The sequence below is a fragment of the Shouchella shacheensis genome, assembly GCF_001484965.1.
GTDB classification, from domain to species: Bacteria; Bacillota; Bacilli; order Bacillales; family Bacillaceae_D; genus Shouchella; species Shouchella shacheensis.
In genome coordinates this window covers 1-50,193 of sequence record NZ_LLYY01000032.1, presented here as the reverse complement: position 1 = coordinate 50,193, position 50,193 = coordinate 1, and the positions used below count along the sequence as shown (strand labels likewise).

Below are 50,193 nucleotides of genomic sequence, written 5' to 3'. Positions count from 1 at the left end.
ACTTCTTCTTTCCCTTCCCTTCGAGCTTTCCCCAACGCCGAACGTTCATAATTAACATATTTTGACGAAGACTTTTTTCAAAATAACTATTTCCACACAGACGCATATTTCTTTTTGTACTTTTTATCTTTTTCTTTTTCAATTAAATCCAATGCAAGTTGCTTAACTTGCTCATCCTTTATTTCATCATAAAGCTTCCTGAGGCTTTCAATAATATCATAGCGAATCAACGTGTAGTTTTTTTCATCGGTTCCAGTTAAGAATCTGTCGGCAAGGTTATTTAAAACCAACTCTTTTTGCTCAGGACCAGCCAGGGCAACTTTCCAAATGGACTTCAGACTATGTCTTGCAGTGACAAATTTTTTGTCTTTTGTCACTGCCCAAACCATTGGGAAATCCTTCAGAATTCTATTTTCCGGATCACTTTTCGCCAAATTGCAGAGGAGTTGTGCAGCTCTTGATCTTTGGTGGTTATCACCTTCAGTTAAGTCCTTCAGCAACTGGTCCCAAACTTGATACGCCCAATCTACCTCCTCTTCCGTACTATCAAACAATTTCATAAGGGCTTCGTATTGTATATTCTTATCTTCATTCCTCAGGTTTTCAAAATGTGTTTTTATTGTACTATCCATTGAGCTGCCTCCTTTTTAATGACTCAACTTCTGGAGTTCGGTACCGCCGCCGGAAAGAAGACGTGCAGAAAGGGACTGAACCCTGTTCACCCTGTTGGATGACATCAATCCGGTGAAGCTTGGCGTTAAAACGTTGCTTTTCGATAGCTGGGTTGCGTATCCTTCGATTATCAAACGATGAGTACAAATTAATTTTATCTTATTCCGCAAAGCATCCGTTTCTTGAATAATTGTCATTAAGGCACGCCCCAAAAAATAACTAGTCAATTATGGTAATAAAACACAAAAGTATCCTTTGATATGTTTTAATTGTCTGTGCGAGAAACAAAAAAACAAAACAAAGGATACAGATACCATGATACCGAACATCTTCAAGAATTACAAAGAAATCATCGTCGAAACCATTCACAAGTTAACAGGTTCAGATAAGCGCATCGCTCTAGCCAAGACAGTAGAAGCCGTTGGAAAAGGCGGGAAACCTCTCGTTGCGAATACCCTGATCCTCAATGCGGACAACGGTCCGGAGAATCATAGTCGCAGAACTCAATTCATGAAACGAATGATCGAATTTGCGGTGAACTATGACGTAAAGGTTCTATTAGCCTATTATCCTTCCTATCATAGTAAATACAATCCAATAGAACGGGTTTGGGGACGACTAGAGCAACATTGGAATGGAGCTATTCTGGATACAATGGAAGCGGTCGTAGGATTCGCGGAGAGTATGACCTGGAAGGGCGAGAACCCTTGTGTATCTCTTTGCAAAGAACGTCTATTGAAACAGGGAAAAAGGTCGAAAAAAAGATCATGGCCGAATATGAAGAGGTCATTGAGCGAGCAAAGGGAATTGAAAAGTGGTTTGTCAAAATCAGCCCTCATCAATGTAAGGGCGTCGTGCAGCGGGAATAAAAGGATTCCACATAGGGAAGAACCGAATGTTAAAATGCCTAAGTGAACCCTAGGACACGTTTGTCCTTTTTCCGAAAAAAACACGAACGAAACTGGACAGTACCTATTTTTCGTTCGATTTAGCTATCATTAGGTATTCCACTCTATTTTTGTGCTAAGTCCAGAGAAAGTCACAGCAAAAAAGCTCCCGCCTTAGTGGAAATTGACTTGTTATTTATTTTAATGTCCCTTATCTAAATATTATCCATCCAACGGGCGATATCTGCTGACTGTGTATTTATATAACGATTTGGTTGGTCAGTAATGTTTACTAAAAAATAACTATCTTTCTCGTCAAAGCATGAAGCCAAATATTTGGTTAGAATACTAATATCATCATCTGTTTTTATTAGAAAAACAGCATTGTGGATATGTTTTATGTCATGTAGCTTTAAAAGCCTCTCATCAATACATATTTCTCTCCGTTCAGTTATACTAGCATTGTAAGAAAATAAGTATATTCTCGCAGCCACTAATACCAACTCCTTAGAAATAATAACCTTACTATTGTTACCCTAAAACTTACATTTCTCTTATTCACTCCGTTGTTTCTCATCTTTGTAAATAGCTACTAGAACTAATAGAAAAGCCAATGTTAAAGCAATATCAGCAATATTAAAGATTGGAAAGTTATACGTAAAAATATATACATCCAAGAAATCAACCACTTCACCAAACAGGATTCGGTCAATAAAGTTACCAATAGCCCCTCCCAAAACTAACGTTAATCCCCATGCCATTATAGGATTCTTATGCATTGTTCTATGTAAATAAAAAATACTTACTCCTACCACTATGAGCGTAATGAGAACAAACAGCCACAAGTGTCCTTGTAAAATCCCAAAAGCAGCACCTGCATTACGATGTGATGTTATGTGAAAAACATTCTCAATTACTGGGATACTCTCACGATTCTCCATTCTTTTGGAAACAACCCACTTAGTGAATTGGTCAAGCAATATAATAATAAAAGCAAAAAAATAGGAGCGAAACATAACCACCGAATATTATCCTTTCTTAGAACCACATGATATTTCTACTCATTTTTTATTCTAACATTTTAAATTTAACTAAACTACTCGTTAATTAAAGAAAAAGTGGTAATCCTATTATTGGAGGATTCTCCACGATCACCTACCTAAGACAGTAAAGAACTTTTTTGTTCAGAAAGCTGGGGACTAAATCTTTCCCCCTTCCTTCCCCTCGCCAACCTAGCGAGAGTCGGAACCGGAGCTCGACCCAAAAGAGCCAGCTCCCCTCGCTGGCTCTTCTTCTTATCTAGCTATTTTCATCGCCCAGCCCTTCAAAAAACAAATCCGCTTCTTCAAGCCCTGTTTCTTCATTCAAATCTAGCTCTTCTAAAGGAGGCAAGTCTTCGATCGACTCGAGCCCGAAGTGATCCAGAAAGAAAGGCGTCGTTCCATATAATTTGGCACGCCCCGTCCCACTTGCACGCCCCTGGTCTTCCACGAGCAATTTGGAAGTCAGTGACTGAATCGCTTTCTCCGACTTCACCCCACGAATCTCATCCACCTCTAGCCGAGTGATCGGCTGTTTGTAGGCAATAATAGCTAGCGTTTCAAGCGCCGCCCGCGAGAGCCCTCCATGCACGGGGGAAGCGGCCAGTTTTTTGTAAAGCGGGGCGTGGACGGCTTTCGTTGTCAGGCGGTAGCGCTCCCCTAGTTTCGCTAGCTGAATGCCGCGATCATGCTCCTCCATCCGCTGTTTTAATTGCACAAGTCCTGTCTCTATTTCCTGCTCTGAAACGTCTAAGAGTGGGACCAACTCTACGACCGAAAGACCCTCGTCCCCAGCGACAAAGAGGAGGCCTTCCATTGCCGCAAGCAAAGATGTTTCGCTCATTCTACTCCTCCATCTGCTCGGTGAATCATGATTTCTGAAAAACTCTCCTCTTGCAGACAATGCACTGCTCGCGTTTTCATCAGCTCAAGAATGGCCAGGAAGGTCACCACAATATGCCCACGGTCATGGTTGTTAGCAACCAACGTTTGAAACGACAGCTGCCCTTTTCCTGCTGCAAGCTGATCCAGCAAATCATTCATTTTTGTTTCAATCGAAAATTCCTCGGCCTGTACCTTTTTTGTTTTCGGGGCGTTCCAAGCCTGTCGCTGCATTAATTTTTGGTAAGCGCCTAGCATGTCAAACAGAGAGACATCGCGAATCGCGAGCTCTCGATGCTCCTCTGCGCTTAAATGTCCATCAAGGTCAGCGGGCGGTCGTGTATGCAACAGACTGCGGTCCGTTTCCTTCTCCCTGAGTTTCTCGGCCGCTTGCTTCATTGTCCGGTATTCAACAAGCTGTTCAACGAGCTCATCCCTTGGGTCATCGTCCTCCAGCCAGTTTTCCTCTTCCTCAAAGAGCTCCTCCTGCTTCGGCAGCAGCATTTGGCTTTTGATTTGCAAAAGCGTTGCCGCCATGACTAAATATTCACTGGCGAGGTCAAGCTCAAGCTCCTGCATCGTGTGTATGTACTGTAAATACTGATCGCTAATGAGGGCAACGGGAATATCATAGATGTCTACCTCCGCTTGCTGAATCAAGTGCAGCAGCAAATCAAGAGGACCCTCGAAGGAATCGATTTTTACACTGTATGTATTCATTCTATCAACCTCATCCTGAGTGCTAGCTGGATTATACCATACTCGCGTTCACGGTAGGGTTTTTGTATAATGAAACCATACGAAAGCAGGTGATGGCCATCTACCCTGAAGCTTATATCAAGTACTTGCTTTATTTCCACGCGGACCGAGACTATTTTGAATGCCATGAAGTGCTTGAGGATCACTGGAAACGCGTGCCAAAGCCGGAGCGGGAATCGCACTGGGTGACCTTAATTCAAATCGCTGTTGCGCTCTATCATGAACGACGAGGAAATCTTAAAGGGGCGGAAATTTTATATAGACGACTCGAGAAGCGCATCGACAAGGACCAAGAGGCGCTGCATGCTCTTGGGCTTGATCAAAGGCAGCTTCACAAAGACATCATGGAACGGAAGCGATTTCTGGGCAAACAGCCATTTGTCGATTACAACCTGCCGCTAAACGACCAAGCGCTGATTGATGAGTGCCGAGAACGTTCGGCCAAAGAGGTGAAGGAGTGGCAAAAAGCGAGCCAACTAGAAGATCATGCGCTCGTTCATAAGCACCGTGAACGCTGGAAAGAAGGGTAGCGTGTGGTTCTGCTGTTGGAAATAACAGAACGAATAAGCGCCGTATCACAACAATGTGATACGGCGCTTTTTGGGATTGGCTCTTAGTCAAACGAGCGAGAGAAATTCGCCATCTCAATTGCTGACGTCGCTGCATCCCAGCCTTTATTTCCGGCCTTTGTCCCTGCACGCTCAACGGCTTGCTCTATGGTATTCGTCGTCAGCACACCGAATATCACAGGCGTTCCTGTTGTAAGCGAAAGCGAGGAAACACCTTTCGCGACTTCGCTGCAAACATAATCAAAATGCGGCGTTGATCCGCGAATCACTGTTCCGAGCGTGATGACGGCGTCATACTTGCCACTATCGGCCATTTTCTTCGCAGCAAATGGAATTTCAAAGGCGCCCGGGACCCAAGCAACATCGACATCCTCCGCGCGCGCTCCGTGTCGCACCATCGCATCTTCCGCCCCTGCAAGCAGCTTGCTTGTGATAAAATCATTAAAACGGCCGACAACAATGCCTACCTTCAACCCTGTTGCGACCAGATTCCCTTCAAATGTTTGCCCCATCTGTAATTTCCTCCTAAAACTTAAGCATATGGCCCAGTTTTTCTGTTTTTGTTTTTAAATAGGCTTCGTTGTCTTCAACAAGCGGCATTTGCAACGGCACTCGCTCTTCTACTTTTAAATCATAGCCTTCAAGCCCGGTAATTTTACGAGGATTATTCGTCAACAAACGCATCGACTGCACCCCTAAGTCACGCAAGATTTGTGCGCCGATTCCGTAATCCCGCAAATCGGCCGGAAATCCAAGCATTTCATTCGCTTCGACCGTGTCATAGCCTTCTTCTTGCAGCTTATAGGCGCGGAGCTTGTTCATGAGCCCAATCCCCCGGCCCTCTTGACGCATGTAAAGGAGAACGCCTCTCTCTTCGGCGGAAATTTGCGAGAGCGCAGCGTGGAGCTGCGGTCCGCAGTCGCAGCGGTGGGAGCCAAACACATCTCCTGTTAAGCACTCCGAATGAACACGAACAAGCACAGGCTCTCCATTCGCAATATCTCCTTTAACAAGGGCAATGCTTTCTTTATCATCCGCGGCATTGGAGTAGCCAATCGCCTGAAAGGTGCCAAATTCGGTCGGTAGCGTCGTCTCTACTTCGCGCTCGATTAGCTTATCCTTGCGCCGACGGTAACGAATTAAGTCTTTAATGGTAATCATTAGCAAGCCATGCTGATCAGCAAGCTGACGAAGCTCTGGCACCCGTGCCATGGAACCGTTCTCGTTCATCACTTCACAGATCACGCCAGCAGGGGCTGCGCCAGCGAGCTTCGCGAGATCAACCGCAGCCTCCGTATGGCCGGCACGTCTGAGCACGCCTCCTTCTTTGGCGACAAGCGGAAAAATATGACCCGGACGTTTAAAATCGGTGGCAATAGCGTCCTCGCTTACAAGCGCCTGCACCGTCACCGCCCGTTCGTGGGCAGAAATGCCCGTCGTTGATGTATGATGATCGACGCTCACCGTAAAGGCCGTCCCGTGTGGATCGGTGTTGCGGTTGACCATTTGTTCCAGCTCAAGCTGATCGGCACGCCCTTTCGTCATCGGGGTACAAATGAGCCCGCGTCCATGGGTGGCCATAAAATTAATCGTCTCCGCTGTTGTGAATTCAGCCAGAGCGAGCAGATCTCCTTCATTTTCTCGGTCCTCATCGTCACACACAATGACAGTTCCGCCTGATTTCAATACGTCCAGCGCACGCTCAATCGAATCAAACATCGTCACCCCTCCTTTTTAGTAAAAACCATTGTTTTCAAGAAGCTCTTGAAACTCCTCTTCTTTTGCTTTTGATTCTTTCGGCTTCAGCATTTTTTCTACGTATTTGCCGATCATGTCGCATTCCACATTCACCGCGTCGCCTTCTTGCTTTTCTCCGATCGTCGTCTCCTCCAGCGTATGAGGAATGATCGAGATCGTAAAGCTATCCTCAGTGACGTCAAATACGGTTAAACTTGTTCCCTCTACGGCTACGGACCCTTTTTGCACCACATAGCGCAGCACGTCCGGACTTGCCTGAATTTCAAAATAGACGGCATTGTGAGAAGGCGTTCGCTTCACGACGCGCCCAACTCCGTCCACATGCCCTGAGACCATATGCCCTCCAAAACGCCCTCCCGCTGCCATCGCTCGCTCTAAATTGACACTGGAACCGCTCTTCAGATTCGAAAACGTAGAAGCCTTCACGGTTTCTGGCATCACATCGCAGGCAAAACGATCTGTCTCAAACAACGTCACCGTTAAGCAGACGCCGTTGACCGAAATGCTGTCGCCAGTGGCCACATCGGTAAGAACATGCGAAGCACCAATCGTTACACGCATCGCTTGTCCGGTTTGCTCGATATTTTGCACCGTTCCTTTTTCTTCTATGATTCCCGTGAACATTAGTGTTCCTCCCTTTTCCTGCGCGCAATCAGGCGAACATCCGCCCCGACCATACGCACATCCTCGACTTCGAATTGACGCGCTTCGTTCAAGGAAGCAATCCCGCTTCCACCCACCGTCGTCGGTGCGGCGCTTCCTCCTACTAATTTAGGGGCTGTGTAGGCAATGTAGCGATCGACCGCGTCCGCCTCCACAAACGCGCCGCTTACGGTGGCCCCTCCTTCCACATACAACGTCATGATGTCGGCGCGGCCAAGTTCGGCGAGTACTGCCTCAATCGTTAGCTGTTCAAGGGGGACGACGCGAACATTTTTGCTTCCAAGCACACGCGCTTTCTCTGAATCAGCGCTTGCTTCGGTAAACACCCATGTCTCCGCCTCTTGGTCCGTCACTAGCTTGGCATCCTCAGGCAGACGCAAGCGACGGTCCAACACAACTCGAACTGGATTCCGCCCTCCTTGAGGAAGTCTAGTCGTTAACGATGGATGATCCGCAAGCACTGTTCCGATACCAACGAGAATCGCATCATGAAGATGTCTCGACTCATGCACATCTTCCCGAGCCGCATTCCCGGTAATCCACTGGCTTTCGCCGCTGATGGTTGCTGTTTTTCCGTCAAGCGTCGAAGCGGTTTTCAGCGTTACGTAAGGTCTCTTGGTTTCCACAAAATGAAAGAAGGCTTCGTTTAATTTGGCGGCTTCTTTCTTGCACACACCGAGCTCGACCAAAATCCCTGCTCTCTCTATTTTAGCGATCCCCGCCCCAGCGACTTTCGGGTTGGGATCGGTGGTGGCGACTACCACACGGGCGAGTTCCGCGTCAACAATGGCATCCGCACAGGGCGGGGTTTTGCCGTAATGACTGCATGGCTCGAGCGTGACATACATCGTCGCCCCCTTCGCATCAGCACCAGCCATACGGAGCGCATGCACTTCCGCGTGTGCAGTCCCAGCTTTTAAATGAGCCCCCGTCCCAACAATGCGTCCATCTTTCACAATGACCGCTCCTACCATCGGGTTCGGCGACGTTTGCCCCCGCATCGCAGCAGCATGCTGTAGCGCCTGTTCCATATACCAACGGTCATTCATAAAGAACGCTCCTTTTCACGCAAAAAACCCTCGAAGCATTCACACTTCGAGGGGTTGTAATCAAATAGGAAATAAACGCAGCACCTAAACGTGATACGATATGAAAGCATAGCACGGCAAATAAACCAGACCAACATGGTCTTTTCGCGCAGCTCTCACTCTAACTTCTCCCATCCAGACTATCACTGTCGGCTCTGGAGTTGCACCAGATCCACCGCTTTGCAAAAAGCAAACCGGGTCACGGACTAAGAGGCCTTGCCTCATCACCGCCGGTGGGGATTTTCGCCCCGCCCCGAAGTTAAAAACGCTTATGAAGTTGTGGTACTGAATTGTATCAAGTGTATAAGGGATTGCTAAGTTGTTAGAAGCATATCACTGCGAATTTAAAAAAGCAAGAGATTTGTTCTCCTGCTCTCCAACGAACCAGATAAGAAAAGTCTTTTTGGGAGAACTTGATTCGAGGGCTTAGGAGTATGATCCAGCCTCCCTACGAAAAGATTGGATCTAGGGGTACTTCCATGTACACATCGCCTCTGGAACGGACAACAAACACTCCTTAAGCTAATTATAGCCAACCAAATGCTTGGCGTACTCCCAAGGAGCCTACTTAAGGAGGTTATTTGGAGGCTACGCGCAGCAGCGGAGGCTTGAGCATCTATTAAAAACCTAAGCGTTCAAACGAAGCACAATAATCCCCAGGAACGCTAATGCAAGGCCCATCACTTCGTTTTTGGCTAATTCCTCTTTTAAGAAAAAGCGCGCATACAAAATGATAATCACAACATTCATCGCGCTGATTGCTGAAACAATTCCTGTAGTGCCTTCTCGAAAGGCCGGAAGTACAAACATCATTCCAGCTACATTGGTGATCCCTACGATCATTCCCCATCCAAAAGTTCTTTGCAGCGACCAGTTGGGGTCCGTATGACAAACGTGGCCATCTTCGGCAGCAGCCTGTTCTCCATGAGCTGTTCTAACCGCCCGCTTTTTGTTTAGATTGCTAAGCATCCATGCAAATCCAAAACACAAACTTCCTGTAGCAAACATGACAATAAGGGCCGGCAAAGTTGCTGCTCCGGCAAGAGTGGACTGTTTCACAGAGACATCGGTCAAACCAAAAAAGAGCATGGTCATGATTCCCCACTGAATCCCTTTTAATCCGCCCGTTTTTAAATCATGTGAATACTTTATACATAGTAGCCCCAAAATCATGATCAAAAACGCAAATAATTGCCAGGTTGTTAATACCTCTCCCCAAGCAATATAGGCGACAACAACAACGACAAAAGGGGGAAGTCCTGAAAATAAAGCGATAACGGAAGGTCTTCCAACCGCATACCCTCTATACATCGACGCATTGGCGAGAAAAGAGAATATACCCATTAAGATCCCGTACCATGCCCCATCGGACCACTGTTGTTGAGCAAATAAGTTCCCAGTTATCGCTATTGTCGTTCCCGAAACGTACACTCCAAAAAGCAAAAGATTTCGATCAATGGGCTTTTGAGATGTCCATTGATACAAAATTCCTCTTAACCCAAAACAGCAAGCAGCTGCTAAAGCAAAAACAAACCACATTGTTCCCTCTCACATCCCTGGATTACATTCATGATCCTCATCAACTGAAAAACCCACAGTCAATTGGACGCAGACTGCGGGTTTTTCTGTCAGAAGGCTGTAACAATGGCAACCAAATAAAGGTTAACCGGTTACCTTTCAAGTGTAACCGTTCTCTCCTATTTAATCAACTGTGAACGTCTATAAATTTGGCCCAACTTACACCTGAATCAATACGCTCCTTAACTAACTCTCCTTCCCCTAGTTTTTAAGCACTTTCAATGACTAGATACCCTAGAATTCGAATTGGCAGTGAAGGTAACGATTCGTAGGAACCCCGTGACAAATGATTCGACATCAAACGTGGCCGGGGACAACACTTTTTCGTTATGCTGAATCAGACCTCTCATTCAACCATATTTTCTCTAATTCTTCCAAAGACTTATTTTTAGTTTCAGGAACAAACTTCCAAATGAAGAAAAAGGCAAGGACGCTAATCGTTCCATAAATAAGAAATGTCCCGGCTCCGAATGCTTCATTTAAAGGCGGGAACGTGGAAGACGCTGTTAAATTCGCTCCCCAGTGCAGCGTAAGAGCAATAGAAATGGCTTGGCCTCTGATTTTATTAGGAAACATTTCTGAGAGCATGACCCACGCCACAGGCCCCCAGGTCATTTGGAATATCGCAACAAATCCTAAAATGAAAATTAATGTGCTGATGCCATAAATGCCTGCAAAGAAAAGCATAGCTACTGCGAGTAGACAAATCGCACAACCTGCAGAACCTAAAAGCAATAAAAATTTTCTGCCAGACCTATCTACTAGACGTATAGCCATCAATGAAACCGTAACGCCTATGACACCCACAAGTACCGTTTGAAGCATAGAGGCTGATTGGCCTGCACCAAGACTTTCAAAAATACGTGGAGCATAGTAGAGTATAATATTGATTCCAATAAATTGCTGGAGCACAGCAATCATTATCCCTACAATTAACACCTTTTTGCCGTAATAGAAGATATTAAACTTTTCATCTTGAATACGCAACGTGTATTTGATATCTTCTAGCGTTTTGGTTGCAATTTGTTTGGAGCCGTGCAATTTTTCCAGCACCTTAAATGCTTTGGTTTCATCATTTTTAATGGCTAAATACCTTGGCGTTTCAGGAATGAAGAACAGCAACAGGAAAAATAAGACTGCTGGGATAAGTTCGGAAGCAAACATATATCTCCATCCAATTTCATTGATCCATGCACTAGGTCGATCTAAGGCTATTAACCAATTGACAATGTATACGACTGTTTGCCCAAATACGACGGCCATGTTATACAGCACCACTAGTCTTCCTCTAATATGTTGAGGGCTCATTTCACTAATATATATCGGTGCTATGGCTGAAGCCAAACCAACGCCAATCCCTCCTAAAATTCGATAAAGATTAAAGGTAATTAATAAAGATAACGTCGGTTCACCAGCAGTAAAGAAAAACATCTCCGGATAAGCAGAACCTACTGCTGAAACAGCAAATAATATAGCTGCAATGATGAGTGTATTACGACGCCCTATATTATTGGATAGAAAACCGGAAAATAGAGCCCCTATAATACATCCGACTAACGCGCTGGACACCGTCAGTCCATGAACAAGAGAACCTAGGCCCAAGCTATCAACAAGATACAATTGGACAGATTGTTCAGCACCTGCTATAACCGCAGTATCATAACCAAAAAGAAGACCACCCAATGAGGCTACTAAAGCTACAGAAATAATATAAGAATGCTTATGGTTTTGCATTTCATACCCTCCTATTTCCTTTTAAGGTAACCGGTTGATTTTTAACAAAAGATAAGGTAATCTCAGGCGCGAAACCCCGAATTTGCTAAATCCTCAGTGAGCTTTTTAGAATGGCAAAGTCCTTTTTTGCAAGCTCAAGAGGATCCTCTCCTGTTTGCGATAGTGGTTTTTGATCATAATAGTTCTCCACGTTAATCCACCCTGTATAGCCTACTTTTCGAAAAGCATCCATGGTTTCGTTAAACCCTGAATCTCCTTCTCCAAGGAGAGCACCACTCATATGACCATCTTTCCCATCTTTTACGTGAAATTCGCATATATGCGGCGCTAAAGCTTCAACCATTTCAGCCGCATTATAGTCTTTTCTTAAGGGATAGTTTTGAGTGTCAAAATACAGCTTTAAATTTTCGCGGCCCACAACTTCATGCAACCGTTTCATTTCCTGAATCGATAATAGATTTTCTGTGGCGATCGTTGTGTTTGAGGGTAACGCTAGATCGCAAGCGTAGCGCAAGCAATCCGCCACATTTTGAAAATCTTCCTCGGTTTTAATGGTCCCATCCTCAAAACTTGGCAGCATGATGATAGGAATATTCATAGCTACTGCGATAGATACGGCTTTCTCAATTGCCCCAAAAACGATTTGCTTTTCTACGGTTCCGTTTTTTCGTGTCATTCCATAATGATCAAATTCTCTTACCGCGATGGAGGGGAATTCAATTCCCGCTTGTTTAGCATAGTTCCTGTACATTTCTTGGACATAGGGCAAAGCTAAAGGGAACCCTTTTTCAGCCTGACCAATATCCAATTGTATCCCTTCAAACCCTAGCTCAGCTGCTAATTCACAAGCAGCAGGTCCTTCTACAGGTAAAGACCAGTGGCAAATTCCGATTCTCACCTTACCAAACATAGCAATCACTCCCACTTTTTAGATACAATCCAATCCAAGACATCTCATCGATCATGCGTCTTATCCTTTATAAAGTCTGGTAAACTGGCAGCCCACCTTGCATAGGAACGCTGTTTTCTCCTTGTATCAATGGCAAGCCATACGATTGAAAGGGCTCCCTCATATCGCAACGGTCGTAGTCATACCACTCAACAGGAACCGCCTTTTCTCCTCCGGCTACATCCCTTAAAGGAACACTGCTGTACGTAACCTCATAAGGCCGATCGTTCTTTCGTAAGAGCGTTGTCATTATTCCGTTCTTTCCTTCGACTGCTTGTCGAACGGCATGCTTTCCAACGCCCAAGGCTTCTTTTGTGTCTGTGTCAGAAGAGATCCCCATGCTGCTTCTTTGCCAGATACTTGGGACGACGTACCTTGCCTTTAGGTTGGTTTCCTTCTCAATCAGCTCGCTTAAATACGAAGAAACCCCGCCTAATTGAGGACGACCCACTGAGTCGCCTTTCGCCCTATTTTCCGATAGCAAATGTCCGGATGAATCTTTAATGCCTTCTGAAATCACCGCAATGCAGTATCCATTGTCGTCATATGCCTCTTTGACTTTCTTTAAAAAATGCTCTCTGGAAAAAGCTGCTTCCGGGATGAATACAAGGGTCGGTAAACCCTGATTCACATTTTTAACCAGCGAGCAGGAAGCTGCCAACCATCCGGTATCACGCCCCATGGTTTCAAGAAGCGTAATGCGATTGCTATTCGCCATGCTGCGTACATCCATATGCATGTCTACAACTGAGGTCGCCAGAAATTTCGCCGCACTGCCAAATCCGGGGCAATGGTCTGTATGCATGACATCATTATCGATCGATTTAGGCACGCCAATGACCGTCAAATCATAGCCCCGCCTTAACGATTCTTCGTAAATGCAATTCGCCACAAACATAGATCCGTTCCCGCCTATGTAGAAAAAGTATCGAATTTCATTTTCCATCATGTTTGAGACCATTGTTGAAATATCTTGGTCTCTTACTTTATATCGCCATGTTCCTAACGCTGCCCCCGGCGCATAACGAAGGGCATTCCGTTTCTCTTTTGATAGAGTATGGAGGGGAACGTACTCGTTTTGGAGCAATCCCTGAATCCCGTACACTGCTCCAAAAACGCTCTTGATCGATTTGGTATAGATCGCTTCCTCAATGATGCCGTAGAGCGAATTATTAATCACAGCCGTAGGACCTCCGGATTGAGCAATGAGACAATGTCCGTCGCGCATAGTAAACACCTCGATTTCGCTTTGAGTCGATGAGAGAAGAGGGAGACTCCCTCCTTATTCATCCATTACAAACCGATGGAAATGTATTTGATCTCAAGATATTCTTCGATGCCCTGGTGCCCACCTTCGCGTCCAAGACCGCTCTCTTTGACTCCTCCAAACGGCGCTTGGGCAGCGGATGGTACGCCATCGTTCCAACCGATAATGCCATACTCTAATCCTTCAGCGACTTGAACGCCGTTGGAAAGGTTTTCTGTATACACATACGCGGCAAGACCTAGTTCTATATCATTGGCCAAATGTACAGCTTCTTCGACAGAATGAAAACGTTGGACGGGAGCCACTGGGCCAAAGGTTTCGTCCTTCATAATGACCATATTGTTTTGCACATCTTTCAGAACGGTTGGTTTGTAGTAATGACCTTGTTGAATGTCTCCCTCCCCTCCGGTTGCGATCCTCGCCCCCTTCGAGAGAGCATCCGCGACATGCTCTTCCACTTTCTTGTAGCCCTCTTCGTTAATGAGAGGCCCAATGTCCGTGTCCTCAGTTAATCCATTGCCGACTTTTAATTTGGAAGCGGCTTCAGCGAACTTTTCGACAAATGGCTCATAGATCTCATTCTGTACATAAAATCGGTTCGCACAGATACATGTTTGACCCGCGTTTCGAAATTTGGAGGCGATCGCTCCTTGTACGGCCTTATCGACGTCTGCATCATTTAACACGATAAACGGTGCATGTCCCCCAAGTTCAAGGGAAAGCTTTGTCACATTTTGTGCAGCCTGCTCCATTAACTGTTTTCCAACTTCAGTGGAACCTGTAAACGTCACTTTCTTGACCAAAGGATTCCGCATGACCTCTGCACTAATCTCAGATGCCTTTCCGGTCACGAGGTTGACGACTCCTTTAGGAATCCCTGCTCCTTCACACAACTCGACAATCTTAATAGCCGTTAAAGGCGTCGCACTCGCTGGTTTAATCACAATCGTACATCCCGATGCTAACGCAGGTCCTAGCTTTCTTGTGATCATAGCGGCTGGGAAATTCCATGGCGTAATGGCAGCTACCACGCCGATTGGCTGTTTGAGGACCATCATTCTTTGGTTCGAACGAGCGGCAGGAATGGTCTGGCCATAAATCCGCTTTCCTTCTTCTGCATACCACTCAATGAATGAAGCTGCGTAACGAATTTCACCTATTGCCTCATTCAACGGTTTTCCCATTTCTAACGTCATCGTTTTCGCTAGCTCTTCCTCATTCCTTTGCATAAGCTCAAACAGTTTATGCAAATAGTGCGCGCGTTCAGCAGCTGTTAACGCGGCCCAAGAACGAAAAGCTTCGGAGGCTGCTTCAATGGCTTTGCTTGTTTCTTTTGTTCCTGCTTTGGGAACCGTCGCAATCTCTTCAAGAGTCGCCGGATTTTTTACCACAATCCCTTCAAGTTCGCTACCTGTCCATGTCCCATTGATATAGATACGTTGCGTATTTTCTTGTTTTAACATTCCCATCACTCCTTATGAATGCGCCATCACTTGTTGAACGGTTTTTTCAATAAACGCTTTTGATTTTCTAGCATAGTTGTAAGGGTGGTGAATGGCAGGATCTTGCTCTCCCTCAATTAACATCCACCCCTCATACCCACGTTCGGCAAGCTCTTTAAAGATGGGTTCAAATTCTAGATTGCCATCACCAGGAACCGTAAACATCCCCCTTCGAATCGAGTCTCTGATCCCCACATTTCCTTTTACTTGCCTGAGAATATCCAGACGAACATCTTTCAGATGGATATACTTCACACGGTTGTAATACGTTTGCAACAAGTCAAGCGGATTGATGCCTCCATACACATTATGGCCGGTATCAAACAATAAAGAGACTACGGAAGCATCGGTCATCTCCATTAAACGATCGACTTCTTCACGATTTTCAATGACTGTACCCGCGTGAGGATGGTACACAAGGTCTAACCCTCGAACTTTCGCAATATGCCCTGCTTCATTAAGGCCCTCGCTTACATATTTCCACCCCTCATCGTCGAGGCGTATGACGTTCACTTCATCCTCTCCGCGCGTAGGGTCTTGGTTTAAAATCGAACCGCCAATTTCGGCCGTACTCACTACATTACAGCCAAATTCAGCTAAAAAATCACAATGTGCTCGATACGCTTCTAGTTGCTGCTTGAGGTTCTCTGGTTTGGAAAAATGAACGGATTTCCATTGCGTCGTAAGCGACATATGATAGTGATTAAGTAATTCCTTTAATGGACGTACCTCCTTAGGGAACTTTCTACTAACCTCTGTTCCTCTAAATCCTAAAGTAGAAATGTCGTGTAAGACTTCTTCTGCTGTATAATGATCCCCATGTTCAAAAACGTCTTCTCCCACCCAATTGATGGGATGTATGCCCAACTTAAACGGGAAAGATTGTTCACTCATTGTCTCACCTCAACTAATCGTTTATCTTGATACACCCTTAGCCGTTGTTTCGGGTATTTATACCATTTCGTTCATACCTGCGCCTGAGTGGACGTCAACAGTTCAGACAGTTTAACTGGACGTTTTTCTGTTAACGATAACTTCGCTGCATGGGCTAGGAGCTCTGCTTGTAAGCCATCATAGCCAGTAACCGGCGGCTCGGTGTTATTTATGATGCTATGAACAAATTGAAGACTCTCATCGACATAGGTTTCTTTATAGCGTTCTAAAAAGAAATACTTTGGTTTCTCCTGCGAGACACCATCAACCGTAGAGATCTTCAAGGTACTATTTGCATCGTTTTCTGTGGTCATTCCCCCTCGCTCGCCAAAGACTTCTAGGCGCTGGTCATAACCGTAAACCGCCTTCCTACTGTTATCCACCGTAGCGATGACGCCGTTCTTAAATGTAATAAGAGACATTGCCGTATCCACGTCTCCGCACTCACCAATTTCAGGATCAATGCGGCACGCACCCTGTACGTAAATCTCTTCGGCCTCACTGTCGACGATATAGCGAAGCATGTCATAATCGTGAATGGCCATATCAACGAAAAGGCCGCCCGAACTCTTCACGTATGAAATCGGGGGTGGAGCTGGATCACGCGATGTAATTTTGACACTGTGAAGTTCACCGATCGCATCTGAGAGAAGCGCATCTTTCACGGCTTTGAAGTTGTGATCAAAGCGTCGATTAAACCCTACTTGAAACGTAACACCACTGTCTTTTACTTGCTTCAAAACATGTTGCGTATCCTCTATGGAGAAGCTCACTGGTTTTTCACAAAACACATGCTTTTTCGCTTTCGCAGCCGCAGTAATAATCTCGGGATGTGTATCTGTTGGAGAACAGACAAAAACAGCATCCACCTCCGGATTATGAAGCACTTCCATATAATCTGTCGTCACTTGTTTAAACCCAAGCTCATTCGCCCAAGGCCGAATCGTATCTGCATATAAGTCTGAGATCGCCACCAATTTAATCTGTCGAATTACATTCAAGTTTTCCGCGTGTAATTTCCCAATACGTCCAGCTCCAATAATGCCTACGTTAACGGTATCCATAAGCCGCTCACCTCCATTTTTTAAAACGCTTACATAGGGTGGAAAGCTCCCAAAAGGAGCTTCTCACCTTACCCTAGATTAAAACTTTGTCTTGATTGCCGCTGAGGAGCTTAATCGTTTGCCCTGTATGAAAGGATTTCGTCGCCGCCGTCGCTACTTCTAACGCAATCTTTCCGTCCACGGCGTTGCAATTTGGTGTTTGATTGTTTCTCAAACTATCAATGAAGTGTTCCATTTCTAAGAAGTACGCATCGCGAAACTTCGTTGGAAAGTCTGGAACGATATCATGGGTGCTACCGTTTTTGTTCAGAATGTGGACTTGATTTTGTTGCATCGTTCCAATCTGGATCGTTCCTTCACTTCCGACGACTTCTCCTCGAATGTCATATCCGTAAGGAGCAATCCAACTGGCTTCAATGTCTCCTGAAGCTCCTGAATCAAATGTGAGATACGAATTTGCATGATCTGCATCATTCAACTCTGCCATAAACTCATGGAGAAGTATGCTGCCGACTGATTTCACTTCTGTAATCTCTGCACTCATTAAGTAACGCGCAATGTCAAACTCATGAATGGCTAGATCAAGAAAAATACCGCCACTGTTTTTAATGAATTCCACAGGTGGAATGTTTCCATCTCGGCTCATCCCTTTAAAATACAACGGCTTTCCAATATCACCAGTGGCAATGCGTTTTTTGGCTTCCGCATAAGCCGGATCAAAACGGCGCATAAACCCGACCTGGCAGAACACACCGTTTTCGTCAATCGTTTGAATGACTTCATCCGCATCTTCAACGTATTCTGTTAACGGCTTTTCCACAAAAATATGTTTTTGTGCCTTTGCTACTTTCTTAATCAGCTCTGCGTGTGTGCTCGTTGGCGTAACGATGACGATCGCATCTACTTGATCATCTTGCAAGACCTCGTCGATGTTTTGCGTCCATTTGGGCACGGAAAGTTCTCCCGCCACCTGCTCCGCACGACCAGGGATTGGGTCGACCACATACTCTAATTTTGCACCTTTAATTCTTGTTGAAAGATTTTCCGCATGCCAGTACCCAAGTCTTCCTAAGCCTAAAACGGCGACACGAATCGATTCTCTCATCTCCATTCCCCTCCTGTTCATTCCCTCATTATTTCTTTAGCCACTCGTGATCCTTATCATCTGTAAACTGCCACTTACGAACGGGGCCTGCCATGACATTCATATAGTACAGATTGTAGCCGGGTGGTGCTGAAACGGGATGATACCCTTTTGGCACGATGACCACTTCGCTGTCTTTGACGGTCAAATTTTCATTTAGCGAAAGGTCATCTGTGTACAATCGTTGAATCGCAAACCCATTTTCCGGCTTATCGTTTTTGTGGTAATACGTCTCTTCTAAATACGTTTCCTGCGGAAGGTTATTCTCATCATGTTTATGAGGAGGGTAGCTGGACCAGTTGCCTTCAGGTGTAAACACTTCAATGACAAACAAGCTATCCGCCGGTTTCTCTTCTGGCAAGATATTATGAATCTCCCGTTGCATGCTGCCAGAACCACGCTTCGCCACGTCTACATCATCTGGCCCGATCAAGCGAGCCTCGTATGTTCCCTTGCCTGGAGCCTTACATACAGCGATTTCCGCTTCGGTTGTTGCCTCCACGTGAAATGAATCATGCGGAGGCAAATAAACAGAGTACGCTGGCTTTTTTTCGAAAACACTCATTCGATCGCCAATGTCGTTCCATTCTTTGTGATCTGTCTTTACATTGGCTTTTCCTGAGACAAGAACGACGACTACCTCTTGGTCTTCTGTTTTCTGATGAATGGTTTGGCCTGGTTGCAGCTGGAAAACTTCAAAGCCAATGTATTCCCAGCCCGCTGATTCAGGGGTGAGCTGGAGAACACGGCCGTTTTCATCAGGTTGAGTTTGGGAGACGATATATTGAGACATTATTAGCCTTCTTTCTTTTTGTATTGGTTTCTCTTATCCTCTCTTGCGTGCGATAAATTCCTTCACGGTTTCAACCATAGAATCCGGGTCTAACTTATGCTTTTTCAACAGTGCGTCATTGGCAGCTGATTCCGAATTTCGGTCTTCTACACCCATCCGTTTAACCGGGACAGGGTGATGCTCGCTAACAACCTCTGTAACGGCACTTCCGAGACCGCCATATATCGAATGCTCTTCAGAAGTAATGAGCAAACCGGTTTCCCTTGCAGCTTTAAGAATCGCTTCTTCATCGATCGGTTTAATCGAAGGCAAGTGCAGGACCCCTACATTGAGTCCCTCTTTTTCTAGCTTTTCAGCTGTCTCAAGAGAGCGACCCGTTTGTGTCCCTGTTGAGATAATGGTGGCGTCTTTTCCTTCTCTCACCCTCACACTTTGACCTAATTTGAACTCGTATGTGCTGTCGTCAAATAGTACGGGCATGGGGTCTCGTGCTAAACGAATGTAGACAGGGCCTTTATACTGATGTGCAAATTTCATGGCATGCTTCACTTCAACAGCGTCAGCAGGAGCGAGAACAACCATGTGGACAAGCGTACGCATAATCGCTAGGTCCTCAAGTCCTTGGTGGGTTTTCCCTGTTAGACCTGTAAGCAGCCCACTGTAAGAGCCAATCATCTTGACATTCAAATTTGGTTGCGCGACTGTTACAGCAATTTGGTCGATGGAACGTTTACAGATAAACGCCGCAAACGAACATGTCCACGGTTGGAAGCCGGCGGTAGCCATGCCCGCCGCAACGCCCATCATATTTTGTTCCGCAATCCCCATTTGCAGAAATTTGTCCGGATTTTTATCAGCAATCACATTTAATTTGGTGGAGTTTCCTAAATCCCCATCCAAGGCATAGACTTTGGGGTCTACTTGGCTTAGGCTGAGCAATGTTTCCGCAAACGCATCTCTCATTCCGATTTTTTCATCCAATTTCACGCTCATTTTAACGCCTCCTCCAGTTCTTTGATCCCGTTATCAAGCTCCTCATCCGTCGGTACACGTGAATGCCAGAGATAGTCGTTCTCCATGAACGTAATGCCTTTTCCTTTGACCGTGTGAGCGACAATAATGGATGGCTTTCCTTTTACTTCTTTTGCCTCGGAACAGGCCGTCACTAATGCGTCATGATCGTGCCCGTCTACTTCAATGACATTCCAACCAAAGGAATCAAATCTGGTTTGAGGGGAAGTAACCGGTATTTCTCTCGAATTATCCGGCGAAGCCCAGCCATATTGCTGGAGCTTATTGTAATCTAAGATGACGATCAGATTATCTAAATCGTATTTAGAGGCAATATCGGCTGCTTCCCACACTTGACCTTCTTGAGACTCTCCATCACCGATCATGCAATACGTATAGAAGTCTTTCCCCGCTAGCTTTGCGGCTAACGCCATACCGACAGCTGTCGATATTCCCTGGCCAAGGGAGCCCGTAGACATATCAAGCCCAGGAAGAATCGCCATATCAGGATGTCCTTGTAGCCTTGAATCAATGGAATCAAATGTTTTCATTTCTTCAACCGGGAAATAGCCACGTAATGCGAGTACCGCATACAAACCAATCGCTGAGTGACCTTTCGAAAGAACAAAACGGTCGCGGTCTTCCCAATTTGGCTCCTCTTCGCGAATGTTCATGACCTCAAAATATAAACTAACGAGCGCATCGGTTGCGGACATCGGTCCCCCAACATGACCAGCCCCTGCATGATGAACCGTTTCCAGAATGAGACGCCGAGCTTCCATCGACGTGGTCTCTAAACGTTTCTTTGTTTCTACGTTGATCGCCATTTGCTTCACTCCCTTTAAAATTTTCGTGCTCCCGCTAATTTGGTATTCCTAGTTTCATAGGCATTTTGTACTTTTTCACTGTTTGACACTTCTGCAACACCGAGATGCCACCATGAATCTTCGACACCAACGGACGATGTACCAGGAAGAACTTTAATATCAATCAATGTGGAAACCGTCTCTTTTTTTGCTTCAATCAACGCTTTTTTCAATTCTTCCACGGTGTGCACGGTATACGTCTTCGCGCCTAAGCTGGCTGCATTTGCAGCAAAGTCGATTTCTAGATAATTCCCTGATAATCGATGGCTTTGATCGTCGCGGTATCTAAACTCATTTCCAAAACCTTCACTCCCTTGTCCTCGTTGTAAGTCGTGAATGCACTGGAAGCCATGGTTATCGAACAAAACAATATTAATCTTTTTTCTCTCCTGGATACTTGTCACGAGCTCCGAGTGCAACATTAAATAACTTCCATCGCCTACAAGCGAGTACACTTCATCATCCGGCTGTGCGAGCTTAATCCCAAGAGCACCCGCGACTTCATACCCCATACAAGAAAATCCATATTCTAGGTGATATGTCTTCGGATTTTCGTTTCTCCACAGGCGATGAAGATCTCCTGGCAAACTCCCTGCGGCGCAGATAATCGTATCGTTTTTTTCGACAAACGCATTTAATTCGCCTAATACTTGCGTTTGTGAGAGTCCTTCGGGTCGTTTATCGGCATAATAAGCATCCACCTGCTGTGTCCATTCTTCTTTTAGGCGATACAAGTCTTCGTCTTTATGGTCGCTTTGATAGTTGGCGGCTTGCAACGCACTGGTTAATTCCCTTAATGCTTCTTTCGCATCGGCCACAACGAGGCGCCCATTAAGCTTCATCGCATCCCTATTGCTGACATTAATATTGAGAAATTCAACGTCTGGATGTTGAAAGGCCGTCTTTGATGAAGTTGAAAAATCGGTTAATCTAGTCCCTACCCCAATCACCAGATCGGCTTCTTTGGCCAAATGATTGGAAGCGGACGAACCTGTCGAACCAATACTGCCCATATTGAGTCGGTAATCCCAAGGCAATGAACTTTTTCCTGCCTGCGTTTCTCCCACCGGAATAGTAAAAGCTTCCGCAAACGCTTTTAATTCTTCTATAGCCTCTGAGTAAAGAACCCCTCCCCCAGCGATAATAACTGGATGTTTCTTACGTTTGATCAGATTCATCGCTTTTTCAATCGACACATCCGACGGTTTGCGCCGTTCAATAAGATGAACTCGTTTTTCAAAAAACTCTTCTGGATAGTCGTAGGCTTCACTTTGGACATCCTGTGGAAGAGAAACGGTTACCGCCCCCGTCTCAACTGGGTCTGTTAAAACCCTCATGGCATTAATCATCGCTGTCATTAATTGTTCAGGACGTGACACACGATCCCAGTACTTGCTCACCGGTTTAAAGGCATCGCTTGCACTCATGGTGTAATCTCTTGGGTCTTCCACTTGTTGCAAGACAGGATCAGGCTGACGTGTAGCAAAAATATCTCCCGGAAGCAGTAGAACCGGAATTCGATTGACCGTGGCCGTTCCAGCTGCCGGAACCATGTTTAAGGCTCCTGGCCCTATAGAAGAAGTACATGCGTAAATTTCTTGTCGGTTTTTTTGCTTGGCAAACGCTGTCGCCGCATGCACCATTCCTTGTTCATTTTTCCCCTGGATGTATGGCAAAGTGCTTGCTTCTTGCTCCAATGCTTCCCCCATGCCTGTGACATTTCCGTGTCCAAAAATGCCCATAACCCCTTTAATAAATTTCTTTTCTTCCCCATCCACCTCCACATACTGATTATCAAGAAAACGCAATAACGCTTGGGACATCGTTAAACGAATGGTGGACGTGGACGTTGATGATTTAATCAATGTGCTCACAGCTATCTCTCCTTTTAAGCAATCGTGATTTTGGATTTTTGCAGAAACGCTTCTGTGGCGGCCGCTGCTACTTGCAGCGAAGCTAAGCCATCCACTTCATTCACTAACGGTTTTTCATTATTTTGAATGCATTTAATAAAATGGTTCATCTCTATCAGAAAAGCCTCTTGGAATTTCGATTGGAATACTGGAATGTTTTCATACGTGCTTCCTTTAGCGTTTAAAAGAGTTACATTCTCTTTTCGAATCGTTCCTATTTGCATAGCGCCATCCGTACCAACGACTTCTCCACGAATATCATATCCATAAGTAGAATTGCGGCTGCCTTCGATATCAGCGGCAGCACCGCTCTCAAATTCTAGAAAACTAATCGCCTGGTCCACATCCTGATACGTATGCATAAATGGATGTACTTGAACGGAGCCAAGGGACGTGACGCTTTTCACCTCTGAGCCCATAAGAAATCTGGCAATATCAAAGTCATGAATGCATAAGTCAAGGAAAATACCGCCACTGTTCTTAATCACTGCTTCAGGGGGAGAGCCAGGGTCTCGACTCATTCCCTTAAAGTAGAGAGGTTTGCCAATATCCCCTGCCTCAATTCTTTTTTTCGCTTCAAGATAGGCAGGGTCAAATCTGCGCATAAAGCCAACCATGCAATGAACACCCGTCTCGTTGATAAGGGCACTCACTTCTTTCGCCTGCTCTACGGTTTCCGTTATCGGTTTATCGACAAAAATTTGCTTATTGTGCTTGGCCGCTTTCTTTATTAAGTCATAGTGAGTGCTCGTAGGGGTAACCAGGATCACCGCATCAATGGAGTCGTCTTCAAAAACAACGTCCGGATCCGTCGTCCATTTTTTGGCCCCTAACTCATCAGCTGCTTTTTTTGCACGTTCCGGCCTTGAAGCGACCACGTAGACTAGTTCCGCCCCTTGAATTTTTTGAGCGATGTTTTCAGCGTGAACCATCCCTAGTCTCCCTACTCCAAAAACTGCACATCGAATGGTTGTATTCAAATTGGAATCCCTCCTTAACCAAATGAGGTAACCGGTTAACTTTTTTAATAAAAAACAAGGGCTATATTTTCCGCCAATTACCTACTAATCCTAGGTTAACACTGCAAAATATCTGTATTTATCGTAGGTTCCATTCCTTGTTTTTAATTTAACCGGTTTCCTTGTATGACACGATTGTATAATAACGCTTTCAAGCAAGTCAACCTTAAATTTTATTTTTTGTAACAAGTGCAGATAAGAAACACTTGCTACACATTTACAATACTCGGTTTGGCTGTTGTATTTCTGATAATAAGTTCCGGAACAAGCATATAGGTTTGTTTGGTCGTTATCTCCCCTTGGATTTCTTGAACCAATAAATCGACCACTTGCTTCCCCATTTCATCAAATGGTTGTGCCATCGTTGTTAGAGCTGGAACACTGCTTAAGGCCAGGACTGTGTTATCGAATCCAATTATGGATAACTCTTGCGGAATTTGAATATTATATTCTTGAGCTACTTGCATCACACCCATTGCGAGTAAATCGTTGCACGCAAAAATAGCCGTGGGGTGTTGATCCGACTTTAATAATTTCCTCGTCTCCTCCATTGCTCCTTCGACACTAGAAAATCCATGACGAATAAACTCTTTATTGAATGGCACCCCTGCATCTTCATGAGCCACTTCAAACCCTTTGATACGGTCGGAAGAACTGCGTAAATCTTCCGCAATCACCGCAATATTCGTATGGTTAAGCGATAGCAAATAATTCGTCGCCTGATAGCCACCCTTAAAATCGTTCACCGTCACTGTGTTTAAAGACAGTGCTGGGATGTCCTGTGACACAACGGCTACAGGAATATTGTCATTGAACAATTGATCTAAGACAGTGAGATTGCTAAAAGCAGAAGCAACAATAATACCATCCACACTATGTCGCCTTAACAAAGACACATACTTCGCTTCTTTTTCTTCGTTATTATCCGTGTTGCACATAAAAATGTTATACCCTCGCTCATGGGCACGGTCTTCAATCTTACGAGCGATTTCCGCAAAGAATGGATTGGCTAAGTTCGGCAAGAGCAACCCAATCGTATAAGATCGCTTGACGGTTAACGCTGCCGCAAACATACTCGGCTCAAAATTGAGCTCTTCCATAACCTTTAATACTTTCGCCTTGGTTTTCGCGCTAATTTTCCCTCGGTTGTTAATTACTTTGGAAACGGTTGCCGTGGATACGCCAGCTCTTTTGGCTACATCATAGATCGTAACTTTCATCACTTCACCTTTTCTGTTAGCTCTTTCTGTCCTTAGTTTAACATGCTTGCTTGACTCTCACACCATTATTCCATCTGTCTCTCTTTATGATATATGAGCGTAAAGATTGTTACCATAGAAAATCTCCAGCCTTACGCTCGTTTATGATTATGATAGACAAAATCAAAAAACCGCCCAGTTTTCACCGGACGGCTATCTTCTTATTCTTTTCATTTGCAAATAGTGGGGTAATCTTCTTATCCATTCGTGTTCCAATCGAAGGATCGTCTGAAAGCAAACACTATGGAATTTCTTGAAAACAAGACAACGAAAGCCCTACCTCTCAATCGTCCTTACGGCTCCGAAGCCGCGCCAGTGTGAATTGCCTGTCAAAAAGTCTTTTTTCCTATCTTCCTCGTTAGGGCGAATTAATGGAGAAGGAAAAGAATAAGCATCCGCAGTTCTTTGCGGGAGGAGGAAGTCATTAGCTTCCCATGGGAATAGAAAAAAGGAGTTTGCTTTCTTTATTTGCTTAAGGACTAATCATACCAGAACACCGTACATAAAGCAACCCTCATTTTTTGTTTTGCAATTTTCCGGGGTTTCCTGCAAAATAGAAAGCATAGAAAGCGGTTACGCAGACTTGAATGAGGTGAAGACAATGACAAAGGAAGTACAATCAACGTTGCTTGATAACGGACTTGGTATCATCACACTTTCAAGGGAAAAAGCTCTAAATTCCCTCTCGTACGGCATGGTTACACGTATTCGTGACCAGCTGAAGGCGTGGAAGGACGACGAAAGCGTACACGTGGTCTTGTTGGAAGGCGCTGGCGAAAAGGCTTTTTGTGCGGGTGGCGACATCAAAACTCTCACTCAAGCACGCGACACAGAGGGCGGATTTGAGCAAGCGAAATCCTTTTTTGACACGGAGTACGAACTTGATTTGCTTGTCGCTGAATTCCCAAAGCCCATCGTTGCTTTTCTTGATGGCATCGTTATGGGCGGAGGCGTCGGCCTTTCCTACGGAACCAGCCACCGAATTGTGACTGAGCGAACGAAATGGGCGATGCCAGAGATGAACATCAGCTTTTTTCCAGACGTTGGTGCGTGCTACTTTTTAAACCAAGCCCCGGGCTCTACTGGTCGGTACGCGGCGCTGACGGCTTCCGTTTTCAAGGGAGAAGACGCGCTCTTTCTTGGTGCTGCCGATTCCTACGTCTCTTCTGACCAGCTCCCTTCCCTTCGGAGTGAGCTAACACAAATTTCTTGGTCCGAAGATGAGGACGGCTACAAAGCGGTGGCGAAGTGCATTGCCGACTACACTACCCAGCCTCCTGAAAGTGTGCTCGCGCGGGAACAGCCGCTAATCGATGAGTTTTTTTCTCAGCAAACGGTGGAAGCGATTGTTCATTCGCTTGAGGAAGATCAACGCGAATTCTCTCGTACTACGAGCCAGCTGCTACGGACAAAGTCCCCACTCTCTCTTAAGGTCACACTTGCTCATCTAAAACAATCGAGGAACTCGACACTAGCGGAGACGCTTGAAACCGATAAAACGTTGGCCTGGCACTTCCTTCACTGTGACGACTTCTATGAGGGGGTTCGTTCCGTGCTTATCGACAAAAAAAGGAAACCCGCCTACCAGTATGAGAAAATTGAAGACGTGCCCGATGAACTGGCGCTGTCATTTTTCCGAAAATAAAAAGAGAATATTCATAAACAAGCAGGGATATCAATCAACTTTTTTTACTTGTGATCGCGGTCTCACTCACGGTGAGCGCCGCGGACTACATAACTGACTCTAAGCTAGGCCTCGGATCAACAGTTGCCGAGGCTTTTCGTATGATGGGACCGCTCGCCCTCGTGATCGTCGGCATCGTCGCTCTCGCCCCTGTGATGGCACGCGGTTTTCTTTCTATTGCCGAGCCTATCTATCGGGCTTTCTCGATTGACCCTGCCGCCCTCGTCAACACCATCCTTGCCCTTGACATGGGAGGATACGCACTTGCTGAAGAGCTGGCTTTAAGCGAAGAAGCTTCCGTGTTCTCATGGGCGCTCATCGGAACGACTTATGGCCCAACGGTGGCCTTCACCGTACCGTTAGCCTCCTTTCCAAGTCAGACGTGCCATTTTTTACAAAAGGGATATTGCTCGGTCTCATTACGCCCCCCTCGGCTGTTTGCTTGGCGGGGCTGTTGCTTGGATTTCCCCTAGCGATGATGGCTCTCAATTTAGTGCCAGCGCTTTTGTTGTCTGTTCTGATCGCCGCAGGGCTGTGGTTTCATCCCGCAGTCACAATCACATGAATGGGCTGGCAAAGGAATTACTTTACTCGCGACACTCGGCATCGTTTTGCTTGGTTTGGACTCGCTCCTTGGCTTTACGCCCATTGCCGGCCTTGCGCCACTTAGCGAGGGGATGACGATTGTCGAGCAAATCGTACTCGTCCTTGCCGGAGCCGTGCCACTCGTTCATCTACTAAGGGGGTCCTTGCCACTCAACTCAATCGCATCGGCAAGGCATATAGGCATGAACGAGCAAGCGAGTGCCGGCCTTCTCGCTTCTCTCGCTCACGCCGTTCCAGCTTTTGCCCTCTTTCCTGAGATGAATGAGCGTGGCAAAGTTCTTGTCCCCGCCTCCTGCGTAAGCGGCGCCTTTGTATTCGGAGGACATCTTGGGTTTGTTGCAGGCGTTGATGCTAATTTTGTTGCTGCGATGATTGTTGGGAAGCTGACTGGAGGGATTAGTGCGGTTGTGCTTGCCTGGGTGATGACAAGAAAGTAAGTTTGTCATGGGATGCTGCGTTTCCCTCAAGAAATCAGTTTACTCAATGTTTAGTGCGAACCGTTTTTTTGGTAGAGTAAGCTCGATCCTCTCTGCCCAGCTACCTCTAGCAAAGTCCAGCCACTAAAAAGGGCAATCTATTACATGAGTTCCACGGCCAAAATTTTATACCATCCTAGCTTTTTATAAAAGCTCAACTCGGATCAGCATTTTTTTGGCTCCACTCTTCTTAGGTAGCATAATTTATGAATGATTTTTTAGCTCGAACATATCTGAAGTCAGCCTTGAAACAAAGTTCCTTATAATGGTTGTATTATGTTTTGTTTTTGACCAAACCAAAGCCATTCCTGGATAATCCTGCTCAAGATTAGAAATTTCGACCGGAACAACTTTTCCAGTTACAACATTGGGATCACTTATAACGGTATAATCAGGGGCTATTGTTATAGCCAAATTTTCTATGACAGCATTACGAATTGCATCTAGGTTGTTTGTTGAAAACAAAACATCTACTGGGCCAAATCGAGCCGTAAGATTGTTAACAAACTCCCACATCCGATCATCATTATATAAAACAATTGGGTACTTACGAATTTCCTCCGGTGAAACAGCGTCTGCAAAAGCTAAAGGTGAATGTATACTTGCAGCTACAATCATTTTTCCACGAAGTACTACCTCAAACGCAATATTTTGGTCTTTCGCTTCCTCTCCTTCCATGCTTAGACCAATAAGTCCAATGTCGAGCTGGTCTTGTTTAATATTATCCACAATATCCTGGGATGATTTTTCTGAAATCTCAATGCGAATATTTGGATACTCTTTTTTAAACGCGGTTAAGGTTTTAGGCAGGTACATCAATGGACTCGGAATTGTTCCTATTCTTAATTTACCATCCACTAACTTAAGATTCATATCGGTCTCATTTTTTAGTTCTTCTAGCTTTTCCAATGTTTCTACCGCCTTCTTGATAATCTTGTTACCCATATCTGTAGGAGTAGTACCAAGTCGTGAACGTTTAAATATTTTCACACCCAATTCAGCCTCTAGACTCGTAATCGATTGACTTATAGCTGACTGTGTAATATGTAGCTTCCGAGAAGTAAGTGAAAGTGAACCCAATTTTGCTACCGCAACGATGTACTCCAACTGTTCAATTTTCATACAGACACCTTCTTTCTTCCATTAATAATACTTAATGAAGTATTATTATAATTAAATATACATGAAACAAAATAGTTTGTATAATGTGATTAGAAACTTCTGAATAAATCCATTTATATATACCATCATCAATAAAGGGAGGCGTATACAATCATGAAAATAAAGGAAAGCCTTGAAACGCAAACTAATTTTCAGCAAATTCCGCATTTTGAAGAAGCCCAGCAAGATCAAAATCCAGGGAGACAATTGCAAAAAATTAGAGAAGTTGTACCAGGTTTTAAAGAATGGTTTAAGGCAACTGGTAAAGTGTCGGCATTTCAATCATTTGACTTGATTAAGATACCTTACCCTAAAAAATACGGGCTTTGGCGCGCGGGAAGGAGTCCGGTACCATTTATATGGTTCACTAATAGAATGTTTATTGTGCAATGGGAAGCACAGGGACGTACTTGGACATTATTGAATGAACCATCTGAAACGGAATTAGATGCAGGAACTCCTTACTATTCCGCATTAATTGAAAAGTATGGCGATTTTTTGAGTAAAACCGTCTTAACCAAAAGATATGGAACGGTGGAGGGGTATTTAGATGAAGTTGGGCTTAAACCAGGAGACGTAGATTTTATCACATTCGATCATCTACACACACAGGATGTCCGTCGTTGGTTAGGCACGAACAAAGCCCAGCAGGATTTGAGTCCAAATAAGCCCCTTGAAGCTTATTTTCCGAACGCAAAGCTTATCGTCCAACAAAAAGAATGGGAAATACTTCCATATCTCCATCCATTACAAAAAATATGGTATCAGCCCAAGACATATGAAGATATCCCAATGGATCGCATTTTGTTTACGAATGGGGATGTACTGTTAGGTCCTGGTGTGGCTCTCATGTTTACACCGGGACATACACAAGGTAATCATTCACTCGTAGTCAACACGGATACAGGCATATGGGTGAGCAGTGAAAATGCGATTGCAGCCGAATGTCTTGTACCGGAAGAAAGTGGAATACCCGGTTTAAAGCAATACGCAAAACATACTAAATTTGATATTGTTATAAACGGCAACACACTTGAGAACACCTCACGTCAATACAATTCCTTAGTGCAAGAAAAACTAATGGCTGACCCAAGCCGGAAAGACCCGAAGATTCCACAATTTTTTCCGAGCTCAGAACTTACACCGAGTTTTTTTTCAATTGGAACCAGACCCTCTTTTATGCACAAGAAGGTTGCATTTGGCACCATTAAAAGACCGGACAGTGAACAAGCATGAAGGCAATAGTTTATGATTTTACCATACCAAAATATTTGGCAGCAAAAGCGCTTGGAAAACACTTTCCCTCGATGTATTATGGGAAACCGTCTGCATTATCATTAAAAAATGTTGAAGAGCCAAAGCTGCCAAATGAAAGCTGGGTAAAGGTAAAGCCAGTATTATCGGGTGTATGTGGATCAGATATAGGTGCAATATTCTATAAAACTTCTCCCTCCCTCACCCCATTTAATTCATTTCCGTCCGTTTTAGGACATGAATTAGTCGGCGTGGTTACTGAAGTTGGGGGCAATGTTAAAAAGGTAGAGGTAGGACAAAGGATTACGGTTGATCCCTATATCAACTGTGAAGTTCGCGAACGAAAAAACCTTTGTCCAGCATGCAGGCAGGGAATGCATTGTTTATGTCGATATAAAGCTGGTTCAGATAAATTCGGGCCCGGGATGATTCTTGGATTTTGTAAAGACTTCCCCGGCGGATGGGGCGAGTCGCTAGTTATTCACGAATCCATGGCCATTCCTATTTCGGATACGGTATCCAACACAGTGGCAGCCATGTCCGAACCGTTAAGCGTTGGCTTGCATGCAGTACTTCGCCAGCCACCAAAAAGGGGGCAGCATGTGCTGGTAATAGGTGGCGGCATGATTGCTTATGCTGTCATTGCGGCCATCCGCCTACTTGAAATTGACTGTCATGTTACACAATTGAGTCTGTTGCCCTATCAAAAAGAGATGGGAATAAAAATGGGTGTCAATGAAGGGTTGATCAGCCGAAAAGATCTTGAGGATACAATCTTAAACATGCCCGAAACATCAAAACAAAAACCACTGCTTGGAAGAGATGTTTTTATTGGGGGATTTGACAGCATATATGATTGTATTGGCAGTAAAGAAAGCCTTGGTGATAGCCTTATAATGGCACGCGAACGCGGAAAAGTGACGCTGGTGGGCTGTGCAGGAGAAATTAAAAGTTTGGATTGGTCCTTTGTTTGGGCAAACGAGCTTTCAATATTGGGTACACATGCATATTCCAAAAAGGAGTATTGGCAGGGAGAAACAATATCCACACAAGAACTGCTATTAGATCTAATCCAACAGCATCAGGATTATCCACTTGAACAGTTAGTTACTCACGAATATTCGTTACAGCAGTATCGGGAAGCAATAGTAGCCAACGTAGATCGTGCAAATTATAGATCGATTAAGACGCTATTTCATATTTAACTGCAGGTGTAGAACATTTGTGGTGGTAAGTCAGTGTCACAGTCTTGGGTTTGGCGCAGGCTGATGCTAATTTTGTTGCTGCGATGATTGTTGGGAAGCTGATTGGAGGGATTAGTGCGGTTGTGCTTACCTGGGTAGTGACAAGAAAATAAGGTCGTCCTGGGAGCTGCGTACCTCTTCAAGAAATCAGTTAGTGCCTCCTATCGAATAGCCCCTGACGTAATTACGCAGGGGCCGTTTCACTGGAAACTCCTAACAGGAGAAATGAAGATGTCTTCCTCTAATATACAAATGACCTCACCGCGTCCATATAAATATGTCGAAGTTCTTCGTAGTCCTCGAAATCTTTTGGGAGATTGAAATCAACATGGAACACCGTGTCTTCGGTTTCTGTTGAGAAATAGTATTCCTCGTAGTCTTCGAAAATAACATGTCGGCCGGTCGTAAATCGTCCAATGTCACTTTTTTCGTCTTCGTGAAGCTCTTTGATCTCAAGAACTGGATCGTTTTGTGCAATCATCAAGTCATCGGATTTAAGGTCACGAATGTCAGCCTCTCGCTGCCCAGCGTCTTCAATCGCTTCTGCTTTAACTGTCAATTCAGAAAGAAATTTTCCGTTATCTGAAATTCCAGGACCGTTCTCTCGTTCAATTAGCGTAGAAAATTGAAAAGAACGATTCAGAAGAAAAGGCGAAATGCTTTCCCGATCATAACCATCGTTTTTCAGTGTGAATGAAAAGCCTGTTTCTGGAATCGGCACTTCACTTTCTTCTGACGGTGTGTAGTTATACGTTTATTTGCCTTCCTGCTGCCCATTGGTTTCTTCAACAAGAGCTTCATCTTTCACGATATATTCTTATGGCCCCATGTCTGTATCTACCTCAACCTCTTCTCTGCTCCATTCATCTTCCCCTAGAAATGGGGCCTGCGGACCTCCCTCTAGGCTTTCCTCTTTAAATGCTTCCTCCTGCGCCTCTGAATCATTTTCAGCCGCTTGTCTCGCCTCTTCGGGCAAAGCATCTAGTTCTTCTTCTGTCGGCTCTTCGACAAAACTTAGATCTGGATGTTGAAAGAGATGATAAAAGAATTTCTTCTGTGGCTCCACGACCAACGTCGCTTGATCTTCTCGAATCGTTCGGAAGTCTTGTTCATCATAAACAAATGGCATGTCTTCAGGCTCGCGTAGAAAAAGCATCTGCTCAGGCATCATCATCTCAATGTCTTTAGCTCTTTCAAAAGTTGGAGGGACAGAGAGCTGATAACAGGATGGGACAATTTCCTCGCCTTCGTACGATGTGTTTGTTTCTTCTTGATAGGTATGTACCGTTTGCGTTGTTTCCGGGATGGGTTCCTGACCACCTGAACAGCTAGTGACCCCGAGCAGCACAAACAGACTTGTGCGATATTTCATGCCTTCTTCCTCCTCAATTAACCTCGCCATTGTAACAAATGCTGGAGGGAGATTCTAGTGTTTTTGCTTTCAAGTAAATGGACAAAGTCACGTACAAAAGACGCAATTCCCTACTATGCTAATGCTTTATAGCGGTGGGAACCAGCACCACTTTGCACCAATCGATAGTTGAAGAATGAAATTAAAGCCTTTTTCTAGATGATCCATTCTCAGCTTCTAATATAGCTGTCTGTGCAAAATTTAGACCCTTAGCGAGCCACGGAATCCTCTGACACTATAGTAAGAGGACGCACCATTGTGATAAACGAAGACATGCCCGTAGCGATAATCACAAAAAAGGGCACCGCCGAGTTTTCTAATATCAGAGGGTGTTTGCACCCAACTTGACGTTTTCATGTCGACATTTTCTATCTTCTGCAACGCTCGATATTGTTCTTCCGTTAAAAGTTCAATGCCCATAGCGGTTGCCATATCAATAGCGTTATTTTCTGGTTGATGTTTTTTCCTTGACTCCAACCCTTCCCGGTCGTAACAAACACTTCTGCGACCTTTAGGGCTTTCGGCTGAGCAATCATAAAGGATGTATTCGTCCTTCTTTTCATCATAACCAACAACATCCGGTTCTCCGCCGGTTCTTTCCATTTCATTGAGCGACCACAGTTTTTCAGTATTAGCATCCAGCTTTGCTTGAACATTCTCCCATTCAAGACCTTGATGGCGGTTCACATTTTTCTCAAAACGGGCTTTCAATGCGCTGAGTAATCCTTCAAGTTGTTCTAGTGACAGATCGTTTTTATTGCTGATTTTATTTCTCTTTGTCATGTTAGTTCTCCCTTATCGTTTTTACTCATAATGGTTTAGGTCGTATGAATGGATTTCCAGTACAATTATCTCATGATTTAGGAGCCAACCCTCAGCAGCTGAAGAAAGGGGGCATTCGCTCTGCATTATGTAATATCTTTGCCCCTTTTTTATGTCACTTCATTGCCCTGAACGTAAATCACCCTCAATTCGCAACATTCCCTGAATATATATGATAAGGCTAGGTAGCGCCAAGAGCTCTATTCAACTGCGTTTGCTCGTTCCATGATTTCCTGGACTATTGAGTTTTTTGCATCCGCGTAGTGTTGCACGTGGCGCCATTCACGCTGAGCCAAGTTACGCTTGACGTCTGCATACTCTTCCCGGTCAAATTGATTGGTTCGTAGCCAATTACGAAAGCGTAACATTCGGTCGACTTCAGACGCCCCTTTGCTCAATACATGCAAATTGAGATCTGTATCGGGGCCTTTGAACATTCGGTGCTCAAACCACTCCGGTTCCCGAATACGTAGCGTGTATCCGAATCTCTCCAAGTCCGGAACATAGGTCATCTCGTCTGCAGAATCTGTTACAACTAGAAGAATATCAATGATCGGCTTAGCACACAGTCCCGGCACCGAGGTTGATTCAACGTGCTCGACTTGCAATACGTTGTTTCCAAGTACGGAACGTATCCGCTTAGCCTCGCGGGCAAAAAGCTCAGGCCAGCGTGGATCATACTCTAGGAGAGTGATGGACGCAGTGTGAGGTTTATGCTCTCCAACCGTGACCTTTTGAAGGTCTTCATCACTTTTAGGTGTTGAATTTGAACGGTCTTGCATGGATGACAATTCATCCACCTCCATCATTATCAGTTTTCATTTTCCAGCATTTACTATTCTATTTTATTGAAATTTTATGCTTTTATTCCCTGTAACCGATTCAGCAAATCCGTAATTTTTTCTTTTAATGGTGGAATCTCAATTTCAACTACATTCCAAACAATCCCGTTATCCACTCCGAAATAATCGTGAATTAACACGTCTCTGAGTCCTGCCATTTCGCTCACGGCACATGTGAATGCTGCTCTCGAAAATCTTTGAAACACGCTTTATAGCTTCTCCAATAATTTCTAAATTGCGGATGACCGCATCTTGAATTATTTTTGAACCAAAAAAATCTTCCTCTCCATTTGGGAGATATGATTCAATCGTATACATTCTAGAATATGAGTCAAATAGAGGCTGTCATTTTTCATAATTGGATCGCTCCATTTAACACGTCTTCTTTGATACGCCAATGAATCGAGTTTTCTGTCACGACATCGACGTTTATTTTGAGTAAATCTTCAACTTCTTGTTTAAACCGTATTAAATCAAACAAACTTCTTCCTTCTTCGAAATCCACAAGCAAATTCAGGTCACTTGCAGAGCCGTCTTCAGATCTTGCAACCGAACCAAAAACTCGCACATTATAAATACCGTGTTCCTTTGCTACTTTTAAAATTATGTGCCGCTTTTCTTGCAGAACAACGTAAAGCACAACACATCCCTCGCAACCTTCATCCCTTTTGGCTCATTATATCATCAAGGCTGTTGTTGAACCAGAATGAGACAGGCTTTTCCGCTGTCCTTTTCAAAAAAGGGCCGCTCCCCAATACAGCCCTTAAAGTCCATTGAGAATGATGAAAAAGCAACCACCCCGGAACGGAACCTTGATCCAATGTGGGTGATTACTGCCTTCTGAACTCTTCACTCTCTGATGGATTGCCTTAAGTGGTACCAGCACTCAGGTTCAGGGGTCGTTCTCACAACTACCCTCTACACCTCCCCCTCCCTCGCTCTCACCTCAAACGCAACGGTTCCATTGTTCTTATCCACACTGCCTTGAATGAGCACAGGCACATCCAATGTGTTTTTAAAACGAAAATCGGCCCAGCCCCAGCTGACCATCGCATCGGAGCCTTCCGGTACATAGCCAACCGGCAAGGAGTGAGGATGTCTTTCTACGACTTCTAGCCCTGCCTCCATGACGGCATTATACAAAGTCGTCGAGGTTTGGCAAATGCCGCCGCCAAGACCGTCGGTAAATTCCCCATCAATAATGACACTTGCTTCCTTGTAGCCTCTCTCTGCTGTCGCTTGCCCGACTGTTTGATGAAAGGAAAACGTGTCTCCTGGCCCTAAAACGGTTTGATGAATCGAATCCGTCGATAGCTGGATATTTTCGGCTCTGCCTTTGATGCCCGTATTAAACGCTGTCTGAAACGCGCCAATGGTCTCATTCTCCACCCCTTCCAGCGATTCTACGGAAACATTCGGCTCTGTCGTGTCGAGCGGCAGCGGCACATGACGATTCCAATAGGTTGTATTTAAAACATTATCCACCAATTCTTCTTCGTTCAAAATCACTTGCTTGGACCCACCCTCAAGGCTCCCATTCACATATTTGGGCGCTTTCATCTCCTGATCGTAGCCATTTTCGCCACGGGCCAATTCTTTTGCCCATTCTTGTAAGTAGTCTTCGTTTATCTGTTCAAGCGGAATTTCTTCATAGAAATCCTCGTTCCCTTCTTCACTAACAGCTACTCGATAATCCGGCACGGTCCGCTCCTCGGCCCCTACCGCTTTTGACCCTAACTGAGCGGTTGTCTTCTCCTCTTTCTCTCCACAGCCAGACAAAACGACCAACAGCAACGCAAAAGACAGACCCGTTAATTTTTTCATCTTTGCCCCCTTGGTGAACACTATTCACCACTTTATCCTCTCTCTAGTAGTTGGTCTCTATTAATCTACGAAACGGGAACCAAAAAGTTCCCCCTTTTTTGACAATTATTGTTGGATATTGGATTAGAAAGGATTTTCTTTATTATACTTTATTTCTCAAAAAATGGAAACCATATATCACCTAAACGCAGGTGGGTTGCCTAGAAGCGCGTTGTCAGGTCTGAACAATCTCGGCGCTTCAACCCGCCGGAGCTAGACATAAAAAAGACAGCCACAAAGGGCTGCCTGTTTTCACATCTATTACATTAATTAAACCACCGCTCCGTCACAACCTTCTTCCTCGTATAAAACTGAACCCCATCGCGTCCGTTCGTACCGAGATCGCCAAAAAAGGACGCTTTGTTTCCCGCAAAGGAGAAAAAGGCCATCGGCGCAGGGACGTTGACGTTGACACCGACCATTCCAGCGTCAATGCTGTTGCGGAAATACTGCACAGTTTGCCCGCTCGACGTGTAAATCACGGCTCCGTTAGCAAAGCGGGAGCGATTGGTGAGAGCGATGCCTTCATCCAAATCTTTTACGCGGACGACGCTCAGCACCGGGGCGAAGAGCTCTTCCTTCCAAATGTCCATCTCGGATGTGACCTCATCAAAAATCGTCGCGCCAAGGTAGTAGCCATCTTTCGCTTCTTCCGGAAGATCCCGGCCATCGACAACAAGCGTGGCGCCTTGCTCAACGCCTTTGTCAATAAAATGCAACACCCGGTCCTTGTGGGACTGCCTAATCAGCGGACCGACAAAGTGCTCGTCATTGGCTCCGTCTCCAACCGTGAGCTTCTCCGTCTCCCGTTTCAACACATCCATGAATTCATCAGCAACGCTATCGACGACGGCGACCACCGAGCAGGCCATACAACGCTCGCCGCTTGAAGCAAAAGCTGCACCAATGACCCCCTGGACCGTCTTTTCGATATGGCAGTCGGGCATGACGACCGCATGATTTTTCGCACCGGCCAGTGCCTGCACTCGCTTGCCGTTTGCGGTGCCCGTTTGGTAGACGTGGCGGGCGACAGGTTCAGAGCCGACAAAGGAAATCGCTTCCACACCCTCATGTTCAAGCAGGCCGTTGACAACATCCTTGCCTCCATTAACCAAATTCAAGACGCCTGACGGGAGCCCGGTCTCATGCATCAGTTCAACGAGTCGCTCAGCAAGCAGCGGCGTACGCTCCGATGTCTTTAAGACGAAGGTGTTGCCTGTAGCGATCGCTAGCGGGAACATCCAGAGCGGCACCATCATTGGAAAGTTGAACGGGGTTATTCCGGCGACGACACCAAGCGGATAGCGCCAGATTGAGCCATCGATTCCCCCAGCAATGCTAGGCAAAGCGTCGCCCATCATCATCGTCGGGGCCGACGTCGCTAGCTCAACGCATTCAATTCCTCGCTGCACTTCCCCACGCGCATCCTTGATCGTTTTCCCGTTCTCTTTCGTAATTAACTGGGCAAGTTCTTCCTTGTGCTCGTTTAAAAGTTGAAGGTATTTGAACATGTAGCGGGCTCGATCGGGCACGGGGACCGTTTTCCACGTCTCATAGGCTCTTCTTGCGACGCGGACGGCGCTGTCAACATCGTCCTTGCCTGAAAGCGGGACGAGGGCAATCGTTTCGCCTGTCGCAGGGTTTGGGACCGTTTCTGTCGCACTTGTGCTTGCATCGATCCATTTGCCATCAATCCAGTTGCGTACCGTCTTAACCTCTGTTGTCGTCATGTTAACCGCTCCTTTTCCGCTTTGAATGAGATCGATTGATTCCCGACACGTTCGTACATCACGGACATGTCCTTATCGCCAAGACCCGCATCCTCTGCATCCTGGTACAAATCCACAAGCGCTTGGCTCATCGGCAAGTCTACCCCGCGCTGCTTGGCAAGGTCCATAGCAAAACGAAGGTCTTTGTTCAACAGCTTCAGCGTAAACCCAGGGTCGTAGTCATCGTTTGCAATGAATGTCTTATAATTGCGCTCGTAAATTCGGCTTTGTCCGTAGCTCACGTTTAAAACGTTGAAGAGAAACTCTAAGTTCAAGCCGCTTTCTCTTGCTAGATTGAGAGCCTCTGCCACCCCGGCTGTGTAAAAGCCGATGAGAAGATTGTTGATCAACTTAGCGTTCGTGCCACTATCGTACGACTCGCTGATGTGAAAGACGTTGGACCCGAGGGTGCTTAGATGAGACTGCACGCCCTCTAGTACTGCTTTCGGTCCGCCCACCATGAACGTGAGCGTGCGGTTTTCAGCACCGACGACGCCACCGCTAACCGGAGCGGCAAGAAAGGAAACGCCTTTCGCATCCGCCTGTTTTCCAATTTCAAGCTCCATTTCTGGTGCAATCGTACTTGTGTCCACGAGCACAACGCTTGTCGGGCAAAGTGCGAGAAGGCCGTCTTTTCCAAGATAGACGCTCTCGGCCGCTTCCGTTGAAGGCAAGCTCGTTAAAATCAACTCACAATTTTCAACCAGCTCTTCCATCGTCCCTGCTGCCTCTCCTCCAGCTGCGGCAAACGTTTCAAGCGCTTGTTTGTTCAAATCAAAGCCGCGCACCGAATACCCGGAGGAAAGCAGATTCTTTGACATCGGCATTCCCATATTTCCAAGTCCAATCAAGCCAATTTGCATGACCCACGCCTCCCTATCTGGCAGCCCGGCCTACGCTTGCAAGCGTAGGCCGCACCCTTATTGGTCGTTTGACAAAACGGTTTTTGCAATCGATGTATCCAGCGCTTCATACTCATCGTAGGAAATCGTCTCATACAGCTCGCTGCGCTTTTGCATCTCGTCTAAACTTGCTTTTTGTGTGCCATTCTCCTGAATATCAGCGAAGACACGCTCATACGCCTTGGCCGCTACACGAAGCGATGTGACGGGATAAATGACCATCTCAAAGCCCATCCGCTCAAATTCATCGGCGCGGTAGTACGGCGTCTTGCCAAATTCAGTCATATTGGCAAGGAGCGGCGCATCCACCTCCTTGGCGACCTTCATAAATTCCTCTTCCCCTTGCAGCGCTTCAGGAAAAATCGCGTCTGCGCCCGCGGCGACGTACGCATTCGCTCTCTCAATCGCCGCCTCAAGCCCTTCGACCCCACGGGCATCGGTTCGTGCAACGACAATGAGCGTTGGCGCTGCTTTTTTAAGAGCCGCGATTTTCTGCTCCATTTCCTCTTTCGCCACAAGCTTCTTCCCGTTCAAATGGCCGCATTTCTTCGGAAGATCTTGGTCCTCAATTTGCACGGCCGCTACGCGCGCTTCCACCATCTCCACAGCCGTGCGAGCGACGCTAAGCACCCCACCAAAGCCGGTATCAATATCGACGAGTAGCGGTAGGTTTGTGGCACGAACGATCTCCCTTGCACGAGAGGCGACTTCATTGGACGTGACAACACCGAGATCCGGGAGCCCTAGGCTTGCTGTGTAGGCAGCCCCTGATAGATAAAGCGAACGAAAACCGGTTTGTTTCGCTACGAGTCCAGCCATGGCATCGTGGGCGCCGGGAATTTGCAGGATTCCCTTCGCCGTCATCTGCTTATGAAACGATTCGGCCAGCTCTTTTTGTGATACAGGTTCATCGACGATCCAAGGCATAACATTCTCCCTCCCTTACTGCGCAAACAAGTCAATAAACGCCGTCACGCTCATTTTGCTAAGTACTGCTTGATCGCTAACCGCGTCTAAGATGTCGTTTTGCTGTTTTCCTGCAAAGTGCGTGGCAACGTTTGCCGCAAACTTGTCTTGAATATGTGGAATCGCCTCCGCGCGCCGGAAGCGATGCCCAAGCGGATACTCCACTGCAATTTTGTCCGTGGCGCTTCCATCTTTGAAAAAGACTTGGACGGCATTTGCGATTGAGCGCTTGTTCGGGTCAAGATAATCCTTCGTGTAGTCTTTGTTTTCCGTAACGATCATCTGCTCGCGCAAGCGGTCAACACGTGGATCATTCGCCATTTCGTCTTCATAGTCGTCAGCGACGATATTGCCTTTGAGCAAGGCGATCGCTGTGATGTATTGCAAGCAATGGTCACGATCGGCTGGGTTGTAAAGCGGTCCCGTTTTATCAATGATGCGAATCGCCGACTCATGGGTGGTTAGTTCAACACGATCAATTTCATCTAGACGTCCCTTTACGGATTCGTGCAACTCGACTGCTGCCTCGGCCGCGGTTTGCGCATGGAATTCGGCCGGGAATGAGACCTTAAATAAAATGTTTTCCATTACATAGGCATCCAGCTCTCGGGCAAGGGTGACTTCCTTTTTATTGAACAGAACATCCTGGAAACCCCAGCCTGGTGCGGAAAGCGCCGTTTGATAGCCCATTTCTCCTTTAAGAGCCGTCATCGCGAGAAAGACACCGCGGCTTGTCGCATCTCCTGCGGCCCAGGACTTTCTGGAGCCTGCATTCGGAAAATGCCGATACGTACGCAAAGAAGAATTGTCGATCCATGCTTGCGACACCGCGTTAATGATTTCTTGGCGCGTCCCACCGAGCATCCCAGCAACCACCGCTGTTGTCGCTACTTTAACGAGCAGGACGTGATCAAGACCGACACGGTTAAAGCTGTTTTCCAGTGCAATCACACCTTGAATTTCATGCGCTTTCACCATCGCTACAAGCACATCTTGAATGGTTAGTGGTTCTTTCCCCTCAGCGAGATTGGTACGGCTGATGTATTCGGCCACCGCCAGTATGCCGCCTAAGTTATCTGATGGGTGTCCCCACTCCGCCGCAAGCCAGGTGTCGTTGTAATCGAGCCAGCGGATCATCGTGCCGATGTTGAACGCCGCGCGAATAGGATCAAGCACATGGGAGGTCCCCGGTACTTGAACGCCGTTTGGCACAACCGTTCCTGGCACGACAGGCCCGAGCATTTTCACGCATTCAGGGTAGCGCAAGGCAAGGATGCCGCAGCCAAGTGTATCCACAAGCACATGAGAAGCGGTCGAGAGCGCTTCCTCGCTTGTAATCTCCTTATCTAGCACGTAATCAGCAATTTCTTCGAGCAGCTTATCAGTGGTCTTTGTTTCCATTTGTGTTGTCATTGGATTTCCTCCGTCTCCATCGATTGAGTTAGGTCGTATAGCGTGGGCCCGTATACTTCACGCGCGGGCGAAACAGTTTGTTGTGGTTGTGCTGCTCGATCACATGCGCACTCAGTCCAACGGTACGCGAAGCAAAGAAAATCGGTGTATACAGTCCGATCGGAATGCCGAGCATCCAGTACACTGGTGCCGCATAGTAATCCAAATTCGGATACAGCCCTTTCTCTTTTTCCATCAACGCTTCCCCTGCCTCGCACATTCTCAGCAAGCGGTCGTCACCAGCCGCGTCAGAAAGCTTGGCAAGCGCCTCTTTCATCATCAGCGCACGTGGATCCATCTTCTTCATGTACACACGGTGGCCAAAGCCCATAATTTTTTCCTTTTGTGCTAACTTATTCGCTAGCAGCGTTTCAAATTCTTCAGGTGTGTTCGCATCAAGCAACATATACATCACGGCTTCATTCGCCCCACCATGCAAATGCCCCTTAAGCGATGCCACCGCCCCTGTTAGCGCTCCGTACATATCGGAAAGGGTCGAGGCTATCACTCTAGCTGTAAACGTTGAGTTCGGCATTTCGTGCTCAGAATAAAGCAACAGTGACTGGTCAAACACTTCTTCCTCCAGCTCCCGAGGTTCATTTCCCGTGATCATGTACAAAAAGTTGGAGCTGTAGGAGAGCGCTTCCTTCGGCTGCAAGGTTTCTTTGCCATCAAGAATACGGTAGCTGTTGGCGACAATCGTCGGCAGCTTCGCAAGCAAACTGTAAGCCCGCTCCGTGTTCACTTCCGCATCGCGGTTCTCGAGCTGGCGATCAAAACCACCGAGTACAGAGAGACCGGTTCTTAGCGCATCCATTGGATGGGTGGAAGCTGGAAGGAGCTTTAATACGTCAATGACTTCCTCCGGCACGTCGTACGATTGACTGAGCCGGTGGGCAAGCTTGCTTCGCTCGTCGTCGTCTGGAAGCGCTCCATTTAAAAGTAGGTGGACAATATCCAAATACCCATTCGTTTTGGACAACTGAATTAGATCGTAGCCATGAATAACAATTTCACCTTGCTCTGTGTCAAGAAACGACAGGTTTGTTTCTGTTGCAATAACACCATCAAGTCCAGGGTGATACGTTTGTTCCACTGCCATGGTTATCCCTCCGTTGTGATTGTTCAGTCCAGAAAACGACACATTCACTTAAGCGCTTACAAATTTCGACGTATGTACACCTCCTGCTCCACCCTCCTATAATCTCTACCTTAGACGGAAAATGACTTCCATTTTTAATGTACCATAGTTTAAAAACAAACGGCAAGGGAGAACGAGCAATTCCCTCGTGGTTTCGGCGGTTGGGAACGGCGGGGGGACTCTCTTACACTTTCATTGAAAACGTTATATACTAATAGAAAATGGTTAGGGAATCGAATAAGAAACGTTTACCAAAAGGGAGGGCGAGTTTTTATGAAAATCGACGAAGACCAGCTGCTCGCCACGTTAAAACAGGCCGGCACAATACGCGGGGCCGCCAAGCGGCTCTACATATCGCAACCTGCGATTAGCCAACGTCTAAAACAAGTGGAAGAGAAATGGGGGGAGCCGCTATTCATTCGCACACATAAGCAACTGCTGCTGACTCCTGCAGGTGAAGAAGTGGTTCGTTTTGCCGAACAGCGCCTCGCAGAGGAAAAACGACTGCAAGAGCGCCTCTCACAGTTAACAGGAACGATTCGCGGCACGCTTTCACTTGGCGTCTCTTCGGTGTTCGGTCAGTACGTGTTGCCAAACGTGCTCCACGTATATATGCAGAAGTACCCCGAAGTGAAGATTGACTTGCAAACAGGCTTAAGCTCGTTCATTTCTTCTTCCAAGGAAAATTTCCACATTTCTATCACTAGAGGAGAACCGGCCCTTCCCCATTCCAGTGAACGACTATTACGTGAGCGTTTGTATCTCGTGGAAAAAGCCTCCTCCTTGGCCCCGCCAAAAAAACAAGTATTCATTGAATTTCAAAGTGACGCCGGCATGGAGTCGATGATTAATGAATGGTTTGTTCAAGAAGGTGGGCGGAAACCGGATCAAGTCATTAAGGTCGACCAAATCGAGACGTGCAAACAGCTAATGGCCTGCGGCATTGGCATGGCCGTTTTGCCGGAGATGGCAACGCAGAACTTACCGGAGGATGACTATCAATTCGAACCTTTGATTTTGAAGGGAGAGACACTGATGAGACACACGTATAGTTCCTGTTCCGATTATCACCGAACGCTCCCCCAGGTGAATGCTTTTTTAGAGGTGTTGGGGCAGCAAGTGAGAGGATCGAAAGAAGCTTTATAAACAATGCGTGTAGATGTGAGCGCACATAGGAAAAGCGCAGCCTCGGTGGGCTGCGCTTTTGCGATCTCGAAAATGAGCGAAGCCTAGAGGCCTATTCTTTCCAAACTCTCCTCTCTTTTGTTATTTAATTTATACAGGCTCTAGCGCTTCCCCAGTCCTCATCCCAGTAAATTTCCAGCATGTCAATTGGGACAAGAAAATGCCATTCATGACGATTTTCATTCAACGTGAGTTACCACATAAGAAAAATCTTGCTTTTAAAAACGTTGAAAGCAAAAAAAGACCACACCCTATAATCAGAATGTGGCCCGAGTACCAACCTACTCTTCCCAAACCTTCACTTCTTGCATCACGTCGCCTTGCTTTATGCGTGTGATCAAATCTTCCCCTTCGACGACTTGTCCAAAAACCGTGTGAACGCCGTCGAGATGAGGTTGAGGCTCATGCACGACGAAGAACTGGCTGCCGCCTGTATCTTTTCCGGCATGGGCCATGGAAAGCGAACCTTTGACATGTTTGTGCGGGTTGCCTTCGGTTTCACATTTGATCGTGTAGCCAGGTCCGCCTGTGCCGTTTCCATTTGGGTCTCCGCCTTGGGCGACAAAGCCAGGGATCACGCGGTGGAAGGTCAGCCCGTCGTAGAATCCTTTGTTGGCGAGCGATTCAAAGTTTTCGACGTGACCAGATGCGGCTTCAGGGTAAAATTCAATGACGAGTTTTTCGCCATTTTCAAACGCGATGCTTCCTTTTTTCATATCAGTTAGATCCTCTTTTCTGCTAAGTAATATGCGTCGAACGCTTTTCCCATTGTACACATATTCCACTTTATGTACAAACGGGAACGCGCGGGGGTAAGGATCCCCCCTTCGTTATATACTTTGATAGAGAATAGGTCATCATTGGATGTATAGCCAGACGTCCTGTTACGATTCGCTTTTTCCGTGTGGGCATGTTTGCGATGTGTATGTAGGATCTACAGCGATCACTTTCGATTGATACATTAGGGACTTGTATTCTAGCTTTTGTCGCAAGTCAAAGAAAGACCACGATACCGTTTGATAACGATCGTTGACGCGTACGTTTTCCGTCGCTTGACGAATGCCTGTTAGGTTTTCGAGCGTACAACGTATTCTCTCCGTATTGGTCAACAAGTGCCTTACTGATATAATGATTTATGTCTTGCATCCAACGGTTTTCTCGTTGGCCTATTTGCAGAAGGCGTTTGTTTTTGTTGTATTCTTTCCGGGTTTGTTTGGATTTCGCTTTAGCTGTATTAGTCAGTTTCACACCGCCTTCTCCCTCCTTCACTAAGGTATTTCCATTATACCACTCCGTGAGTCATTTCGTAGTTAGAAAGGCGTAGAAAGGTTTTTGATCATCAATAATCAACTATTGGCCCACCCAGGCTTTGATGGTATACTTGAAGCAAACAATACGTATACTGAAAAAACCGCCTAGTGGTTGCACACTAGACGGTTGCTGAATCCCATACGGGCTTAGGCACAGTCTTTCAGGGATAGCCCCTTCCATGTCGGCTAAGACTCATGAGGGGCTATTTTCTTTGCTTTGTCAGCAGAAGCACCAGTGACAATAACGCGATCGTAAACATGTTTGTTGCGATCGCTAAAGATAGCGCTTCGAATACTGACATATGGCAACACTCCCCTTCTCATAAGGGGATGCGCCAAGCGCGCACATGAGTTATTCAGCTACTTCTATTTTAACATACAGCAGGAGTCTTCTCGCCTTCTAAGATAGATTTAAAAATCTATTTCTAGAAGGTATTAAAATCTCATCTAGGAAGAGGAGCAGCAATGGTTTGGACGGCTCAACAACAAGCGCAAGTTATTTTGAGGAAAAATTGGTTGAAATCCATTTTTTTCGTTTTCATTTGTTACGTGGTCATCGTTTTATTTGGGAATACGCTGGTCGATGTCCGTTCCAATGACGGGGGATTTTCGGTTAGTCTGTTTTCAGTTGCAACTTCGATGAGGTTACTTTCTGTGATAGGTCCGCTCGGCGCACTTGTGACAAGCATCATGCATTTTGCAATTCTCGATTATTATTTCGGGCTTCAAGATCGCAAAAAACGATTTTTCTCATCGTTCTTGTATAGTTTCAAAAACCCCCGTTTGCTTTACAAAGGCGTTGTTATAACCATCATGAATTTGGTTTTACTTGCTTCCACGTTAATGATCATTGCCTTTATGCTGCTTGGTTTACTAGGAGCAGGAGCGTTTCTTAATATTGGGTTTCTCCTTATGACAGCCATAGGGGTAGTGCTCTTGTATCTATACTTAGGATTGGCCCACGTGATTTACATCCTTTATGAGAATCCGAAAAAAGGGTAATCTCAGCCATCGTACATAGTTTTAAAATGATTAAAGGGAATCGGCTTTCATTCAGCGGTTTGTTATTGCTATCCGGTGTTTTGATAAGTCTCGGCTTGGTTGCTTTATTCGTTGGCGTCTTTGTGAGCCTAGCGTATTATCATAGCATACGCATTCAATACTACAAGCTGTTACAAAGCAGAACCCCCATGGAAACTGAAACACAAATCAATTTTAAAAAAGCTATGCAACAGTAAGCAATGCAGGTGGACGTGACGTTCATCTGCTTGTTTTTGCCAGTAGAGTAGATGCTTAAATCGCAAAAAGGCCTAAAAACGCTTCGTTTCTTCCTTCCACTCATCCTGTGCTAGTATAATCCGTTCCTTTTTTCACGGCTGGTGCTAAAAAGCATGAACCCTGTTCAGTAACCGCAGCGGGAACGTGATTACCAGCGTGTGCATTTCTGCACCTCCTACCCTTCCTCTTTTCTAGCCATTAATTGATAACAAAGCGTTTTTAGTTTGAAGAACTTCATGACATTTCATATAATAGTTGTAATGAATACCATCAATGTTCAGCACGGTTTGAATCCTGTTTTAAGACGGGTTGAAGAACACAACACAGGGTGAAAAGCATTCACGACCAGCCACTACTGGCACTGCACAGTTCTGTATTGTAAAAAGTAGACTACTTTCACTTAGAGAAAGGGGCAATGTTGTGGTTTTTGACACTTCTCGCTTCAAAAAAGTCATTCAAATGACTGGAGAGCGCGCCATGTTAGATGCAAAAATGAACAATAGCTATATTGTCTATTATAAAGACAACCATCTAGTGCGAGAATATCCCGATGGACGGATCGAAAAAGAACGGAACGAGGGCTCATGAAGCAGAAACCCGTCATGTATGTTTTTTCAGGAAACAACGGCTCAGGAAAAAGCACCATTCGTGGAATGTTTTATGATGATCTTGGATCGGCGATTAACGTAGACCCTGACGCTTTGGTTCGTAAGCACAAAAACCGAACTTCGAAAAACCCTACATTAAGTGCTGGCAAAGAATCACTTCGAATTATCAGCGAATGCATCGATTCCTTACATGACTTTTCCATTGAGACTACGCTTGACAGTAAAATTTCCATTCGCCAAATGCAGCTAGCGAAAAAAATAAAGGATATGAAATTTTTGTAATTTATGTCGGTACGGATGATGTAACGGTGAATTTAAAAAGAATTGCCAAACGTGTCGAAAATGGCGGTCATGATATTCCAAAAGAAGATGTGCTACGTAGACACTCCATTAGCAGAGAAAACTTGCTCACCCATCTGTTTTTGATGGATACAGTAATTCTCGTGGATAATACCGGAAAAGAAGGTCAGATGTTTGCAACCATTGAAAACGGCTTTATAAAGGAGGAATTAATTCCCATTCCTAGATGGGGAGAAGATTTGCTACAACTGATTAAAGAGGAAATTAACTAGGCGCTGCTGAATAACTAAGAATTCCTTTTTGCAACAGGTCCCAAGCTGGGTCGCCCTCCTAAACAAGAATCCAAAGAGCAAAAAAAGATCGAGAAACAGGATGCCGCCGAACGAAATGCCCTCGAAGGGAAATTCGGTGAAGGCAAACGCACCTATGGCCTCCGTCTTATTCGAGCATGCCTTCGAAACACCAGTGAAACGGTGATTGCTCTTCAAGTGCTCGTCATGAATCTCTCGAAGTCTCTTCGGGGGTATTCTTTTTTTATTTTTTTCACGTGTCTGGGCAAAGGCGTTCACTATTCAAAAGACAGGCCCAAGATGGCTTGAATGATTGGAAGGTTATTCAGCAACCCTAAATTCGTTATCAAGACCTAAATCGTAAAAAGTCATAAAAAATAAAGGGTGATACATATTAGTCATGATCTGTATCACCCTTTTATATAGTTTCGTATAATTTCTTCCGTCACATTTCCAACTGTAACACAGAAGTACCCTCTCGCCCATAAGTGCTGACCCCACTACGTTTTCTTGAGCTCAGAAAACTCGTCTTGTAACAGTCTGGACGACCGTCCCTTTAGATATTGCATGATTTTGCTCGGTGCCAAGCTTGGTGGGCATGATACTAGCAAATGAATATGGAACTTAAGTTTGGAATGAAATATTGATGAAGCTTAGTGATTCAGCTATACTGATTGAGCTTCCACTTATTCTTTCAACACTTGTTTATAAAAGGTGGTTATATATGAATATTACAACCTACCGGGACCGTTATTATCTGTTTCTACTGTTGGCGGCTGTAATGGTAATAGCTGCAACTCTTCGTTCCCCCCTTACTTCAGTCGGGCCTCTAATACCCATATTAAGGAAAGAGCTAGAAGTATCCAATGCCTTGATAGGGATGGTCAACACATTACCTCTTATTGCATTTGGTTTGTTTTCACCCTTTGTTCCGATTTTTTCCATAAAGTTAGGAATGGAGAAAACGCTATTAATCTCTATGTTTATCTTATCTATTGGAACTTTTATACGTTCACTTGGTGGAATTTCTATGCTTTTGTTTGGTACGTTACTTGTTGGAATAGCTATAGCGGTAGGGAATGTTCTTATGCCGGGGTTAATAAAATTGAGTTTTCCTTATCGGATCGGGCTAATGACCGGTCTTTATTCGGTATCTATGAATGTATTTGGAGCACTTGCTTCAGGAATATCCGTTCCCCTAGCCAATGTAGAATTCTTAGACTGGCGAAATTCCATGCAAATATGGAGTGTTCTGTCATTTTTAGCCATTATCATACTCCTTTTGCGACTACCTGCCATTCTATCTGGCAATAAAAAAGTCCCTGGACAAGTAAAGTCTCAGCCACCAAACCATCTGTTTAAATCCAAAATTGCATGGGCTGTTACCATTTATATGGGTTTGCAATCTATGATTCCTTATAGCCTTTTCACATGGCTCCCGGATATTCTACTTGAAAAAGGGTTTAATCAAGAAGACGCTGGTTGGCTGATTGCACTCTTTCAAGTGGGTTTAATTCCAACAACGTTTGTTGTCCCTATTATTGCTTCTAAATTAAGTCATCAGCGTGTTCTTGCTTTTGTATCTGGTTTATTTTTCTTTTTTGGATTATTAGGGATTGCCCTCATATCCTCACAACTGATTATTGTATTTTTATTATTAACGGGCATTGGGGCAGGAACAACTTTTAGTTTGGCCATGATGTTTTTCGTGCTTCGTACGAGTACTGTGACTGAATCCTCTCAACTGTCAAGCATGGCTCAATCTATTGGCTATGCACTAGCTGCACTTGGACCAATTTTCCTAGGAGTCATCGCAGAACAATTTCATGGATGGACCGTCTCTCTCGTCATTCTAATGTTCGTCTCCCTTTTAATTGCTTTCTTTGGAACTATAGCTGGGAGAAACGAAACCGTTTCAGTTAAAGTAAGAGGAACGTAACGCTCATCCATTATTCTTTCCCATTCAAATTAACAGGCGCAATCAGTATTCCTGATTTGCGCCCTTTTCCGGAACTCATATTAGCTGGTATGGCTGAAGAATAATTGAGGCGATTGAAAACAGTGTCTCGTCATAACAACAACTCTTTAAAATCTGAGTTGCGCTCAAGGAGGATTGTTGCCTCCTTGCCACTAAGGAAATAACAACCTTAGTGTTTTCTTATCACTCATAACTTTTCATCCTCATTTCTGATCAAGCTTATTGATTTTTCAATTTTTCAACTTCCACCTTCGATAGTCCTGTCAATTCTGCAACCTTCGTTACGCTCATGCCGTCTGCT

At 45.4% G+C, this 50,193-nt stretch carries 49 protein-coding genes, 6 pseudogenes and 1 riboswitch; of the genes and pseudogenes, 14 read left to right on the top strand and 41 right to left on the bottom strand.

The features are described 5' to 3' along the window. Positions 1-86: 86 nt before the first annotated feature. Entirely contained in the window at positions 87-632 is a 546-nt protein-coding gene (locus tag AVZ68_RS17085; RefSeq protein ID WP_059105790.1) for a hypothetical protein, read from the bottom strand. A 35-nt stretch (positions 633-667) separates the two neighbouring features. Between AVZ68_RS17085 and AVZ68_RS21165 the strand changes: the two are divergent. Next, positions 668-810 (top strand): annotated as a pseudogene (locus AVZ68_RS21165) (IS4 family transposase); the annotation flags it as partial. Positions 811-987: 177 nt separating this feature from the next. Next, positions 988-1,587, top strand: a complete 600-nt coding sequence (locus tag AVZ68_RS21160; protein WP_059105789.1) for an ISAzo13-like element transposase-related protein — start codon at positions 988-990, stop codon at positions 1,585-1,587. A gap of 187 nt (positions 1,588-1,774) precedes the next feature. On the opposite strand, the gene AVZ68_RS17075 is transcribed toward AVZ68_RS21160, so the two are convergent. The 4 genes from AVZ68_RS17075 to AVZ68_RS17060 form a co-directional block, all read right to left on the bottom strand. Further along, positions 1,775-2,053: a hypothetical protein gene (locus AVZ68_RS17075; protein ID WP_059105788.1), complete on the bottom strand. Its 279-nt coding sequence runs from the start codon at positions 2,051-2,053 to the stop codon at positions 1,775-1,777. A gap of 60 nt (positions 2,054-2,113) precedes the next feature. Beyond that, positions 2,114-2,575: a signal peptidase II gene (lspA, locus tag AVZ68_RS17070; RefSeq protein WP_059105793.1), complete on the bottom strand. Its 462-nt coding sequence runs from the start codon at positions 2,573-2,575 to the stop codon at positions 2,114-2,116. A gap of 283 nt (positions 2,576-2,858) precedes the next feature. Next, complete coding sequence (gene scpB, locus AVZ68_RS17065) at positions 2,859-3,443, bottom strand: SMC-Scp complex subunit ScpB (RefSeq protein ID WP_059105787.1); 585 nt, start codon at positions 3,441-3,443, stop codon at positions 2,859-2,861. After that, positions 3,440-4,201: a segregation/condensation protein A gene (locus AVZ68_RS17060; protein WP_059105786.1), complete on the bottom strand. Its 762-nt coding sequence runs from the start codon at positions 4,199-4,201 to the stop codon at positions 3,440-3,442. The genes scpB and AVZ68_RS17060 overlap by 4 nt, the downstream gene beginning before the upstream one ends. 62 nt (positions 4,202-4,263) lie before the next feature. Between AVZ68_RS17060 and AVZ68_RS17055 the strand changes: the two genes are divergently transcribed. After that, positions 4,264-4,770, top strand: coding sequence for a DUF309 domain-containing protein (locus tag AVZ68_RS17055; RefSeq protein WP_157404693.1), 507 nt, complete (start codon positions 4,264-4,266; stop codon positions 4,768-4,770). Between the two features lie 83 nt (positions 4,771-4,853). Here AVZ68_RS17055 and ribH read toward each other — a convergent pair whose 3' ends face one another. From ribH to AVZ68_RS16965, 18 genes are all read right to left on the bottom strand, one after another. Further along, positions 4,854-5,321, bottom strand: a complete 468-nt coding sequence (ribH, locus tag AVZ68_RS17050) for a 6,7-dimethyl-8-ribityllumazine synthase (protein WP_059105785.1) — start codon at positions 5,319-5,321, stop codon at positions 4,854-4,856. A gap of 13 nt (positions 5,322-5,334) precedes the next feature. Then, a complete protein-coding gene (locus AVZ68_RS17045) occupies positions 5,335-6,528 on the bottom strand; it encodes a bifunctional 3,4-dihydroxy-2-butanone-4-phosphate synthase/GTP cyclohydrolase II (protein WP_059105784.1) in 1,194 nt (397 codons plus the stop codon). Between the two features lie 15 nt (positions 6,529-6,543). After that, a complete protein-coding gene (gene ribE, locus AVZ68_RS17040; protein ID WP_059105783.1) occupies positions 6,544-7,191 on the bottom strand; it encodes a riboflavin synthase in 648 nt (215 codons plus the stop codon). Continuing rightward, a complete protein-coding gene (ribD, locus tag AVZ68_RS17035; RefSeq protein ID WP_059105782.1) occupies positions 7,191-8,279 on the bottom strand; it encodes a bifunctional diaminohydroxyphosphoribosylaminopyrimidine deaminase/5-amino-6-(5-phosphoribosylamino)uracil reductase RibD in 1,089 nt (362 codons plus the stop codon). Before ribD ends, ribE begins: the two co-directional genes overlap by 1 nt. Before the next feature lie 158 nt (positions 8,280-8,437). Next, positions 8,438-8,583: riboswitch (FMN riboswitch) on the bottom strand. 362 nt (positions 8,584-8,945) lie between these two features. Then, the gene (locus AVZ68_RS17030) at positions 8,946-9,857 is read right to left on the bottom strand and encodes an EamA family transporter (protein ID WP_059105781.1); all 912 of its coding nucleotides are present in this window, start codon (positions 9,855-9,857) and stop codon (positions 8,946-8,948) included. Between the two features lie 366 nt (positions 9,858-10,223). Continuing rightward, a complete protein-coding gene (locus tag AVZ68_RS17025) occupies positions 10,224-11,630 on the bottom strand; it encodes a sugar porter family MFS transporter (RefSeq protein WP_059105780.1) in 1,407 nt (468 codons plus the stop codon). Between the two features lie 85 nt (positions 11,631-11,715). Next, positions 11,716-12,540, bottom strand: coding sequence for a sugar phosphate isomerase/epimerase family protein (locus AVZ68_RS17020; RefSeq protein ID WP_059105779.1), 825 nt, complete (start codon positions 12,538-12,540; stop codon positions 11,716-11,718). 67 nt (positions 12,541-12,607) lie between these two features. After that, positions 12,608-13,807 (bottom strand): diphosphate--fructose-6-phosphate 1-phosphotransferase, encoded by a 1,200-nt coding sequence (locus AVZ68_RS17015; RefSeq protein WP_059105778.1) that lies wholly within the window; start codon positions 13,805-13,807, stop codon positions 12,608-12,610. Between the two features lie 65 nt (positions 13,808-13,872). After that, a complete protein-coding gene (locus tag AVZ68_RS17010) occupies positions 13,873-15,282 on the bottom strand; it encodes an NAD-dependent succinate-semialdehyde dehydrogenase (protein WP_281176644.1) in 1,410 nt (469 codons plus the stop codon). A gap of 39 nt (positions 15,283-15,321) precedes the next feature. Beyond that, positions 15,322-16,242 carry a myo-inosose-2 dehydratase gene (iolE, locus tag AVZ68_RS17005; protein WP_059105776.1) on the bottom strand — a complete coding sequence of 307 codons (921 nt, stop codon included), beginning with the start codon at positions 16,240-16,242 and terminating at the stop codon, positions 15,322-15,324. 71 nt (positions 16,243-16,313) lie between these two features. Then, a complete protein-coding gene (iolG, locus tag AVZ68_RS17000; protein WP_059105775.1) occupies positions 16,314-17,345 on the bottom strand; it encodes an inositol 2-dehydrogenase in 1,032 nt (343 codons plus the stop codon). 73 nt (positions 17,346-17,418) lie between these two features. Further along, positions 17,419-18,450, bottom strand: a complete 1,032-nt coding sequence (locus tag AVZ68_RS16995) for a Gfo/Idh/MocA family oxidoreductase (protein WP_059105774.1) — start codon at positions 18,448-18,450, stop codon at positions 17,419-17,421. 28 nt (positions 18,451-18,478) lie between these two features. Then, on the bottom strand, positions 18,479-19,282 hold the full coding sequence (gene iolB / locus AVZ68_RS16990; RefSeq protein ID WP_059105773.1) for a 5-deoxy-glucuronate isomerase: 804 nt from the start codon (positions 19,280-19,282) through the stop codon (positions 18,479-18,481). Between the two features lie 33 nt (positions 19,283-19,315). Further along, on the bottom strand, positions 19,316-20,275 hold the full coding sequence (locus AVZ68_RS16985; RefSeq protein ID WP_059105772.1) for a transketolase family protein: 960 nt from the start codon (positions 20,273-20,275) through the stop codon (positions 19,316-19,318). After that, positions 20,272-21,120 (bottom strand): transketolase, encoded by an 849-nt coding sequence (locus tag AVZ68_RS16980; RefSeq protein WP_059105771.1) that lies wholly within the window; start codon positions 21,118-21,120, stop codon positions 20,272-20,274. Before AVZ68_RS16980 ends, AVZ68_RS16985 begins: the two co-directional genes overlap by 4 nt. Before the next feature lie 14 nt (positions 21,121-21,134). Continuing rightward, positions 21,135-22,982 carry a 3D-(3,5/4)-trihydroxycyclohexane-1,2-dione acylhydrolase (decyclizing) gene (iolD, locus tag AVZ68_RS16975; RefSeq protein ID WP_059105792.1) on the bottom strand — a complete coding sequence of 616 codons (1,848 nt, stop codon included), beginning with the start codon at positions 22,980-22,982 and terminating at the stop codon, positions 21,135-21,137. Between the two features lie 65 nt (positions 22,983-23,047). Then, the gene (gene iolG / locus AVZ68_RS16970) at positions 23,048-24,052 is read right to left on the bottom strand and encodes an inositol 2-dehydrogenase (RefSeq protein WP_082676738.1); all 1,005 of its coding nucleotides are present in this window, start codon (positions 24,050-24,052) and stop codon (positions 23,048-23,050) included. Between the two features lie 248 nt (positions 24,053-24,300). Beyond that, a complete protein-coding gene (locus tag AVZ68_RS16965) occupies positions 24,301-25,311 on the bottom strand; it encodes a LacI family DNA-binding transcriptional regulator (protein ID WP_059105769.1) in 1,011 nt (336 codons plus the stop codon). A 640-nt stretch (positions 25,312-25,951) separates the two neighbouring features. On the opposite strand from AVZ68_RS16965, the gene AVZ68_RS16960 reads away from it, so the two are divergent. The 3 genes and pseudogenes from AVZ68_RS16960 to eutH (AVZ68_RS20960) all read left to right on the top strand — a co-directional run bounded on the left by AVZ68_RS16960 (position 25,952) and on the right by eutH (AVZ68_RS20960) (position 28,077). Then, positions 25,952-26,995 (top strand): enoyl-CoA hydratase/isomerase family protein, encoded by a 1,044-nt coding sequence (locus AVZ68_RS16960; protein WP_059105768.1) that lies wholly within the window; start codon positions 25,952-25,954, stop codon positions 26,993-26,995. A gap of 50 nt (positions 26,996-27,045) precedes the next feature. Next, positions 27,046-27,599: pseudogene (eutH, locus tag AVZ68_RS20965) on the top strand (ethanolamine utilization protein EutH). After that, the gene (eutH, locus tag AVZ68_RS20960; protein WP_281176643.1) at positions 27,577-28,077 is read left to right on the top strand and encodes an ethanolamine utilization protein EutH; all 501 of its coding nucleotides are present in this window, start codon (positions 27,577-27,579) and stop codon (positions 28,075-28,077) included. Before eutH (AVZ68_RS20965) ends, eutH (AVZ68_RS20960) begins: the two are co-directional and overlap by 23 nt. 243 nt (positions 28,078-28,320) lie before the next feature. Here eutH (AVZ68_RS20960) and AVZ68_RS16945 read toward each other — a convergent pair whose 3' ends face one another. After that, on the bottom strand, positions 28,321-29,238 hold the full coding sequence (locus AVZ68_RS16945) for a LysR family transcriptional regulator (protein WP_059105765.1): 918 nt from the start codon (positions 29,236-29,238) through the stop codon (positions 28,321-28,323). Between the two features lie 153 nt (positions 29,239-29,391). On the opposite strand from AVZ68_RS16945, the gene AVZ68_RS16940 reads away from it, so the two are divergent. Then, positions 29,392-30,513 (top strand): MBL fold metallo-hydrolase, encoded by a 1,122-nt coding sequence (locus tag AVZ68_RS16940; RefSeq protein ID WP_059105764.1) that lies wholly within the window; start codon positions 29,392-29,394, stop codon positions 30,511-30,513. After that, entirely contained in the window at positions 30,510-31,736 is a 1,227-nt protein-coding gene (locus AVZ68_RS16935) for a zinc-dependent alcohol dehydrogenase (protein WP_059105763.1), read from the top strand. The genes AVZ68_RS16940 and AVZ68_RS16935 overlap by 4 nt, the downstream gene beginning before the upstream one ends. 280 nt (positions 31,737-32,016) lie before the next feature. Here AVZ68_RS16935 and AVZ68_RS16930 read toward each other — a convergent pair whose 3' ends face one another. The 13 genes and pseudogenes from AVZ68_RS16930 to mmgD form a co-directional block, all read right to left on the bottom strand. Next, positions 32,017-32,496 (bottom strand): hypothetical protein, encoded by a 480-nt coding sequence (locus tag AVZ68_RS16930; protein ID WP_059105762.1) that lies wholly within the window; start codon positions 32,494-32,496, stop codon positions 32,017-32,019. Positions 32,497-32,592: 96 nt separating this feature from the next. Continuing rightward, on the bottom strand, positions 32,593-33,147 hold the full coding sequence (locus AVZ68_RS16925; RefSeq protein WP_059105761.1) for a hypothetical protein: 555 nt from the start codon (positions 33,145-33,147) through the stop codon (positions 32,593-32,595). 240 nt (positions 33,148-33,387) lie between these two features. Next, entirely contained in the window at positions 33,388-33,969 is a 582-nt protein-coding gene (locus AVZ68_RS16920) for a DUF4256 domain-containing protein (RefSeq protein ID WP_059105760.1), read from the bottom strand. A gap of 239 nt (positions 33,970-34,208) precedes the next feature. Then, a complete protein-coding gene (locus AVZ68_RS16915; RefSeq protein ID WP_059105791.1) occupies positions 34,209-34,790 on the bottom strand; it encodes a GrpB family protein in 582 nt (193 codons plus the stop codon). A gap of 74 nt (positions 34,791-34,864) precedes the next feature. Continuing rightward, complete coding sequence (locus AVZ68_RS20615) at positions 34,865-35,056, bottom strand: HepT-like ribonuclease domain-containing protein (protein WP_245628168.1); 192 nt, start codon at positions 35,054-35,056, stop codon at positions 34,865-34,867. Between the two features lie 37 nt (positions 35,057-35,093). After that, positions 35,094-35,168: pseudogene (locus AVZ68_RS21105) on the bottom strand (hypothetical protein); the annotation flags it as partial. Between the two features lie 34 nt (positions 35,169-35,202). Further along, positions 35,203-35,490, bottom strand: a complete 288-nt coding sequence (locus AVZ68_RS16905; RefSeq protein WP_059105759.1) for a nucleotidyltransferase family protein — start codon at positions 35,488-35,490, stop codon at positions 35,203-35,205. Between the two features lie 278 nt (positions 35,491-35,768). Further along, the gene (locus tag AVZ68_RS16900) at positions 35,769-36,674 is read right to left on the bottom strand and encodes a VanW family protein (RefSeq protein ID WP_059105758.1); all 906 of its coding nucleotides are present in this window, start codon (positions 36,672-36,674) and stop codon (positions 35,769-35,771) included. 305 nt (positions 36,675-36,979) lie between these two features. Further along, positions 36,980-38,443: a CoA-acylating methylmalonate-semialdehyde dehydrogenase gene (locus AVZ68_RS16895; RefSeq protein WP_059105757.1), complete on the bottom strand. Its 1,464-nt coding sequence runs from the start codon at positions 38,441-38,443 to the stop codon at positions 36,980-36,982. After that, positions 38,440-39,345, bottom strand: a complete 906-nt coding sequence (locus AVZ68_RS16890; protein WP_059105756.1) for an NAD(P)-dependent oxidoreductase — start codon at positions 39,343-39,345, stop codon at positions 38,440-38,442. Before AVZ68_RS16890 ends, AVZ68_RS16895 begins: the two co-directional genes overlap by 4 nt. A 57-nt stretch (positions 39,346-39,402) precedes the next feature. Beyond that, complete coding sequence (prpB, locus tag AVZ68_RS16885; RefSeq protein ID WP_059105755.1) at positions 39,403-40,311, bottom strand: methylisocitrate lyase; 909 nt, start codon at positions 40,309-40,311, stop codon at positions 39,403-39,405. Between the two features lie 15 nt (positions 40,312-40,326). Continuing rightward, on the bottom strand, positions 40,327-41,763 hold the full coding sequence (locus tag AVZ68_RS16880; RefSeq protein ID WP_059105754.1) for a bifunctional 2-methylcitrate dehydratase/aconitate hydratase: 1,437 nt from the start codon (positions 41,761-41,763) through the stop codon (positions 40,327-40,329). 28 nt (positions 41,764-41,791) lie between these two features. After that, a complete protein-coding gene (mmgD, locus tag AVZ68_RS16875; RefSeq protein WP_059105753.1) occupies positions 41,792-42,904 on the bottom strand; it encodes a citrate synthase in 1,113 nt (370 codons plus the stop codon). A 312-nt stretch (positions 42,905-43,216) separates the two neighbouring features. On the opposite strand from mmgD, the gene AVZ68_RS16870 reads away from it, so the two are divergent. Then, positions 43,217-44,089, top strand: coding sequence for a LysR family transcriptional regulator (locus AVZ68_RS16870; protein ID WP_059105752.1), 873 nt, complete (start codon positions 43,217-43,219; stop codon positions 44,087-44,089). Positions 44,090-44,409: 320 nt separating this feature from the next. Here the strand turns inward: AVZ68_RS16870 and AVZ68_RS16865 are convergent, their stop codons facing one another. The 3 genes and pseudogenes from AVZ68_RS16865 to AVZ68_RS21100 form a co-directional block, all read right to left on the bottom strand. Next, complete coding sequence (locus AVZ68_RS16865; protein ID WP_059105751.1) at positions 44,410-44,844, bottom strand: peptidylprolyl isomerase; 435 nt, start codon at positions 44,842-44,844, stop codon at positions 44,410-44,412. Positions 44,845-44,981: 137 nt separating this feature from the next. Then, positions 44,982-45,355: pseudogene (locus AVZ68_RS19990) on the bottom strand (IS200/IS605 family accessory protein TnpB-related protein); the annotation flags it as partial. A 286-nt stretch (positions 45,356-45,641) separates the two neighbouring features. Next, on the bottom strand, positions 45,642-45,740 hold the full coding sequence (locus AVZ68_RS21100) for a putative holin-like toxin (protein ID WP_367576344.1): 99 nt from the start codon (positions 45,738-45,740) through the stop codon (positions 45,642-45,644). A 163-nt stretch (positions 45,741-45,903) separates the two neighbouring features. Between AVZ68_RS21100 and AVZ68_RS16855 the strand changes: the two genes are divergently transcribed. The 4 genes and pseudogenes from AVZ68_RS16855 to AVZ68_RS19985 form a co-directional block, all read left to right on the top strand. Further along, positions 45,904-46,440 (top strand): hypothetical protein, encoded by a 537-nt coding sequence (locus AVZ68_RS16855; protein WP_059105749.1) that lies wholly within the window; start codon positions 45,904-45,906, stop codon positions 46,438-46,440. A gap of 860 nt (positions 46,441-47,300) precedes the next feature. Continuing rightward, the gene (locus AVZ68_RS16850) at positions 47,301-47,606 is read left to right on the top strand and encodes a zeta toxin family protein (RefSeq protein ID WP_059105748.1); all 306 of its coding nucleotides are present in this window, start codon (positions 47,301-47,303) and stop codon (positions 47,604-47,606) included. Positions 47,607-47,632: 26 nt separating this feature from the next. Continuing rightward, the gene (locus tag AVZ68_RS16845; protein WP_059105747.1) at positions 47,633-47,896 is read left to right on the top strand and encodes a hypothetical protein; all 264 of its coding nucleotides are present in this window, start codon (positions 47,633-47,635) and stop codon (positions 47,894-47,896) included. Positions 47,897-47,929: 33 nt separating this feature from the next. Then, a pseudogene (locus AVZ68_RS19985) lies at positions 47,930-48,223 on the top strand (transposase); the annotation flags it as partial. Between the two features lie 101 nt (positions 48,224-48,324). Here the strand turns inward: AVZ68_RS19985 and tnpA are convergent. Further along, a pseudogene (gene tnpA / locus AVZ68_RS19980) lies at positions 48,325-48,540 on the bottom strand (IS200/IS605 family transposase); the annotation flags it as partial. Between the two features lie 98 nt (positions 48,541-48,638). Between tnpA and AVZ68_RS16840 the strand changes: the two are divergent. Continuing rightward, the gene (locus tag AVZ68_RS16840) at positions 48,639-49,853 is read left to right on the top strand and encodes a CynX/NimT family MFS transporter (RefSeq protein WP_059105746.1); all 1,215 of its coding nucleotides are present in this window, start codon (positions 48,639-48,641) and stop codon (positions 49,851-49,853) included. The last annotated feature ends 340 nt before the right edge of the window (positions 49,854-50,193 follow it).

Bases quoted from the DNA above. Each gene is read 5' to 3' on its own strand.
- AVZ68_RS21100 (WP_367576344.1), bottom strand. From the start codon at position 45,740: ATGTCAGTATTCGAAGCGCTATCTTTAGCGATCGCAACAAACATGTTT.
- AVZ68_RS16915 (WP_059105791.1), bottom strand. From the start codon at position 34,790: ATGCAAGACCGTTCAAATTCAACACCTAAAAGTGATGAAGACCTTCAA.
- AVZ68_RS16920 (WP_059105760.1), bottom strand. From the start codon at position 33,969: ATGACAAAGAGAAATAAAATCAGCAATAAAAACGATCTGTCACTAGAA.
- ribH (WP_059105785.1), bottom strand. From the start codon at position 5,321: ATGGGGCAAACATTTGAAGGGAATCTGGTCGCAACAGGGTTGAAGGTA.
- lspA (WP_059105793.1), bottom strand. From the start codon at position 2,575: ATGTTTCGCTCCTATTTTTTTGCTTTTATTATTATATTGCTTGACCAA.
- AVZ68_RS17020 (WP_059105779.1), bottom strand. From the start codon at position 12,540: ATGTTTGGTAAGGTGAGAATCGGAATTTGCCACTGGTCTTTACCTGTA.
- AVZ68_RS17060 (WP_059105786.1), bottom strand. From the start codon at position 4,201: ATGAATACATACAGTGTAAAAATCGATTCCTTCGAGGGTCCTCTTGAT.
- AVZ68_RS16880 (WP_059105754.1), bottom strand. From the start codon at position 41,763: ATGACAACACAAATGGAAACAAAGACCACTGATAAGCTGCTCGAAGAA.
- AVZ68_RS17085 (WP_059105790.1), bottom strand. From the start codon at position 632: ATGGATAGTACAATAAAAACACATTTTGAAAACCTGAGGAATGAAGAT.
- AVZ68_RS16890 (WP_059105756.1), bottom strand. From the start codon at position 39,345: ATGCAAATTGGCTTGATTGGACTTGGAAATATGGGAATGCCGATGTCA.
- AVZ68_RS16925 (WP_059105761.1), bottom strand. From the start codon at position 33,147: ATGAAATATCGCACAAGTCTGTTTGTGCTGCTCGGGGTCACTAGCTGT.
- AVZ68_RS16900 (WP_059105758.1), bottom strand. From the start codon at position 36,674: ATGAAAAAATTAACGGGTCTGTCTTTTGCGTTGCTGTTGGTCGTTTTG.
- AVZ68_RS16855 (WP_059105749.1), top strand. From the start codon at position 45,904: ATGGTTTGGACGGCTCAACAACAAGCGCAAGTTATTTTGAGGAAAAAT.
- AVZ68_RS16940 (WP_059105764.1), top strand. From the start codon at position 29,392: ATGAAAATAAAGGAAAGCCTTGAAACGCAAACTAATTTTCAGCAAATT.
- iolE (WP_059105776.1), bottom strand. From the start codon at position 16,242: ATGAGTGAACAATCTTTCCCGTTTAAGTTGGGCATACATCCCATCAAT.
- iolG (WP_059105775.1), bottom strand. From the start codon at position 17,345: ATGGATACCGTTAACGTAGGCATTATTGGAGCTGGACGTATTGGGAAA.
- AVZ68_RS16870 (WP_059105752.1), top strand. From the start codon at position 43,217: ATGAAAATCGACGAAGACCAGCTGCTCGCCACGTTAAAACAGGCCGGC.
- AVZ68_RS17025 (WP_059105780.1), bottom strand. From the start codon at position 11,630: ATGCAAAACCATAAGCATTCTTATATTATTTCTGTAGCTTTAGTAGCC.
- scpB (WP_059105787.1), bottom strand. From the start codon at position 3,443: ATGAGCGAAACATCTTTGCTTGCGGCAATGGAAGGCCTCCTCTTTGTC.
- AVZ68_RS17030 (WP_059105781.1), bottom strand. From the start codon at position 9,857: ATGTGGTTTGTTTTTGCTTTAGCAGCTGCTTGCTGTTTTGGGTTAAGA.
- AVZ68_RS16895 (WP_059105757.1), bottom strand. From the start codon at position 38,443: ATGACGACAACAGAGGTTAAGACGGTACGCAACTGGATTGATGGCAAA.
- AVZ68_RS16980 (WP_059105771.1), bottom strand. From the start codon at position 21,120: ATGGCGATCAACGTAGAAACAAAGAAACGTTTAGAGACCACGTCGATG.
- AVZ68_RS16850 (WP_059105748.1), top strand. From the start codon at position 47,301: ATGAAGCAGAAACCCGTCATGTATGTTTTTTCAGGAAACAACGGCTCA.
- iolD (WP_059105792.1), bottom strand. From the start codon at position 22,982: ATGTCCCAAGCGTTATTGCGTTTTCTTGATAATCAGTATGTGGAGGTG.
- AVZ68_RS16985 (WP_059105772.1), bottom strand. From the start codon at position 20,275: ATGAGCGTGAAATTGGATGAAAAAATCGGAATGAGAGATGCGTTTGCG.
- AVZ68_RS16935 (WP_059105763.1), top strand. From the start codon at position 30,510: ATGAAGGCAATAGTTTATGATTTTACCATACCAAAATATTTGGCAGCA.
- AVZ68_RS17015 (WP_059105778.1), bottom strand. From the start codon at position 13,807: ATGCGCGACGGACATTGTCTCATTGCTCAATCCGGAGGTCCTACGGCT.
- AVZ68_RS16865 (WP_059105751.1), bottom strand. From the start codon at position 44,844: ATGAAAAAAGGAAGCATCGCGTTTGAAAATGGCGAAAAACTCGTCATT.
- AVZ68_RS16965 (WP_059105769.1), bottom strand. From the start codon at position 25,311: ATGAAAGTTACGATCTATGATGTAGCCAAAAGAGCTGGCGTATCCACG.
- AVZ68_RS16945 (WP_059105765.1), bottom strand. From the start codon at position 29,238: ATGAAAATTGAACAGTTGGAGTACATCGTTGCGGTAGCAAAATTGGGT.
- AVZ68_RS16995 (WP_059105774.1), bottom strand. From the start codon at position 18,450: ATGAGAGAATCGATTCGTGTCGCCGTTTTAGGCTTAGGAAGACTTGGG.
- AVZ68_RS17045 (WP_059105784.1), bottom strand. From the start codon at position 6,528: ATGTTTGATTCGATTGAGCGTGCGCTGGACGTATTGAAATCAGGCGGA.
- ribE (WP_059105783.1), bottom strand. From the start codon at position 7,191: ATGTTCACGGGAATCATAGAAGAAAAAGGAACGGTGCAAAATATCGAG.
- ribD (WP_059105782.1), bottom strand. From the start codon at position 8,279: ATGAATGACCGTTGGTATATGGAACAGGCGCTACAGCATGCTGCTGCG.
- iolB (WP_059105773.1), bottom strand. From the start codon at position 19,282: ATGTCTCAATATATCGTCTCCCAAACTCAACCTGATGAAAACGGCCGT.
- AVZ68_RS16840 (WP_059105746.1), top strand. From the start codon at position 48,639: ATGAATATTACAACCTACCGGGACCGTTATTATCTGTTTCTACTGTTG.
- AVZ68_RS16960 (WP_059105768.1), top strand. From the start codon at position 25,952: ATGACAAAGGAAGTACAATCAACGTTGCTTGATAACGGACTTGGTATC.
- mmgD (WP_059105753.1), bottom strand. From the start codon at position 42,904: ATGGCAGTGGAACAAACGTATCACCCTGGACTTGATGGTGTTATTGCA.
- prpB (WP_059105755.1), bottom strand. From the start codon at position 40,311: ATGCCTTGGATCGTCGATGAACCTGTATCACAAAAAGAGCTGGCCGAA.
- AVZ68_RS21160 (WP_059105789.1), top strand. From the start codon at position 988: ATGATACCGAACATCTTCAAGAATTACAAAGAAATCATCGTCGAAACC.